This is a genomic window from Streptomyces sp. NPDC058663, from assembly GCF_042716745.1.
Classification (GTDB): Bacteria; Actinomycetota; Actinomycetes; order Streptomycetales; family Streptomycetaceae; genus Streptomyces.
Map to the genome: position 1 here is coordinate 1 of NZ_JBHXRV010000025.1, position 43,990 is coordinate 43,990.

The 43,990-nt window shown below is 71.3% G+C and carries 40 protein-coding genes and 3 pseudogenes; 18 read left to right on the forward strand and 25 right to left on the reverse strand.

The features are described 5' to 3' along the window. Window positions 1–7 precede the first annotated feature (7 nt). Together ACFWVV_RS19355 and ACFWVV_RS19360 are read right to left on the reverse strand one after the other, a co-directional pair. Entirely contained in the window at window positions 8–364 is a 357-nt protein-coding gene (locus ACFWVV_RS19355; RefSeq protein WP_384352209.1) for an ATP-binding protein, read from the reverse strand. Between the two features lie 168 nt (window positions 365–532). Next, window positions 533–1,672, reverse strand: a complete 1,140-nt coding sequence (locus ACFWVV_RS19360) for an adenosine deaminase (protein ID WP_384352210.1) — start codon at window positions 1,670–1,672, stop codon at window positions 533–535. A gap of 103 nt (window positions 1,673–1,775) precedes the next feature. Here ACFWVV_RS19360 and ACFWVV_RS19365 point away from each other — a divergent pair, with 103 nt between their 5' ends. Both ACFWVV_RS19365 and ACFWVV_RS19370 read left to right on the forward strand, forming a co-directional pair. Beyond that, the gene (locus ACFWVV_RS19365; protein WP_384352213.1) at window positions 1,776–2,519 is read left to right on the forward strand and encodes an alpha/beta hydrolase; all 744 of its coding nucleotides are present in this window, start codon (window positions 1,776–1,778) and stop codon (window positions 2,517–2,519) included. A gap of 105 nt (window positions 2,520–2,624) precedes the next feature. Then, a complete protein-coding gene (locus ACFWVV_RS19370) occupies window positions 2,625–3,728 on the forward strand; it encodes a calcium:proton antiporter (protein WP_384352216.1) in 1,104 nt (367 codons plus the stop codon). Window positions 3,729–3,785: 57 nt separating this feature from the next. On the opposite strand, the gene ACFWVV_RS19375 is transcribed toward ACFWVV_RS19370, so the two are convergent. Beyond that, entirely contained in the window at window positions 3,786–4,787 is a 1,002-nt protein-coding gene (locus ACFWVV_RS19375) for a LysR family transcriptional regulator (RefSeq protein WP_384352219.1), read from the reverse strand. Between the two features lie 62 nt (window positions 4,788–4,849). On the opposite strand from ACFWVV_RS19375, the gene ACFWVV_RS19380 reads away from it, so the two are divergent. From ACFWVV_RS19380 to ACFWVV_RS19390, 3 genes are all read left to right on the forward strand, one after another. Then, window positions 4,850–6,196 carry an MFS transporter gene (locus ACFWVV_RS19380; protein WP_384352222.1) on the forward strand — a complete coding sequence of 449 codons (1,347 nt, stop codon included), beginning with the start codon at window positions 4,850–4,852 and terminating at the stop codon, window positions 6,194–6,196. Between the two features lie 237 nt (window positions 6,197–6,433). Then, window positions 6,434–7,159: a L,D-transpeptidase family protein gene (locus ACFWVV_RS19385; RefSeq protein WP_384352225.1), complete on the forward strand. Its 726-nt coding sequence runs from the start codon at window positions 6,434–6,436 to the stop codon at window positions 7,157–7,159. Between the two features lie 221 nt (window positions 7,160–7,380). Then, on the forward strand, window positions 7,381–8,490 hold the full coding sequence (locus ACFWVV_RS19390) for a sigma-70 family RNA polymerase sigma factor (RefSeq protein WP_384352228.1): 1,110 nt from the start codon (window positions 7,381–7,383) through the stop codon (window positions 8,488–8,490). A 33-nt stretch (window positions 8,491–8,523) separates the two neighbouring features. On the opposite strand, the pseudogene ACFWVV_RS19395 reads toward ACFWVV_RS19390, so the two are convergent. Beyond that, window positions 8,524–8,712, reverse strand: a pseudogene (locus tag ACFWVV_RS19395) (STAS domain-containing protein); the annotation flags it as partial. 106 nt (window positions 8,713–8,818) lie between these two features. Further along, window positions 8,819–9,634, reverse strand: coding sequence for a DUF6597 domain-containing transcriptional factor (locus ACFWVV_RS19400; RefSeq protein ID WP_384352230.1), 816 nt, complete (start codon window positions 9,632–9,634; stop codon window positions 8,819–8,821). Between the two features lie 73 nt (window positions 9,635–9,707). Between ACFWVV_RS19400 and ACFWVV_RS19405 the strand changes: the two genes are divergently transcribed. Then, window positions 9,708–10,280: a TIGR03086 family metal-binding protein gene (locus ACFWVV_RS19405; RefSeq protein ID WP_384352233.1), complete on the forward strand. Its 573-nt coding sequence runs from the start codon at window positions 9,708–9,710 to the stop codon at window positions 10,278–10,280. Window positions 10,281–10,310: 30 nt separating this feature from the next. Here the strand turns inward: ACFWVV_RS19405 and ACFWVV_RS19410 are convergent, their stop codons facing one another. The 12 genes from ACFWVV_RS19410 to ACFWVV_RS19465 form a co-directional block, all read right to left on the reverse strand. Then, on the reverse strand, window positions 10,311–11,813 hold the full coding sequence (locus tag ACFWVV_RS19410) for a hypothetical protein (protein ID WP_384352236.1): 1,503 nt from the start codon (window positions 11,811–11,813) through the stop codon (window positions 10,311–10,313). A 264-nt stretch (window positions 11,814–12,077) separates the two neighbouring features. Beyond that, complete coding sequence (locus tag ACFWVV_RS19415; protein WP_384352239.1) at window positions 12,078–13,367, reverse strand: thymidine phosphorylase; 1,290 nt, start codon at window positions 13,365–13,367, stop codon at window positions 12,078–12,080. 115 nt (window positions 13,368–13,482) lie between these two features. Then, entirely contained in the window at window positions 13,483–13,896 is a 414-nt protein-coding gene (locus ACFWVV_RS19420) for a cytidine deaminase (RefSeq protein ID WP_384352242.1), read from the reverse strand. Further along, a complete protein-coding gene (locus ACFWVV_RS19425) occupies window positions 13,893–15,185 on the reverse strand; it encodes an ABC transporter permease (RefSeq protein ID WP_384352244.1) in 1,293 nt (430 codons plus the stop codon). Before ACFWVV_RS19425 ends, ACFWVV_RS19420 begins: the two co-directional genes overlap by 4 nt. After that, entirely contained in the window at window positions 15,182–16,303 is a 1,122-nt protein-coding gene (locus ACFWVV_RS19430) for an ABC transporter permease (protein ID WP_384352247.1), read from the reverse strand. Before ACFWVV_RS19430 ends, ACFWVV_RS19425 begins: the two co-directional genes overlap by 4 nt. Continuing rightward, window positions 16,300–17,967, reverse strand: coding sequence for an ABC transporter ATP-binding protein (locus ACFWVV_RS19435; RefSeq protein ID WP_384352515.1), 1,668 nt, complete (start codon window positions 17,965–17,967; stop codon window positions 16,300–16,302). Before ACFWVV_RS19435 ends, ACFWVV_RS19430 begins: the two co-directional genes overlap by 4 nt. Window positions 17,968–18,267: 300 nt before the next feature. Further along, the gene (locus ACFWVV_RS19440; protein WP_384352250.1) at window positions 18,268–19,314 is read right to left on the reverse strand and encodes a BMP family protein; all 1,047 of its coding nucleotides are present in this window, start codon (window positions 19,312–19,314) and stop codon (window positions 18,268–18,270) included. 344 nt (window positions 19,315–19,658) lie between these two features. After that, window positions 19,659–20,891 (reverse strand): amidohydrolase, encoded by a 1,233-nt coding sequence (locus ACFWVV_RS19445; protein ID WP_384352253.1) that lies wholly within the window; start codon window positions 20,889–20,891, stop codon window positions 19,659–19,661. A gap of 136 nt (window positions 20,892–21,027) precedes the next feature. Further along, complete coding sequence (locus ACFWVV_RS19450) at window positions 21,028–22,116, reverse strand: hypothetical protein (protein ID WP_384352256.1); 1,089 nt, start codon at window positions 22,114–22,116, stop codon at window positions 21,028–21,030. 5 nt (window positions 22,117–22,121) lie between these two features. Beyond that, window positions 22,122–23,084 carry an N-acetylneuraminate synthase family protein gene (locus ACFWVV_RS19455; protein WP_384352258.1) on the reverse strand — a complete coding sequence of 321 codons (963 nt, stop codon included), beginning with the start codon at window positions 23,082–23,084 and terminating at the stop codon, window positions 22,122–22,124. Between the two features lie 84 nt (window positions 23,085–23,168). Further along, window positions 23,169–24,407: a cytidylyltransferase domain-containing protein gene (locus tag ACFWVV_RS19460; RefSeq protein ID WP_384352518.1), complete on the reverse strand. Its 1,239-nt coding sequence runs from the start codon at window positions 24,405–24,407 to the stop codon at window positions 23,169–23,171. Between the two features lie 128 nt (window positions 24,408–24,535). Continuing rightward, window positions 24,536–25,822, reverse strand: a complete 1,287-nt coding sequence (locus ACFWVV_RS19465) for a DUF6716 putative glycosyltransferase (RefSeq protein ID WP_384352261.1) — start codon at window positions 25,820–25,822, stop codon at window positions 24,536–24,538. A gap of 164 nt (window positions 25,823–25,986) precedes the next feature. On the opposite strand from ACFWVV_RS19465, the pseudogene ACFWVV_RS19470 reads away from it, so the two are divergent. From ACFWVV_RS19470 to ACFWVV_RS19485, 4 genes and pseudogenes are all read left to right on the forward strand, one after another. Further along, a pseudogene (locus ACFWVV_RS19470) lies at window positions 25,987–26,964 on the forward strand (glycosyltransferase family 2 protein); the annotation flags it as partial. Between the two features lie 218 nt (window positions 26,965–27,182). Next, a complete protein-coding gene (locus ACFWVV_RS19475; RefSeq protein WP_384352263.1) occupies window positions 27,183–28,529 on the forward strand; it encodes an alpha-2,8-polysialyltransferase family protein in 1,347 nt (448 codons plus the stop codon). Window positions 28,530–28,729: 200 nt separating this feature from the next. After that, entirely contained in the window at window positions 28,730–28,930 is a 201-nt protein-coding gene (locus ACFWVV_RS19480) for a hypothetical protein (protein ID WP_384352266.1), read from the forward strand. Beyond that, window positions 28,927–29,895 carry a hypothetical protein gene (locus ACFWVV_RS19485; RefSeq protein ID WP_384352268.1) on the forward strand — a complete coding sequence of 323 codons (969 nt, stop codon included), beginning with the start codon at window positions 28,927–28,929 and terminating at the stop codon, window positions 29,893–29,895. The genes ACFWVV_RS19480 and ACFWVV_RS19485 overlap by 4 nt, the downstream gene beginning before the upstream one ends. Window positions 29,896–29,899: 4 nt before the next feature. Here the strand turns inward: ACFWVV_RS19485 and ACFWVV_RS19490 are convergent, their stop codons facing one another. After that, window positions 29,900–30,346: an anthrone oxygenase family protein gene (locus ACFWVV_RS19490; RefSeq protein WP_384352271.1), complete on the reverse strand. Its 447-nt coding sequence runs from the start codon at window positions 30,344–30,346 to the stop codon at window positions 29,900–29,902. A gap of 93 nt (window positions 30,347–30,439) precedes the next feature. Here ACFWVV_RS19490 and ACFWVV_RS19495 point away from each other — a divergent pair, with 93 nt between their 5' ends. Continuing rightward, window positions 30,440–31,018, forward strand: coding sequence for a TetR/AcrR family transcriptional regulator (locus tag ACFWVV_RS19495; RefSeq protein ID WP_384352274.1), 579 nt, complete (start codon window positions 30,440–30,442; stop codon window positions 31,016–31,018). A gap of 73 nt (window positions 31,019–31,091) precedes the next feature. Here the strand turns inward: ACFWVV_RS19495 and ACFWVV_RS19500 are convergent, their stop codons facing one another. Further along, a complete protein-coding gene (locus ACFWVV_RS19500) occupies window positions 31,092–31,559 on the reverse strand; it encodes an ATP-binding protein (protein ID WP_384352276.1) in 468 nt (155 codons plus the stop codon). A gap of 222 nt (window positions 31,560–31,781) precedes the next feature. Here ACFWVV_RS19500 and ACFWVV_RS19505 point away from each other — a divergent pair, with 222 nt between their 5' ends. Together ACFWVV_RS19505 and ACFWVV_RS19510 are read left to right on the forward strand one after the other, a co-directional pair. Further along, window positions 31,782–32,633: a Scr1 family TA system antitoxin-like transcriptional regulator gene (locus tag ACFWVV_RS19505; protein WP_384352279.1), complete on the forward strand. Its 852-nt coding sequence runs from the start codon at window positions 31,782–31,784 to the stop codon at window positions 32,631–32,633. A 4-nt stretch (window positions 32,634–32,637) separates the two neighbouring features. Continuing rightward, window positions 32,638–32,823: a DUF397 domain-containing protein gene (locus ACFWVV_RS19510; protein ID WP_384352282.1), complete on the forward strand. Its 186-nt coding sequence runs from the start codon at window positions 32,638–32,640 to the stop codon at window positions 32,821–32,823. A gap of 14 nt (window positions 32,824–32,837) precedes the next feature. Here the strand turns inward: ACFWVV_RS19510 and ACFWVV_RS19515 are convergent, their stop codons facing one another. Together ACFWVV_RS19515 and ACFWVV_RS19520 are read right to left on the reverse strand one after the other, a co-directional pair. Continuing rightward, window positions 32,838–33,449: a Uma2 family endonuclease gene (locus tag ACFWVV_RS19515; RefSeq protein ID WP_384352285.1), complete on the reverse strand. Its 612-nt coding sequence runs from the start codon at window positions 33,447–33,449 to the stop codon at window positions 32,838–32,840. 67 nt (window positions 33,450–33,516) lie between these two features. After that, a complete protein-coding gene (locus tag ACFWVV_RS19520) occupies window positions 33,517–34,182 on the reverse strand; it encodes a TetR/AcrR family transcriptional regulator C-terminal domain-containing protein (protein ID WP_384352288.1) in 666 nt (221 codons plus the stop codon). Between the two features lie 38 nt (window positions 34,183–34,220). Between ACFWVV_RS19520 and ACFWVV_RS19525 the strand changes: the two genes are divergently transcribed. The 3 genes from ACFWVV_RS19525 to ACFWVV_RS19535 all read left to right on the forward strand — a co-directional run bounded on the left by ACFWVV_RS19525 (window position 34,221) and on the right by ACFWVV_RS19535 (window position 36,894). After that, the gene (locus ACFWVV_RS19525) at window positions 34,221–35,852 is read left to right on the forward strand and encodes an FAD-dependent monooxygenase (RefSeq protein ID WP_384352291.1); all 1,632 of its coding nucleotides are present in this window, start codon (window positions 34,221–34,223) and stop codon (window positions 35,850–35,852) included. Continuing rightward, on the forward strand, window positions 35,834–36,274 hold the full coding sequence (locus tag ACFWVV_RS19530) for a cytidine deaminase family protein (protein ID WP_384352294.1): 441 nt from the start codon (window positions 35,834–35,836) through the stop codon (window positions 36,272–36,274). The genes ACFWVV_RS19525 and ACFWVV_RS19530 overlap by 19 nt, the downstream gene beginning before the upstream one ends. 137 nt (window positions 36,275–36,411) lie before the next feature. After that, window positions 36,412–36,894: a MarR family winged helix-turn-helix transcriptional regulator gene (locus tag ACFWVV_RS19535; protein WP_384352297.1), complete on the forward strand. Its 483-nt coding sequence runs from the start codon at window positions 36,412–36,414 to the stop codon at window positions 36,892–36,894. 40 nt (window positions 36,895–36,934) lie between these two features. Here ACFWVV_RS19535 and ACFWVV_RS19540 read toward each other — a convergent pair whose 3' ends face one another. The 4 genes and pseudogenes from ACFWVV_RS19540 to ACFWVV_RS19555 form a co-directional block, all read right to left on the reverse strand. Next, window positions 36,935–37,888: a nitroreductase/quinone reductase family protein gene (locus ACFWVV_RS19540; protein ID WP_384352300.1), complete on the reverse strand. Its 954-nt coding sequence runs from the start codon at window positions 37,886–37,888 to the stop codon at window positions 36,935–36,937. A 652-nt stretch (window positions 37,889–38,540) separates the two neighbouring features. Continuing rightward, window positions 38,541–39,881, reverse strand: a complete 1,341-nt coding sequence (locus ACFWVV_RS19545; protein WP_384352303.1) for a hypothetical protein — start codon at window positions 39,879–39,881, stop codon at window positions 38,541–38,543. Beyond that, on the reverse strand, window positions 39,881–40,711 hold the full coding sequence (locus tag ACFWVV_RS19550) for an RNA polymerase sigma factor (protein ID WP_384352520.1): 831 nt from the start codon (window positions 40,709–40,711) through the stop codon (window positions 39,881–39,883). The genes ACFWVV_RS19545 and ACFWVV_RS19550 overlap by 1 nt, the downstream gene beginning before the upstream one ends. A gap of 368 nt (window positions 40,712–41,079) precedes the next feature. Then, window positions 41,080–41,562 (reverse strand): annotated as a pseudogene (locus tag ACFWVV_RS19555) (ATP-binding protein); the annotation flags it as partial. 16 nt (window positions 41,563–41,578) lie between these two features. On the opposite strand from ACFWVV_RS19555, the gene ACFWVV_RS19560 reads away from it, so the two are divergent. Both ACFWVV_RS19560 and ACFWVV_RS19565 read left to right on the forward strand, forming a co-directional pair. Next, entirely contained in the window at window positions 41,579–42,631 is a 1,053-nt protein-coding gene (locus ACFWVV_RS19560) for a restriction endonuclease subunit S (RefSeq protein WP_384352306.1), read from the forward strand. 82 nt (window positions 42,632–42,713) lie between these two features. After that, window positions 42,714–43,301: a Uma2 family endonuclease gene (locus ACFWVV_RS19565; protein ID WP_384352309.1), complete on the forward strand. Its 588-nt coding sequence runs from the start codon at window positions 42,714–42,716 to the stop codon at window positions 43,299–43,301. Window positions 43,302–43,990: the final 689 nt, after the last annotated feature.

Below are 43,990 nucleotides of genomic sequence, written 5' to 3' on the forward strand. Positions count from 1 at the left end.
CGCTCGGTCAGCCGCCGAGGCCGGGGAGCGCGCCGGTGGGCAGTCCGCCGGCGGGCAGGCCCTTGGTGGGCAGGCCGCCGAGGAGACCGCCGACCGGGTCGGCCTTGTCGGTGGCCTGCGAGAGGGCTGCGGGGGCGGTCGTGGTGATCTGGCCGAGCGCCGCCTGGCCGGCCGCCAGGGCCTCGGGGCTGCCGGCGGGCAGCACGGACGCGACCTGGCCGACCGGGAGGACCGAGGTGACGGAGCCGAGCGCGCCGGCCGCGTCCGGCAGGGCGGGAGCGGCGCTCGCGGAACCGGCGGCGGTGGCGGCGAAGGCCGCACCGAGGGCGGCGACACCGAGGGTCTTGGCAGCAGACTGCTTCATGAAAACAACGTCCTCAGGGCTGGGGATGTGAGCGGCTCTGCAAGCTAGTCAGAGCGCCGCAAGCCCCGCAAACACCACCCGGCGGCCGGGACTTGATCTTCCCGGCCGCCTGTGCCGTGCAGGAGAGAGAGTGTCTCCCGCACGGTGAATCCGCTGGTCAGGGCGGTTTTACTGGAAGAGCCACTCCGACTTCAGCTCGGCGTAGCCGGGCTTGATGACCTCGCTGATCATGGCGAGTCGTTCATCAAAAGGAATGAAAGCGCTCTTCATCGCATTGACCGTGGTCCACAGCATGTCGTCGAGCGTGTAGCCGAAAGCGCCGATCAGGTGTTCGAACTCGCGGCTCATGCTGGTGCCGGACATCAGCCGGTTGTCGGTGTTCACGGTGACCCGGAACTGGAGCTTGCGCAGCAGGCCGAAGGGGTGCTCGGCGTACGAAGTGGCCGCCCCCGTCTGCAAGTTGGAGGTGGGGCACATCTCCAGCGGGATGCGCTTGTCACGGACGTACGCGGCCAGCCGGCCCAGCTGCACACTGCCGTCCTCGGCGACCTCGATGTCGTCGATGATGCGCACGCCGTGGCCGAGGCGGTCGGCGCCGCACCACTGGAGGGCCTGCCAGATGGAAGGCAGTCCGAAGGCCTCACCGGCGTGGATGGTGAAGTGGTTGTTCTCGCGCTTGAGGTACTCGAAGGCGTCCAGGTGGCGGGTGGGAGGGAAGCCCGCCTCGGCGCCCGCGATGTCGAACCCGACGACGCCCGCGTCGCGGTAGCGGTTGGCCAGCTCGGCGATCTCCAGGGCGCGGGCGGCGTGCCGCATCGCGGTGAGGAGGGCGCCGACGCGGATCCGGTGGCCGTTCTCCCTGGCGCGCTTCTCGCCCTCGCGGAAGCCCTCGTTGACGGCCTCGACGACCTCTTCGAGCGTGAGGCCCTGCTCCAGGTGCTGCTCGGGGGCGTACCGGATCTCGGCGTAGACGACGCCGTCCTCGGCGAGGTCCTCGGCGCACTCGGCGGCCACCCGGAACAGCGCCTCGCGGGTCTGCATGACGGCACAGGTGTGCGCGAAGGTCTCCAGGTAGCGCTCCAGCGAGCCGGAGTCGGCGGCCTCGCGGAACCAGATGCCGAGCTTGTCGGCGTCGGTCTCGGGGAGGTTGCCGTAACCGTTCTCGCGGGCGAGCTCGACGATCGTGCCGGGGCGCAGGCCGCCGTCGAGGTGGTCGTGCAGCAGCACCTTCGGTGCGCGGCGAATCTGGTCCGCGGTAGGCGTGTTGAGGTTCTGATTCGCGGTCTGGCGCGTGGTCTGGCTCGTCATCTGGGCACTCTAGCCCCTACGCGCGTAGATCGCGCCCGGTCGATACGTAACAGTGACCGTGCGGACGGGTGGAGTCCTCCTGGACTTCTGAGAATGTTCTGCCATGACACAGCATGTCGAGCCGGGGCCGACCGCCCGGCTGGGACGGGCAGCCCGGGCCGCCGGTGCGGTGAACGGGGTGGTGCTCGTCCTGCCGGGCGGTGAGCCCGAGTCCTCGCGGGGCCCCTCTCCCTGGGCGTACGCCGCCGCCAGACCGCTGGCCCGCGAGCTCGCGGCGGCGGGTGCGGGCGAGGGCCTGGCGGTGCACGTGGTGCGCTACCGGGGGCGCGGCTGGAACGGCGACGCCGCCCGGCTCGCGGCGGATGCCCGGTGGGCCGTCGACGAGGCGGTGCGGCGGTACGGCGACGTGCCGGTGTGCCTGGCGGGGCTCGACATGGGCGGCCGGGCGGCACTGCGGGCGGCCGGGCACGAGGCGGTCGGCGCGGTGGTGGCACTGGCGCCGTGGCTGCCCGGGGACCCGGCGGGGGCGGCGGAACCCGTACGGCAGCTGGTGGGGCGGCAGGTGCTGATCGCGCACGGCACCGACGACGGGCGGGCCGATCCGGAGCTGTCGTTCCGGCTGGCGGAGCGGGCGAAGAAGGCGAACCGGGACACCTGCCGGTTCGAGGTGCACTCGGACGGACACGGGATGCGGCAGCACCGGGCGGAGGTGCGGGCGCTCGCCGTGGACTTCGTGCTGGGCTCGCTCTTCGGCCGGCCGTTCGCGCGGCCACTTCAGGACGCGCTGGCGGCGCCGCCTCCGCTGGGGCTGCGGATGCCGCTGGCGGCGGGGTTCGGGCAGCGGTAGCCCGCCCTCCCCCTCCCGGACGCCCTGGTGGGCAAATGCTCCACCAGCGGACAATTGCCCACCCCGCTCGCGCGCGGCCCGCACCCCTCTGACACCCTCGACACCATGAGCACCAGCGTGGACCGCATCAAGCCCACCCACTGGGCCTCCTTCGTGCCCGTACTGGCCCTCGTACTCCTCGGCTTCACGTGGGGGCGGGACATGCCCGGGGTGGTGGTGACCCTGCTCGCGTGCTTCCTCGGCGGTGCCGTGCTGGCCGCCGTGCACCACGCGGAAGTGGTCGCGCACAGAGTCGGCGAACCGTTCGGGTCGCTCGTACTGGCCGTGGCGGTGACGATCATCGAGGTCGCGCTCATCGTCACCCTGATGGCCGACGGCGGCGAGAAGAGCGCGTCGCTGGCCAGGGACACCGTCTTCGCCGCCGTGATGATCACGACCAATGGAATCGTGGGCATCTCGCTGCTGGTCGGTTCGCTCAAACGGCGGGTCGCCGTGTTCAACCCGGAGGGGTCGGTGGCCGCCTTCGGGGCCATCGCCACCCTGGCAGGTCTCAGCCTCGCGCTGCCGACGTTCACCACCAGCACGCCGGAGGCCGAGTTCACGCCGACGCAGCTGATCTTCGCGGCCGTGGCCGCCGTGTTCCTGTACGGGATGTTCGTCGTCACGCAGACCGTCAGGCACCGCGACTACTTCCTCCCCGTGACCCAGGAGGGCAAGGTCATCGATGAGGACGAGCACGCCGATCCGCCGCCGGCCAAGGTCGCGCTGATCAGTCTCGGACTGCTCGCGGTGTCCCTGGTGGCGGTCGTCGGGCTGGCCAAGGGGGTGTCGCCGACCATCGAGGCCGGGGTGGACGCCGCGGGGCTGCCCGCGTCCGTCGTCGGTGTGGTGATCGCGCTCCTGGTGCTGCTGCCGGAGAGCATCGCGGCCGTACGGGCGGCCAAGCGGGACCGCGTGCAGACCAGCCTGAACCTGGGGCTGGGATCGGCCATGGCGAGCATCGGCCTGACCATTCCGGCCGTCGCGCTGGCGTCCATCTGGATGGAGGGGCCGCTGCTGCTGGGGCTCGGGGCGACCCACATGGTGCTGCTGGCGCTGACGGTCGCGGTGGGCACCCTGACCTTCGTGCCGGGGCGGGCGACTCCGCTGCAAGGTGGCGTGCACCTGTCGCTGTTCGCGGCGTACCTGGTGCTGGCGGTCAGTCCGTAGCGGGGCCGCGGCACTGTCCGGTCAGTCCGTAGCGGACGGACACAGGCCCGCCGCCCTTCAGTCCGTGGCGGCGCCGGTGTCCTGGCCCGGCACCTCCACCAGGGCCGTGCGCGGCAGGATGTGACCTCGGCGGGCGAGCAGGAAGCGCTTGAAGGCCGCGACCGGCGGTGTGTCCGGGTGGCCGTCCAGCCAGGCCACCCCGATCTCGCGGGCGGCGCGCGGCGCGGTCACGGTCAGCTCCACGACGCCGGGGCGCGCCACCGCCGGTGGCGGCAGCAGGGCCACCCCGAGGCCGGCGGCCACCAGGCCGCGCAGGGTCTCCGCCTCCTCCCCCTCGAAGGCGACCTTCGGCTTGAACCCCGCCTGGGTGCACAGGTCGTCGGTGATGCGGCGCAGGCCGTAGCCGGGCTCCAGGGTGACGAAGGTTTCCTCGGCGGCCTCGGCGAGCCGGATCCGCTTGCGGCCGGCCAGCCGGTGGTCGTCGGGCACCACCAGACGCAGCCGCTGTTCGTCGAGGCGGCGCGAGACCAGGTCGGGCGCCTCGGGGACGGGCGAGGTGAGGCAGAGGTCGAGGTCCCCGGCGCGCAGCCGCTCCAGCATGGCCTCGCCGTAGTTCTGGACGAGCTGGAACCGGATGTGCGGGTGGTCGGCACGGAAGGCGCGGATCAGGGCGGGCACGGTCTCCGAACCCATGGTGTGCAGGAAGCCGAAGGCGACCTTTCCCGTGGTGGCGTCCGCGTCGGCGCGTACCGCGTCCGCCGCCTTCTCGACCTCGGCCAGCGCCCGTTCGACGGCGCTCAGGAAGGTGCGGCCCGCCGGGGTGAGGGAGACCGTGCGGCCCTTGCGCGCGAACAGCGCGACATCCAGGTCGTCTTCGAGGCGGACCATGGCACGGGAGAGCGTGGACTGCGGCACGCCGAGCTCGTGCGCGGCCCGGGTCACGTGCTCGTGCCGGGCGACCGCGGCGAACTGGGCGAGCCGGGGCGCAAGCACCTGCTGGATGTCTTCTTCGTAACTACTGGGTGACAGCCGACCCTGTGAGCTCTGCTTATGCGCCATGGGATGGATTATCGCCGGTCTGTGCATTGGACGCATGAGAAGGCCAGGTCTAGGTTTCAGTCATGCCTTCCGCCAGTACCACGGCGTCCATACCTGTAGTTGTGGGCGCCGAGCCTTCTGATTCCTTCGATTCCTCTGTCGCCCCCGACTCCGGTGGCGCTTCCGCTGCCGACGGAGCCGGTGTGCCTGCCGACACCCGGCTGAGCCCCTCCTCCCCGGCCTTCCGGCGGATGAGCCTCGCGCTCTTCGCGGCCGGCATGGCGGCGTTCGCCCTGCTCTACTCCACGCAGGCGCTGCTGCCCGCGATCTCCGCCGACCTCAACGTGAGTGCGGCGCAGGCGAGTTGGACGGTTTCGGCGGCGACGGGCGCGCTCGCCCTGTTCGTACTGCCGCTCAGTGCGCTGTCCGAGCGGTTCGGGCGGCGGACGCTGATGACGTACTCCCTGGGGGTGGCGGTCGGCGTCTCCGCGCTGATCCCGCTCGCACCGGACGTGGGCTGGCTGATCGCGCTGCGCGCGGTGCAGGGTGCGGCGCTGGCCGGTCTTCCGGCCTCGGCGATGGCGTTCCTGGCGGAGGAAGTACGGCCGAAGGCGCTGGTCGCGGCGATCGGACTGTTCGTGGCGGGCAACTCGATCGGCGGCATGAGCGGACGGATCGTCACCGGCTGGGTCGCCCAGCTGTGGGACTGGCGGGCGGCGCTCGCGGCCGTGGCGCTGATGGCGCTCGTGTGCGCGGTGGTCTTCCGGCTGCTGCTGCCGAAGGCCCGCAACTTCCGCCCCGGGACCCTGAACCCGAAGGCCCTGGCCAAGACCGTGGGCACGCACCTGTCCGACCCGCTGCTGCGCAGGCTGTACGCGATCGGTGCGCTCTTCATGACCGTCTTCGGCGCGGTCTACACGGTGATCGGCTACCGGCTCGTCGAGGCGCCGTTCAGCCTGCCGCAGGGCATCGTCGGCTCGATCTTCCTGGTGTACCTGGTGGGCACCGTGTCGTCGGCCGCGGCGGGCAAGCTGGTGGCGCGTACCGGTCGGCGCGGGGCGCTGTACCTGGCGGTTACGACCACCACGCTCGGGCTGCTGCTGTCCCTGTCGGACTCGCTCGCGGGGGTGCTGTCCGGTCTGGTGCTCATCACCGCGGGCTTCTTCGCCGGGCACGCCGTCGCCTCGTCGTCGGTCAGCCACACCGCGAAGACCGGCCGGGCGCAGGCGTCCGCGCTGTACCAGTCGGCGTACTACCTGGGCTCCAGCGTCGGCGGCACGCTCGGCGCGACCGCGTTCCACGCGGGCGGCTGGGGAGCCACGGTGGCCCTCGGACTGCTGGCCGTCGTCGGCGTCGCCGCGATCACCCTGTACGGGACGCGCTGCGCGCGGGTGGAGCGGCGCGCCTCGCTGCTGGTCGCGCGCTCCTGAGCCACCTTCCGCCGCCGCGCGGCCCCGGCCCCGTACCGCGCCGCCCGGTCCCGGTCCGACGCGCGGCGCGGGCCCCGTACCGCCTCGCGTCCCCGGCCCCGTACCCGCTGTCACGAAGTCGTGACACTTCGCCTCTCCCGTAGGTACAACCGGATTGTTCCCCCGCTCGTCTACCCGTTCACACACGTGCGGCACGGCACTTCCGGCGGTGCGCACGGCAGGGGAAAGGGAAGGTCCATGGGGGACTCGAAGAGAGTGCGCATCGCGCTCCGCACCCGTACGCGTACCGGAATAGCCCTGGGGGTCACCGCTCTGGTGGTCCCGGCGGCGCTGACCGTGGGAATGGCCGCTCCCGCGCAGGCGGCCTCGTGCTCGACCAGCACGGGCCCGTACCAGAAGCAGGTCGAGAAGTTCCTGAAGCTGAAGGTGGACGGGAGGCAGTCGGCGGCCGACTGCCGGGCCATCCGCGGCTTCCAGTCCCAGCACGGCATCACCCCGACCATCGGCTACGCGGGCGCGGTGACCTGGCGGACGATGGACACGATGAACAAGCAGAAGGCGGCCGGCAAGAACCCCAACGCGGCCGGCGCGTGCCCGACCAACAGGGGCCGCATCGCCTGTGTGGACCTGACCCGGCAGCTGAGCTGGATCCAGGACGGCAACAAGCTCAAGTACGGCCCGGTGCCGATCCGTTCGGGGCGCGACGGGAACGAGACCCGGACCGGCCTGAAGAAGGTCTACCACCGCAACATCAACCACTACTCGACGCTCTACCACGTGCGGATGCCGTACGCGCAGTTCTTCGACGGGGGCATCGCCTTCCACTCGGCGGGCGTCTCCATGTGGAACCCGCCGGGCTCGCGCGGTTGCGTGAACATGCGGACCGCGGACGCGAAGAGCTACTGGGGGCTGCTCAAGAAGGGCAGCAGTGTCTTCGTGTACGGACGCAAGGCCGGTACCTGAGCGAGGGGTCCGGGACCTGAGCGAGGGGTCCGGGACCTGAGCCAGGGGTTCAGGACCTGCGTGAGGGGTTCAGGACCTGCGCGAAGGGTTCGGGACCTGCGCGAAGGGTTCGCGGCCTGGCCGGGGTCCGGCGGCGCACCCCGGCCGGGCCGTTCTGCGCATTGCGGCCCCCACTGTCAGACCCCTCCCGTAAAGTTCCACAGCACAGGAGCAGTGGGTGGATGAGCGGTGGGGTGGACCCTGTGAGTGATGTCGCGACGCCAGGTGTGGATGCGCAACTGGAGGACTACCGGACCGAGTTGACGGGTTTCTGTTACCGGATGCTCGGCTCCGCCTTCGAGGCGGAGGATGCCGTGCAGGACACGATGGTGCGCGCGTGGCGCAGTCAGGACCGGTTCGAGGGGCGTTCCTCGCTGCGGTCCTGGCTGTACCGGATCGCGACCAACGTGTGCCTGGACATGCTGGGCAGCAGCAAGAAGCGGGCCAGGCCGATGGACTTCACCGATCCGAAGCCGCTCGCCCAGGCCCAGCTGAATCCGCACCCGGAGGCGGTCTGGCTGGAGCCGGTGCCGGACGGTCGCGTGCTCAGCCCGGTCGCGGACCCGGCGGAGACCGCCGTCGCGCGCGAGTCCGTACGACTGGCCTTCGTGGCCGCGCTCCAGCACCTGCCGCCGAAGCAGCGGGCGGTGCTGATCCTGCGCGAGGTGCTGGCGTGGAAGGCGAGCGAGGTCGCGGAGCTCCTGGAGACGAGCGTCGCCTCGGTGAACTCGGCACTCCAGCGGGCGCGGGCGACGCTGGCCGAGTCGAAGACGGCCGACTCCGACACCGCCAAGCCGATGGACGAGGAGCAGCGGAAGCTGCTGGAGCGGTACGTGGCCGCCTTCGAGGGCTACGACATGAAGACGCTGACGGCCCTGCTCCACGAGGACGCCGTGCTCTCCATGCCCCCGTTCGACCTGTGGCTGGTCGGCGCCGCGGACATCACCGGCTTCATGCTCACCCATGGTGCCGCGTGCAACGGCTCCCGGATGCTGGCCACGGTGGCCAACGGGACGCCTGCCTTCGCCCAGTACCACCCGACCCCCGCGGGTCACTTCGAGCCGTGGGCACTCCAGGTCGTCGAGATCTCAGACGGCCGGGTCTCCCACATCAACACGTTCCTCGACACCAAGCGGTGGTTCCCGCTGTTCGACCTGCCGGCCAGGATCGAGGCCGACGGGACTCCCGGGCCGCTCGCCGTTCCCGGGGGGATCTCCGGATTCGAAGCCGCCGCCGCTGCCGCCGCCGCTGCTGCGGGTGGTGGTGAAGGACAGGCCGACCAGGTCCAGTAGGTCGGTCAGTTCGCGGCTGGGGTGCCCGAGCAGGAGCTTGCACCCCAGCCTGCGGGCGGTCACCCGCATCCGGGCCAGCGCTTCGACGGCGGGCAGCCCGGGGTCGGTGAGCGCGGAGACGTCACAGGTGAGTTCCGTCGCGCCCGTGGCCAGGACGAGTGCGTGCAGCCGCTCGCACAGGTGCGGTACGTCGGCCCTGGTCACGGGGCCGACGATCGCCATGGGGTGGTGCGTCGCAGAGTGTTCCACGGCAATTAGGACCGGTGCTCCGGCCGGAACTCATCGGTGGGCGTGCGAACGGCTGGCCGGTGTGGCCTGATTCCTGGTGTCAGCGGCCGGGTGTGCAGGCGGTCGGTGGCACTCCGACCGTCGCCGTGAAGTCCCGTACCAAGTGCGCCTGATCGGTGTACCCGAGGTCGGCGGCGAGCCCGGCCCAGTCCACGGCGGCCTCGGACTCGGCGTGTTCGAGTGCCTCGTGGATGCGGTAGCGCAGGATCACCCACTTGGGGCCGACGCCCACCTGACGGGCGAAGAGGCGTTGCAGGGTGCGCGGCGACAGGCCCGCGCTACGGGCGAGGTCGCCGGCCCGGCGGACGGTCCGGTCGCGGCGGATGCGCTCGACGAGTGCCATGGCGAGCTCGGCCCCGGGGTCGGGCACCGGGCCCAGGGACAGCAGGAAGGCGTCCAGTGCCGCCACCCGCGCCCGGTCGTCGGACGGATCGAGGACGCTGCCCGAGGGCGCGGGGTCCCCGAGGGAGGGGAAGACGCCGGTCAGGGGGAGCCGGCGGCCGGTCCAGTCCGACACCGGGCGGCCCGGCCGGAAGGGCCCGAAGCCGCCCGGCCTGAACTGCACGCCGCAGACCCGGCCCACACCCTCCAGCTTCGTCGTGAACAGGCCCCGGCAGATCCCGGCGACCTCGCCGGAGGCGGGCTCCTCCCCCCGGCGCTGGAACACGAGGTTGACCGAAGGATGCGGCACCACATGGGAGACGTACGGCTCGGTGAGGTCCCAGTCGATGAACCAGTAGTGCTCCAGGAACGGGCGGAGCTGCGGCGCGGCCGGCTCGTGGCGGCGGAACCTCACCCGGGCCATGAGTCCCGACGCGTCGACGATGCCTCTGGTGTCCCTGCGGGGCGCTGCCATGGACGAATCCTAGAAGCCCGCACTGGCGCGTTTTTACAAGATGACCACCCCTGTGACTGACTACCGTCGGCCCATGACCCAGAAGATCAGCGAACTCCTCGAAGCGTCCGGCGACCGCGCCGTCGCCGTGCTCGACGGCATCGGCGACGGACAGCTCGGCGACCGCACGCCCTGTGCCGAGTACGACGTACGCGCGCTGGTGAACCACCTCTTCCACGTGGTGGTCCAGTTCCAGGCCCTCGCGGCCAAGCAGGACGCGGACTTCTCCCGCACCGTCGACCACATCGGCCAGGGACCCGACTGGCGGGAGCGGTTCGCGGCCGAGGTCCGCCGACTGGTCGAGGCCTGGGCGGCGCCCGGTGCCGAGGAGGGGACCTCGGGCCAGATGGGTTTCCCGGCGCGCACGGTCGGCGGGATGGTCCTCGGTGACCTCACCCTGCACGCCTGGGACCTGGCGAGGGCCACCGGCCGCCCTTACACCCCGGACCCGGCGGTCGTCGCCGATCTGGCCCCGGCGGTCGCCGCGATCGCTCCGGGCGCCCGGAAGGCGGGGGTGTACGGCGCCCCGGTCGAGGTGCCCGAGGGTGCGTCCGACTTCGATGTGGTGCTGGCGACGACGGGACGCGACCCGTCCTGGAAGCCGTAGGACGTCCGGAATCCGCCGGGCGGGCGGGTCTCAGCCCGTCCAGCGGCCGGACAGGTAGGAGACGGCGAAGAGCACCATCAGCGGGGCCACCACCGCCAGATAGGCCGTCCGGATCCGGGGACGGCGCAGGCTCCAGGCCGCGAGCAGGGTCCACAGCGGCCACCACAGCAGGGTCGCCCTCGGCACCGAGGTGAACCAGTACGAGGTGCCCAGCGCCCAGAGGCTCAGAGCGATGTAGACCGCCTCGGGCCAGCGCCGCAGCCACACCAGCACCCCCAGCAGGACCAGCCCCACCACCATGGCGGCCAGCTCCGCCTGCCACATGTACGCGTAGCCCGTGCTGTACGCGCCGTCGAAGGCCGCCTGCCAGGTCGTCCGCCAGGCTTCCCACGGGGCGTGGAACTCCCGGTACCAGCCGCGCTCCTGCGCGTGTTTCCAGGCCATCCAGTCGCCGGTGCGGCTGTGCAGGTACGCGCTGTAGGCCAGCGCGGGGAGGGCCGGCACCAGGGTCCAGCCGAGCGGCCGCCAGGCCCTGGCCGAGCGGGCCCGCCACGCGGTGATCAGGAAGTGCACGCCGATCGCGGCGGCCACGAAGAGCCCGCTGATGCGGACCGTGGTGGCGAGCGCCGTGAGGATGCCGGCCGCCGCCCACTGGTGGCGCTGCGCGGCCAGCCAGGCGGGCAGAGCGAGGGCGAGGAAGAGCGTTTCGGTGTATCCGGCGGCGAGGAACACCGCACAGGGCGAGAGCAGCAGGAACAGCACGGCACGGTGGCCGGCCTGCGGTGCCGCGGCCTCCGCCGAGGGCGCCACTCCCGCATCAGCCGCATCAGCCGCACCGCTGCCCTGCGACGACCCGTCGCCCGCACCGCTCCCCCGCACCGCGCGCCGTACCGCTTCGAGGGCGATGCTCCCGCCCTCGTACCGCTGGCCGGACACCCGGGCTCCGCCGCCGGTACCCCGGCCCGGGGTACCGCTTTCCCTTCCGGGGCGCCGCACCGTGCCCGGGACCGTGCTCTCCCCGGGCAGGTGCAGCCTGGCTATTCGGGCCAGGGCGAGGACCGCCACCGCTCCCGCCACGAAGGAGATCAGCAGCCCCGCCAGGGTCCAGTCGGGGACGACGACGTGCACGGCGCGCAGCACCAGCGGGAAGCCGGGGAAGAAGGCCTCCCGGTTGTCCCAGCCCTCCGTTCCGGGACCCGAGCCGGGCGGGAAGTATCCCTCCTGCGCGATGTGCAGGAAGTGCGTCCAGTCCCACTGCGCCCAGCGGGACAGCGCGGACGGGGCGTTCTTCGCCTCGCCGTCGGCGGGGAAGACCCAGGCGACGCTGTACGAGGTGCCCCACAGGCCGACCCGGGTGAGCAGGTAGAGCCACAGCACGTCGCGGTCCGCGCCGTGCAGCGGCAGCCGGACCGGCCGCGGAAGGCGGCGCGGCCACCTGACCGCGCCGGTGCCCCGCGCGTCGGGAGCGGCGGCCCCGCGGCCGGTGCCCGGCTGCTGCTGGCCGGTCCGCTGCGGCGGTGGCACGACGGTCATGGTGCGGCTCTCCTGGGCGATTCGAGGGGCGTGCGGTGGTGCGGACGTGCGAACGGTACGGGCGTACCGAAGAGTCACCCGTCGTACATGCGTACGCGAACCGCACCGCGTACGGAAGACGGCAGAAACGTGGCGAACCGTTCCACCCGTCAGGCGAATCCTTTCTGCACCTCCGTCTGCCCCCGCACACGCACGGGACCGGCGGGGTTCGCACCCCGCCGGTCCCGTGCGTCACAGAGTCGGGCACTCCCAGAGTGCCCCGGCTCAGGCGATCCGGTCCAGCACGATCGGCGCCGGGACGAAGTCGCGGGCGCTCTCGCTGCCCTCGTCGGCGGTCAGGACACCGCCGTCCAGCGCCTCGATGGCGTACGCGAACTTCTCCGGAGTGTCGGTGTGCAGCGTCATCAGCGGCTGGCCCGCCACGACGCGGTCACCGGGCTTGGCGTGCAGTTCGATGCCCGCACCCGCCTGCACCACGTCCTCCTTGCGGGCCCGGCCCGCGCCGAGCCGCCAGGCCGCGACGCCCACGGCGTACGCGTCCAGTTCGGTCAGCACACCGGTGGACGAGGCGTTGATCACATGCCGCTCACGGGCCACCGGAAGAGCCGCGTCCGGGTCGCCGCCCTGGGCCTGGATCATGCGCCGCCACACGTCCATCGCGGAGCCGTCACGGAGCGCCTTCTCCGGGTCGGCGTCCGGCAGGCCCGCCGCGTCCAGCATCTCGCGGGCCAGTGCGAGGGTCAGCTCGACGACGTCCGCGGGCCCGCCGCCGGCCAGTACCTCGACGGACTCCCGTACCTCCAGGGCGTTGCCGGCGGTCAGGCCGAGCGGGGTCGCCATGTCGGTCAGCAGCGCGACGGTCTTGACGCCGTGGTCGGTGCCCAGGCCGACCATCGTGGAGGCCAGCTCGCGCGCGTCCTCGATGTTCTTCATGAAGGCGCCGGAGCCGACCTTGACGTCCAGGACCAGCGATCCGGTGCCCTCGGCGATCTTCTTCGACATGATCGAGGAGGCGATCAGCGGGATCGCCTCGACGGTGCCGGTCACGTCGCGCAGCGCGTAGAGCTTCTTGTCGGCGGGGGCGAGCCCGTCGCCGGCGGCGCAGATCACGGCGCCGGTCGACTCCAGCACGTCCAGCATCTCGGCGTTGGAGAGCAGCGCGCGCCAGCCCGGGATGGACTCCAGCTTGTCGAGCGTGCCGCCGGTGTGGCCCAGTCCCCGTCCTGAGAGCTGCGGCACGGCCGCGCCGCAGGCCGCGACCAGCGGGGCGAGCGGCAGCGTGATCTTGTCGCCGACGCCGCCGGTGGAGTGCTTGTCGGCGGTGGGACGGGAGAGCTGGTCGAAGTTCATCCGCTCGCCGGAGGCGATCATGGCGGCGGTCCAGCGGGCGATCTCGGTCCGGTTCATGCCGTTCAGCAGGATCGCCATGGCCAGCGCCGACATCTGCTCGTCGGCGACCGCACCGCGCGTGTACGCGTCGATGACCCAGTCGATCTGCTCGGGGCTCAGCTCGCCGCGGTCGCGCTTGGTGCGGATGACGGAGATGACGTCCATGGGGTCGGGTTTCCTTCCGGTCGTACGGATGCGTACCTCTGCGTAACGCATCTACGCGCGTTGCTTTCCAAACGGGCCGCGGCCCCGCCACACACGTGACAGGGCCGCGAAGGTACTACGTCAGATGCTGCGGGCCAAAGGCGTCGGGGAGCATCTCGCCGAGGGTGCGTACCCCCGCCGAGGTCTCCAGGAGCAGCTCGGGGCCGCCGAACTCGTACAGCAGCTGCCGGCAGCGGCCGCACGGCATCAGGTTCTCACCCCGGCCGTCGACGCAGGTGAAGTGCGTCAGCCGGCCGCCGCCCGATGCCTGGAGCGCGGAGACGAGACCGCACTCGGCGCACAGCGAGAGGCCGTAGGAGGCGTTCTCCACGTTGCAGCCGACGACCGTGCGGACGGTGCCGCTGCCGTCGTCCGCCAGTGCCGCCGCGCCGACCGGGAACTTCGAGTACGGCACGTACGCCCGGGACATCGCGTCCCGTGCGGCGTCGCGCAGTTGCTCCCAGTCGACGGCGGCGGCGGGGGCGGTCACTTGCCCTGCCCCTTGCGGTAGCGCATGCCGTCGGCCTTGGGCATCCGCAGGCGCTGCGCGGAGAGCGAGAGGACGAGGAGGGTCACCACGTACGGGGTGGCGCTCACGAACTCGTTGGGCACGGTGTCCGTACCGAGGTACCAGACCAGCACGCCCGCCGCGACGACGGCGGAGATGGCGGCGGCGATGTACGCCTTCTTGTACGCCTTCCACAGGGCGAGGCCGGCCAGCAGCACCACCAGGAGCAGCAGCAGCGCGTGGACGGAGGAGCCGCCGTTGCGCAGCTGGAGGGCGTCGGCGAAGCCGAAGAGGCCCGCGCCCATGGCGAGGCCGCCGGGACGCCAGTTGCCGAAGATCATCGCTGCCAGGCCGATGTAGCCGCGGCCGCCGGTCTGGCCCTCGTTGTAGATATGCGAGGTGACCAGGGAGAGGAAGGCACCGCCGAGTCCGGCCATGCCGCCGGAGACGATGACGGCGATGTACTTGTACTTGTAGACGTTGACGCCGAGCGATTCGGCGGCGATCGGGTTCTCGCCGCAGGAGCGCAGGCGCAGACCGAACGAGGTCTTCCACAGCACCCAGAAGGTGAGCACGAAGAGCAGCACGGCGACGATCGTCAGAAGCGAGACGTTGCTGACCAGGCCGCCGAGGACGCCCGCGACGTCCGAGACGAAGAACCAGTGGTGCTTCTCGATCGAGGAGAGCCAGTCGGAGACGCCGGGCAGGGTGACCGTGCTGATGTCGTCGACCGGCGGGGACTGCTTGGGGCTGCCGCCCTTGGCCGCCGCCTCGCCGCTGTTGAACCAGAGCTTGGCGAAGTACGTGGTGACGCCGAGCGCCAGGATGTTGATCGCGATGCCGGAGATGATGTGGTCGACGCCGAAGGTGACGGTGGCCACCGCGTGCAGCAGACCGCCGAACATGCCGCCGACGACACCGGCGAGCACGCCGATCCACGGGTTGGTCTGCCAGCCCGCCCAGGCACCGAAGAAGGTGCCGAGGATCATCATGCCTTCGAGGCCGATGTTGACGACGCCCGCGCGCTCGGCCCACAGTCCGCCGAGACCGGCGAGGCCGATCGGGACGGCCATGGAGAGCGCGGCGCCGATCTGGCCGGCGGCGGTGATGTCCTGGGCGCCGGTGATGGCGCGCACCGCGGAGAGGGCGAGCAGCCCGGCCGCGACGATCAGGAGGACGACGGGGAGCGAGAGGCGGGAGGTGACCGCCTTGCCGAGCCCTTGCTTTCCGGGCTGCTTCTGCGGCGCCGGGGTGGAAGTCGCCGTACTCACGCCGACACCTCCTGCTTCTCTGTGTTATTGCCGTGGCGCGCCTGGTCGGCGAGCTTCTCGCCGACCTGCCGCTGCTGGCGCTTGAGGCCGTAGCGGCGGACGACTTCGTACGCGATGACGACGGACAGGACGATGACGCCCTGGATGACGCCGACGATCTCCTTGTCGTAGCCCTCGAACTCCAGCTTTCCGCTGCCGCGCTCCAGGAAGCCCCAGAGGAGGGCGCCGAGGGCGATGCCGACGGGGTGGTTGCGGCCGAGGAGGGCGATGGCGATGCCGGTGAAGCCGATGCCGGTGGGGAAGTCGCCGCCGTACTCGTAGGAGTCGTTGAGCAGGGTCGGCATGCCGACCAGGCCCGCGACGAGACCGGAGATCACCATCGAGGTGACGACCATCTTCTTGACGTTGACGCCGCTCGCGTCGGCGGCCGTCTCGGACTGGCCGACGGTGCGCAGGTCGAAGCCGAAGCGGGTGCGCGACAGGATGTACCAGTACGCGACACCGGCGATGGCGGCGACCACGATGAAGCCCCAGATGGGGTCGGCCTGGGTCGGGAACGAGAAGAAGTGCGAGGACTCCGGCAGCGGCTTGGTGGCCACCTTGGTGCCCGCGCTGTCCAGGTGGCCGAGGCGGCCCTGCTGGAGGAGGTAGCCGATGATCGCGGTGGCGATCATGTTGAGCATGATCGTGGAGACGACCTCGGAGACGCCGCGGGTGACCTTGAGGACACCGGCGATGCCGGCCCACATGGCGCCGACGATCATCGCGGTGAGGATGATCAGCGGGATCTGCAGGAAGCCGGGCAGGGTCAGCGCGCCGCCGACGGCGGCGGCGAAGAACGCCGCGAGCCGGTACTGGCCGTCGACACCGATGTTGAAGAGGTTCATGCGGAAGCCGACGGCGACCGCGAGACCTGCCAGGTAGTACGTGGTGGCCTTGTTCAGGATGTAGACCTGGCTGTCCGACTTGGTGCCGTAGTCGAACATGATGCCGAAGGCGCTGAACGGCTCCTTGCCGGTGGCGAGCAGCACCACGGCGGTGACCAGGAACGCGGTCACGATCGCGAGCAGCGGGGCCGCGAGTCCCAGGAGCAACCGCTCCTTGTCGAACTTCTTCATCGGTCCTCTCCCCCAGTCCGGGGGTGCGTGTCGGGGGTGTCCTGGGCGCGCCCTGCGGCGGCCTCGGCCTGGGCCTGGGCCAGGTCCTCGGCGGTGGCTTCCAGGTGTCCGGTGGCGGCGCCGGTCATGGCCGAGCCGAGCTCCTCCGGGGTGACGGTGGCGGGGTCGGCGTCGGCGACCAGGCGGCCGCGGTACATGACCCGCAGGGTGTCCGAGAGCCCGATCAGTTCGTCGAGGTCGGCGGAGATCAGCAGCACGGCCAGGCCCTCACGGCGGGCCTCGCGGATCTGGTCCCAGATCTGTGCCTGCGCGCCGACGTCCACACCGCGGGTGGGGTGGGCGGCGATGAGCAGCTTGGGCGCGTGGCTCATCTCGCGGCCGACGATCAGCTTCTGCTGGTTGCCGCCGGACAGGGAGGCCGCGGTGACGTCGATGCCGGGGGTGCGGACGTCGTACTCGCGGACGATCCGCTGGGTGTCGGCGCGGGCGGCCTTGAGGTCGAGGAGGCCCTTGCTGCTGTTGGGCTTCTCGGTGACGTGGCCCAGGATGCGGTTCTCCCACAGCGGGGACTCCAGGAGGAGGCCGTGCTTGTGGCGGTCCTCGGGGATGTACCCGATGCCGTCCTCGCGCCGCTTGCGGGTGGGCGTGGTGGAGATGTCGGCGCCGTCCAGGGTGACGGCTCCGGAGTCCGGGGTGCGCATGCCCATGATGGCTTCGACGAGTTCGGCCTGGCCGTTGCCCTCGACGCCGGCGATGCCGAGTACTTCGCCCTTGTGGATGGTGAAGGCGATGTCGTCGAGCACGGAGCGGACCACGCCGTCCGGGTCGGTGGCGCTCATGCGCAGGTCCGAGACGCTCAGCATCGGCACCGTGGTGACGGTGGACTCGCGGGTCTCCGGGGAGGGGAGCTCGCTGCCGACCATCAGCTCGGCGAGCTGCTTGGGCGTGGTGTGCGCCGGGTCGGCCGTGCCGACGGTGGTGCCGCGCCGGATGACGGTGATCTCGTCGGCGACGGAGAGGACCTCGCCCAGCTTGTGCGAGATGAAGATGACGGTCAGGCCCTCGGCCTTGAGCTCGCGCAGGTTCGCGAAGAGTGCGTCGACCTCCTGGGGCACCAGGACGGCGGTCGGCTCGTCCAGGATCAGGGTGCGGGCGCCGCGGTAGAGGACCTTGAGGATCTCGATGCGCTGGCGGTCCGCGACGCCGAGGTCCTCGACGACGGCGTCCGGGCGGACGCCCAGGCCGTACGCGTCGGAGATCTCCTGGATCTTGGCGCGGGCCCGGTCACCGATGCCGTACAGCTTCTCCGAGCCGAGCACGACGTTCTCGAGGACCGTGAGGTACTCGGCGAGCATGAAGTGCTGGTGCACCATGCCGATGCCGCGGGCGATGGCGTCCCCGGGGCTGTTGAAGGTCACCTGCTCGCCGTCGATGGCGATGGTGCCCTCGTCGGGCTTCTGCATCCCGTAGAGGATCTTCATCAGAGTGGACTTGCCCGCACCGTTCTCGCCGACGAGGGCGTGCACGGTGCCGCGGCGCACGGTGATGGCGATGTCGTGGTTGGCCACGACACCGGGGAACCGCTTGGTGATGCCGTGCAGTTCGACAGCGGGGCTGCCGTCTGCGGCTCGGGATGCGGCGGGGGGACTGCTGGACGCTTTGATGGCGCACTCTCCTAGGCAGGAGGCGGAGGAGCTGAGGCGAGGTGTACGGGGTCCGGCGGACGCTGTACGGCGGGAAGGGTGTGGCGGAAAAGTACCGCGCACCCCGAGAGCTACGCGCGTAGCTCCGCCAAATTGTGGAGCAGCCCTGCCCGAAAGTGAAGCGTGGCGGGGGCTGTTCCGGTTGTCCGCGCCTCTTCCGCGAGGACTCGGGGAAGCCCGGCACGAGCCGGGGACAGGAATCGGGGCCCGCAGAGCGGCATCATGCCGCTGTGCGGGCCCCGTCCCTCAGGAAGAGGTGACTCAGAGAGTGGACCGGACCTTGATGGTGCCGTCCGCGATCTTCGCCTTGGCCTCGTCCAGCTTGGCCTGGATGTCCTTGATGTGGTCACCCGTGGTGGTCAGGGTGACGCCGTTCTTGGCGAGGGAGAACGAGCTGGTGCCGGTGCGCGGCTTGCCGTCCTTGATGGACTTGGCCAGCTCGAAGACGCCGACGTCGACGTTCTTCACGACGGAGGTGAGGATCGACGCCTTGTACTTCGACAGCGACGGGTCGAGCGCCTGGTCGGAGTCGACGCCGATGGCCCAGGAGCCCTTCTTGCCCGCGACGGCCTCGATGGCGCCGGCACCCGAACCGCCCGCGGCGGTGTAGATGACGTCCATGCCCTTGTCGAGCATGCCCTTGGCGGCCTGCTTGCCCTTGTCGGGGCTGCCGAAGCCGGAGATGTCCGAGCCGGTGCCCAGGTACTGGATCGTCACCTTGGCCGACGGCTTGGTCTCCTTGACGCCCTGCTGGAAGCCGGCCGCGAACTTCTTGATCAGCGGGGTGTCCACCGCGCCGATGAAGCCGACCTCGCCGCTCTTCGACTTCAGCGCGGCGGCGACGCCCGCGAGGTAGGAGCCCTGCTCCTCGGTGAAGACGATGTTGTTGACGTTCTTCTCTTCGGAGATCGAGTCGACCAGGCCGAAGGTGACCTTGGGGTGCTTCTTGGCGACCTTGTCGACGGCGTCCTTGTACGCGAAGCCGACGGCGACGACCGGGTTGTAACCGCCCTCGGCCAGGGACGCGAGGCGGGCCTCACGGTCGGCCGGGGTCTCGCTGGCCTTGGCGGTCAGTTCCTTGGTCTCCGCGCCGAGGTCGCTCTTGGCCTTGTCCAGGCCGCGCGCGGCGGAGTCGTTGAACGAGTTGTCACCACGGCCACCGACGTCGTAGGCCATGCCGACCTTGAGCTTGCCGCCGCTCTCGGAGCTGGAGGAGCTCCCGGTGGACGACTCGCCACACGCGGTGGCGGTGAAAGCGAGGGCCGCGGTGGCGACGCTCGCAGCAGCGATCTTGGATACCCGGCGCACGGGACGCTCCTTCAACCTGACCGAAGCGCCTCTGTGCGGCGCTGGTTTCGCGGCGATCGTAACGCGCGTAGATGCCGGTTTCAGCCCCGTTCATCAGTCGTTACCGGATCGTCGCGTGTTCGAATCGCCAGGGGATGACGTACATAAGCAAGGTACATACTCACAACGGACATAGCGAGCACCGCTGGAGGAACCTACAACCGCGCCCCCGGCGATGCCTTCCGGCCACCGGGGGCGCGTGCGCCCTCCGCCCTGACTGTTCGACCCACTCGGCGTGTCGTCGCAGGTGGGGGCGGTCGTCGCTGCTGAGCGGGGGTGGTCGCCGCCGCTGGAGCGGTCGCCGGCTAGTCGCGCACGTCCAGCAGTGCGGCGGCCGTGAACAGCTCCACGCCGACCGTGATCGCGTGCTCGTCCGCGTCGAAGTCGCCGCGGTGCAGGTCGCGCTTGACCGTGTCGCCGGGGGTGCGGACACCGAGCCTGGCCATCGCGCCGGGGACGTGTTCGAGGTACCAGGAGAAGTCCTCACCGCCCAGGCTCTGTTCGGTGTCCTCGATGGAGGACGGACCGCGGCGGGCGGCCATCGCACCCACCAGCAGTTCGACCACCGCGCCGTCGTTGACCACGGGCGGGACGCCGCGGATGTAGTTGATCTGCGACTTGGCGCCGTGCAGGGCCGCGATGTCGGCGACGGCCGCGTGGATCAGGTCGGGGGCGTCGCGCCAGGTGTCCAGGTCCAGGCAGCGGACCGTACCTGCCAGCTCGGCGTGCATCGGGATGACGTTGCACGCGTGGCCGGACTCGATGCGGCCCCAGGTGACGGAGAGCCCGGAGCGGGCATCCACCTGGCGGGAGATCACCGCGGGCACCTCGGTGGTCACCTTCGCCACTGCCATCACCAGGTCGGTGGTGAGGTGCGGGCGGGCGGTATGTCCACCGGGGCCGTCAAGAGCGATTTCCAGCCGGTCGCAGGCCGACGTGATCGGTCCCGTACGGAGGCCGATACGCCCCGCGTCGACCTTGGGGTCGCAGTGCACGGCGATCATGCGGCCGACCCCTTCGAGCACCCCGCACTTGATCGCCTCCGCCGCTCCACCGGGCAGCACTTCCTCCGCCGGCTGGAACAACAGCCGCACCGCACGGGGAAGTTGGCCCCTGCGGTGCAGCTCGGCCAGCACCAGACCGGCGCCCAGGACGACGGTGGTGTGCACGTCGTGCCCGCAGGCGTGCGCCCGGTCGGGCACGGTCGAGCGGTACGGCACCCCGACCTTGGCGTCCGGGATGGGCAGCGCGTCGATGTCGGCCCGCATCCCGAGCATCGGCGTGACGCCGTCCCACTCGCCGATGTCACAGACGAGTCCGGTGCCGGAGGCGAGCACCCGTGGCGCGAGACCCGCTTGCTCCAGGCGGGCCTTGATCGCGGCGGTGGTGCGGAACTCCTGATTGCCGAGCTCGGGGTGCATGTGCAAGTCCCGGCGGAAGGCGATCAGTTCGGCACGCAGCGCCTCGGGCAGCGTGCCGGGGAGATCGCCTCCGGCGTCGGGACCGACTTCGGACACGAGGGAGATCAACTGGTTCACCCCGTCAACGGTAGGCCCACTCCACCCCCAACTGCCTACCCATCAACAAAACTTCAGCCCGATAGGCGTAAGAAAACCGGCGAGGCGAGGTGTGCCCACGATGTGAGACGGGTATAGAGGGGAGTTGCCCTTCGCCCTACGTCACCGGCAGTACCCGGAGTTTCCGCACGTCACGGGCGGTTTCCGCGACTCCCGCCAGGAACCCGCGAGCCCTCGGAGACGCGCCGGCCGAAAGCCATTCGGGGTCTATGTCACAGACCGCGACCTTTACGTCCGTCCCGACGAGTGCCCTGGGGAGTGTGTGTACGACCGTGGACGGGAAGCTCAGGATGGTACGTCCGATGGGGCCGCGGCGGGCGATGACTTCGAGGGGAAGGTCCGGGCGGACCACTTCGAGCCCGGTCTCGACGGCCAGCCGGTGCAGTTTGTCCGCGCTCTCGCGGCGGTGCGCGAAGTAGCGGGTGACGCCGTGACTGCGGGTGAGGGAGGCGACCGCCCGCAGGTAGGGGTCGAGGTCGACCACGCCCGTCTCGACCAGGGAGGTCCCGACCAGGTCGGCGGTGCGGGTCAGGCGCGGCGGGCCGAACCTGGCACGGGTCCAGGCGAGGTCGTTGGGCGTGACGGTGATGCCGGGGAGGGACTCCCCGACGGGCATGGCCGTGAAGAGTTCCACGGTGCGCCGGGGGCCGGGGGCCAGCCTGCGCCGCGCCGAAGTGGTGACCGGGGCGAGCAGCAGCTCCCGTGCGCCGGGGCGGCCGCCGCGCCGGTGCCAGCGCACCAGCCGCTCCCCGCGGGCCAGCTGGCCCGCGAACTCCATGGTGGCCGTCCCGTCGTCCACGACCACCAGCGACGGCGCCCTGACGAGGGTCAGCAGCAGCTGTACGTAGCGGGAGAACGGATCGCCGATGACGACGCGCTCCGCCCGCCGCAGGGCGCCGGCCAGTCCGCCGACGGTGCGCAGCGGCGCCCCCGCCCCGTCCCTGGCGTCCTCCCAGCGCACCACGCACCCCTCAGCGCGGGCCAGCTCGGCCATCCGGCGGAGCTGACCGCGCGACATGGGGTCGGTGGGCGACAGCACGACGACGGTCACGTCCGTCATGTCGTACGTCGCGGTGTGCGCCCACTCCAGCACGTTGAGCAGCTGGACGGGGCTTTCGACGAACGCGAGGGTGCCGGTGGAGCGGGACGCGCGTGGGGGGCGGGGGGCTCCGCTGCGTGTGGTCATGGCCGTCAGACCCCTGCGGGCTGTACGGTCTGCGGTCCTGCCGGGTCGGCGTCGGCCGACTGGGCCACCACACCGGGGACGCGGCGCAGCTTGCGCATGGGCGCGAGCTCCGACTCGTACACCTTCTTGACGCCGTCGCCGAGCGAGGCCTCGATGGTGCGGATGTCGCGGACGAGGCGGGTGAGGCCGCCGGGCTCGACGGAGGCGGCCTGGTCGGAGCCCCACATGGCGCGGTCGAGGGTGATGTGCCGCTCGACGAAGGCGGCGCCGAGGGCGACGGCGGCCAGGGTGGTCTGCAGGCCGGTCTCGTGGCCGCTGTAGCCGATGGGGACGTTGGGGTACTCGGCCTGGAGGGTGTTGATGACCCGCAGGTTCAGCTCGTCCGCGACCGCCGGGTAGGTGGAAGTGGCGTGGCAGAGCAGGATGTTGGCGCTGCCGAGCACCTCGACCGCGTGCCGGATCTGGGCGGGGGTGGACATGCCGGTGGAGAGGATGACCGTACGGCCGGTGGAGCGCAGCTCGCGCAGCAGCTCGTCGTCGGTGAGCGAGGCGGAGGCGACCTTGTGGGCGGGGACGTCGAACTTCTCCAGGAACGCGACGGCCTCGGTGTCCCACGGGGAGGCGAACCAGTCGATGCCGCGCTTGCGGCAGTGGGCGTCGATGGCCCGGTACTCGTCCTCGCCGAACTCGACGCGGTGGCGGTAGTCGATGTACGTCATCCGGCCCCAGGGGGTGTCGCGCTCGATGTCCCACTGGTCGCGCGGGGTGCAGATCTCGGGGGTGCGCTTCTGGAACTTCACGGCGTCGCAGCCGGCCTCGGCGGCGGCGTCGACCAGCGCGAGGGCCTTGTCCAGGTCGCCGTTGTGGTTGATGCCGATCTCACCGGTGATGTAGACGGGGTGGCCGGGGCCCGCGGTCTTGCTGCCGAGGGTGCGCAGGCGGGTGGTGGCGTTGCCGGTGCTGCTCATGTGGTGCGTCCTTAGGGGGTGTTGGGGAGTGCGGGGTGCTGAGCGGGGTGGTTCAGGGGTGTGGGGTTTCAGGGGTGTGGGATGTCAGGGGTGAGGGGTCGGGCCGGCTCGGGTCGGGGCCGGGGGTTCAGTGGGTGCCGGGGGTTGGAGGTCCGGGCCGAGGAGCCAGGCGGCGATCTCGCGGATCGCTCCGCTGCCGCCGGGGGTGGCGGTCACGGCGCGGGCGGCGGCCCGCACGCTGTCGTGGGCGCCCGCGACGGCCACGGGCCAGCCCGCGAGGGCGAAGCAGGCCAGGTCGTTGACGTCGTTGCCGACGTAGAGCACCCGGGAGGGGTCGATGCCCTGCTCCTCGCACCACTGCTTGAGGGCGAGGTCCTTGCGGTCGATGCCGTGCAGGACGGGGATGCGGAGCTTGCGGGCCCGGGCGGCGACCACGGGGTTCTGCTCGGTGGAGAGGGTCAGCAGCGCCATCCCGGCCCTGCGCAGGGCGGCGATGCCCAGACCGTCGCCCCGGTGCACGGCCACGGTCTCGTGTCCCTCGCTGTCGATCAGCACCCGGTCGTCGGTCTGGGTGCCGTCGAAGTCCATGACGACGGCGTCGACGTCGGCCCAGGCGGGGTGCGCCGGCGGGTCGAGGAGCGGGGCGAGCGCGCGGGCCCGTCCGAGGTCGTGCGGGTCGTCGATTTCGAGGACCCGCGCCGGGTCGGTCCGCACGAGGGCCGTGTGCCCGAAGAAGCGGTGCCGGTGGACGCGGAAGCCGGGGACGTCCATGGCGTAGGCGGCCCCGGTCTCCAGCAGGTCCTGCGGGCGGTCCTGCCGGCGGGGGCGGAAGGACGGGTCGTGGTTGACGCCGAGGGCGCTGCTGTCCTCCGCGGCACGATCCCCCTCGCGCCAGACGAAGCCGTGGAAGGGGGCCACCGTCACCGCCGTGTCCGCGCCCTCCAGCACGGCTGCGGCGACGCCCTCGACGTCCTCGCGGGTGACGAAGGGGCTGGTGCACTGGACCAGCAGGACCACGTCCGCCGGAGCCCGGCGGGCCCCCGGGGTGTCCTGTGCCTCCACGGTGTCCAGGGCGTGCAGCAGGGCCGCTTCGCTGCTGGCCGTGTCGTGCGCCAGTTCGCCGGGCCTGACCACCACTTCGGCACCCGCGGCGCGGGCGGTCGCCGCGATCGTCCGGTCGTCCGTGGAGACCACTACGTCGGTGACGTGGCGGGCAGCCAGGCACGCCCGTACGGCACGGACCAGCAGGGGCACTCCCCCGACGGCGGCCAGGTTCTTGCCGGGGACGCCCTTGGAGCCGCCCCTGGCGGGAATCACGGCCAGGACGCGACGGCCCTGCCGGTCGGCCTGCCGGGACTCGGGGTGCCGGGGCTGGGCGGCCGGGGATTCGGTGTGCGGGGGCACGGTGTGCGCGGTCCCGGTCGTCCGGGAATCGGTGTGCGCGGGCGGGGTCACAGCTCTCCCATGCGTCGGATTGCGGGGGCCACCCTCTGCACCCCGTGCCGGTAGGCGCCCCGGGCCGCGTCCCGTACCGCGTCGCGGACGACCCTGCGCACGCCGGTCAGGCGTTCCGGCGGGGCCTCGTCGAGGCGGTGGCGGGCGAGGATGCCGGGGAGGTATCCGGTGGCGGTCACGGAGGTGTAGTAGGGGGCCGGGGGCGGGAGTTGGGGCCGGTCGAGCAGCTCGGCGACCTTCGTGCGTACGCAGTGGTACGGGTCGGGCCGCGGCGCCACTCCGTGCCGGGCCAGCCAGCCGGGGTCTGCGGCCGGGCGGTGGCCCGCGTCCAGGCGGTCGAAGGAGGTGAGGCAGCCGGAGCCGAGGAAGTAGTGGTTGCCGAGCGGTTCGCGGACGCCGAGGTCGGTCAGTACGGCCGTCGGGATGCCCCGGTGCAGGGACTCCAGGGCGGCGGTGGAGCTGACGGTGACCAGCAGCCCCGCCCGGTCCAGCACCTCGCCCATGTGTCCGTACGCGAGCCGGAAGTTGGGCGGCGGCGCGAGGTCGCGGGCGAGCCGCTGGTAGGGCAGTTCCTCGATGTGGGTGGTGTGCTCGCCGGGCTTGCTGCGGAGCTTGAGCACGACCTCGCGGGCCGGGTGCAGCCGGGCGTGAGTGACCAGCCGGCGCAGCAGGTAGGCCCGGTCTGCCCGCTTCTCGGGCACCGAGGGCTGCGCGGCGAAGACGAGCGCGTCGGCCACTCCGCCGTAGGGGGCGCCGCCCAGGAAGGGCAGGGCGGCCTCGGTCACCGAGTCCGCGTCGGCGCCGACCCCCTCGTAGACCTCCCTGAACCGTTCGGCGTCGTACGGCGAGTTGGCGAGGACGAGGTCCGCGCCGTGGCGCAGCAGCAGTCCGTCCGTGAGTTTCTCGTAGACGACTCCGACGTACCCGGTCACCAGGACCGGCCGGCGGGTGGGGTGCGGCCAGAGGCGGGCGAGCCCGTGCAGCAGGGCCTGGACCGAACCGCCGACCAGGGCGAGGACGATCACGTCGTACGGGCCGGTGCGCACGAGGTCGATGAATTCGGTTCCGGTCACCTCGCGCGGCGCCTCCACCCCGCCCGCCACCTCGGAGAGCTGGCGTGAGGTGGGAGTGGCGCGGCCGCGCAGCAGCAGGCCGGTGATGTCCGCCCCGGTGTCGTCACCGACAATCCGGCGCGCGGTGAGCGCCCCCCATTTCCATCGGGTGTCCGAATCCGCGAGTACGGCAACCCGCAGAGAATTACCGCTTCTTGTTCTGGCTGGCACGACGAGAAAACTAGGGAACGGTTCCGGAGCGCGGCCCAACGCGGCAGCAACATACGGTTAACAGCAATCGACAGCCGGATTCCGGTGGCTTTGCGCGAGGTGATTCACCTTCGGGCCATGAGCAGTTCACCCCGCATCCGCCCCCGCGCCCTAATGTCCGGCGGGTGGTCAAGCTCTCCGTCGTCGTGCCGTTCTACAACGTGCAGACATACGCCCCCGATGCCCTGCGAAGTCTTCGTGCCAACGCGCGGGACGACTTCGAATTCCTTCTCGTCGACGACTGTTCGACGGACGAGACCCCGGAGCTCCTGCGCCGCGCGGAACGCGAGCTCCCGGGTGCGGTCCTGCTCCGGCACGAAACCAACGGCGGGCTGGCGACGGCGCGCAACACCGGCCTGGACGCGGCACGCGGCGAGTACCTGACGTTCCTGGACGGGGACGACTGGGTCGCGCCTGGTTACTACGCCCAACTGGTCGACACCATTGAGGACTTGGGGGTCGACTTCGTCCGTACGGACCATGTCGTGTGCACCGGCCGCACCCGTTCGGTGCAGCGGGTCCCGCACGGCAGGCGGGGCGTGCCGATGTCCCCGCGCGAGGCGATCCTGCCGGCCGACCGCTCCACCTCGGTCGACTACGCGTACGCCTGGGCGGGCGTCTACCACCGCGCTCTGCTCGAACGGGGGCTGCTGCACTTCACCGACGGGCTGCGCACGGCGGAGGACCGGCCGTGGATCTGGCGGCTGCACCGGGAGGCGGAATCGTTCGGGGTGGTCGGTTTGCTGGGAATTTTCTACCGGCGGGGAATTTCCTCCTCGCTCACCCAGATCGGGGACGTACGCCAACTGGATTTCATCCGCGCTTTTGATCAGGTACTTCAGGAAACGGCCCGGGACGAGGATGCCCGTTCCCTTCTCCCCAAGGCAGTACGTACCTATTGCGCGATCATTTCCCACCATGTGGGCAGCGCGGAGGAGACGAATCGGTTCGAACCGGCGGTGGCGAGGAAATTGCGGGCGATGAGCGCCGATGCGCTGAGGAGGATGCCGCAGGGAATCCTGGCCGAAGCGCTGAACTCGATGGACGCGGACCGGGCGGGCCGGCTGCGGAGGCTGCGCAGGGCGCAGGTGCTGAGCGTGGCGCGGGGGGCGGGGCGGAGCACGGGGCGGGGCACGGGTCCGCTCCCTGTGCCGGGGCCGGACCTGGGACCGGGCCCGACGCAGGCCACTCCGGGCGCACCGCTCACACCGACCGCGCCGGGCGCACCGACCGCACCGACCGCACCGACCGCACCGACCGCACCGACCGCACCGGGGCAGAACCCGGATCCGGGTACCACCGTGACGGGAGCCACCCGCTGATGTCCACCACGGCGACCGCCAGGCCCACCACCCAGCTCTTCCTCGCCTCCACCCTGTACGGCGTGGCCACGCTCGCGGCGGCAATCGACAGCGGCTGCTTCCCGCCCGCCGACCGCCGCACCCTGCTGATCAGCAACAACGCGGCGACCCCGGAGACGACCCCGCCCCTGACCGAGGCCCCTGGCTTCGACCGGCTGCGGGCCCGCTTCGACGACGTACGGGACTGGAACACGACGATCGCTCCGCTGCACCCGGGCGGGTGGGTGCCGCGACCTGACGACGTCCCGCTCTGGGAGCGGCAGTTGAGACGCGAGTGGGACCTCGGCGACGACGGCCTCCTCCTCGTACTGGAGTCGATCCAGGTCGCCCCCGCCCAAGCCGTCGCCCAGTGCTTCCCGGACGCGCCGATCGAGGTGTACGCGGACGGCCTGATGAGCTACGGCCCGACCCGCAACAAGCTGGACCCGCTGGTCGGCGGCCGGGTGCGCCGGCTGTGGCACCTGGACCTGGTGCCGGGGCTGCGGCCGCTGCTGCTGAGCGAATTCGGGGTGCGGCCGGGCCTCGTCCCCACGGACGCCTTTCTCGGCGTCCTCGACGAGCTGACCGAAGCGGCCTCCGACGCGGGCGACCTGGCCTCCGAGGGCACCTCGACGGCACTGCTCCTCGGTCAGTACCTCTCCGCGCTCGCCATACTCACCCCGCAGGAGGAGGAGCAGCTGCACGTGCGGATGCTGCGCGGGGCGGTGGCGCGCGGCCACCGGCGGGTGGTGTTCAAGCCGCACCCCTCCGCACCGGCGAACTTCTCGCGGCTGCTGGAGCGGGAGGCAAAGGCGCTCGGCGCCGAACTGACGGTGTTCGACGCGCCGTTGCTGGCGGAGGTGCTGTACCGGCGGCTGCGCCCCGACCTGGTCGTCGGCTGCTTCTCGACGGCGCTGCTCACCGCGCGCACCTTCTACGGCATCCCGGTGGCGCGGGTGGGCACCGAGCTGCTGCTGGAGCGCCTGACCCCGTACGAGAACAGCAACCGCATTCCCGTGACGCTCGTCGATGCGCTCCTCCCCGACCTGGAGGCGGAGACCTTGCCCACCCCGCCGCCGGTCGGCGAGCTGAGCGCACTCCTCGCGGCCGTCGGCTTCGCGATGCAGCCGCAGGTCCTGCGTGCCCAACGCACGCGCGCGGAGGGCTACTTGTTGTCCCACCTCTCGCCCCGCACCCGCCGCTACTTCAAGCGCCGCCGCCTGACGTCGCTCGCCCTGCCGGGCGGGCTGCCGCAGCGTCTGGCGTTCGTACCGCGCAATGCGACGGTACGGAGGGTGGCGCGGCGCGTGCGCAGGCTCAGGGCCTGACGCCGGGCGGCGCGGCACCCCGCGCGCCTTCGGCAGTCCCGGCCACCCTGCCCGGCCACCGGGCCCGGCCGCCGGGCCCGGCCGTCACCGTCCTGCTACCCGGGTACGACATCGGAGTGGGGCCCCTGGGGTGACGCCGGGACCGGCAGGCCCGCCCTACCTTTCGCGCGTCGGACACCACCAGCGGAGGGAGCTCCACCATGGCCACGTCCGTCCCGCGACGCCACCTGATCACCGCGGTCGTCGCGCTGGCCCTGCAGGTCCCGATGCTGCACGCGCTGGAGTCCGGGCCGCGGGTGGCACACGTACCGCAGGGGACGCACGTACCGCAGGAGGCGCACGTGCCGCAGGCCGAGCGGTCGGCGGGGGCGGTGGGCCAGGTGGCTAGCATCGCCCCATGAACACACACCCCGAACCAGGAGAGGCCGCCCGGGCCGCCGTACTCCGCGGCTGGGGGTTCGTGCTCCCGGAGTCCCTCCTCCGGTTCCAGGACTTCCTGCACTCGCTCTCCCCGGAGGCTGCGCGCACCCTCGCGGACCTGGGCCTTTCCCCCGCGGGCATCATGGACGTCGTCGCAGATCCGGACCGCGCGCCACGGCCCGGCATCGACATCCGCGTCCACGGCCGGTATTACCGCGACCCCCCGGAGTTCCTGACCTTCCTGCACGGCGGCTCGGACGGCCTGCACTACGGGCTGTGGTTCGACGACGGCCGCACCGCGGCGGGCACGGCCTCGTACTACACCAACGACGGCGGAGGCATCGCGTACGACCCCACAGGCACCCCACTGACGGCGGTGCGCGACGTCCTGGAGCGGGTCTGGCGCGACCTCCACGACGACGACCCCGCGGACCCGGACGTCGTGCGGCGCCTCGCTGCACTCGCCGAACTGCGTACGCTCATCTGCCGGTTCGAGACGTCCGACCGCCCCGAGCAGGGCCTCGCGTACTCCGGCACGTACGACCCGGGCTTCCTGCGCCGGCCGCTCTCCCCGGACCGTCTCACCACCCTCGACGGCGCGGGCGCCCTGGTCACGGGCGCCACGATCCTCGACAGGCCGCCGCACAACGGGGCGGACGAGTACCACTTCGCGGAGCACCTGTACGCCCGGCTCGACGAACCCGCGACGGTCACGGCCTGGGTGGCTGAGGCGCGTGCCCGCTGCTCGTCCGGCGACCCGGCGGAGGCCCTCGCCCTGGGCCGCGACCTGCACTGGGCGTCGGGGGGCGACGCCACCCTGGAGGCCCACGCCCACGACCTGCTCACCCTGGCGTACACGGCCCTGGACCGCCCCCATCTGGCGGCCCTCACCACGGCGCACCACACCCACCGGGACCTGCCGGGCGTGGACGTCCTGGCGGGCTGACCGCTCAGCCGCGGGCGATGGCCAGCAGGGTGAAGGCGGCGATGATGACGGCGACGCGGACGTAGTGGAAGCGGTCCCAGCGGTTCATCTGCTCCTTCCAGTCCGCGGGCCGGTTCTCGGGGGTCCAGGTCTTGCCCCGGTTGTTGATCGGGACGAGCAGCAGAAGCGACATGATCACGCTCAGGATCAGCAGCCCGGCCGCGATGACCACGAGACCGGCCCCCGGGTCGTGCCATCCGGCGATGGCCCACACCGCGCTCAGGACGAGCGAGCCGATGTACCAGACCGGCATCACGGCGCCGAGCATGCGGCCCCCATGGGCCCGGCCGAGCTGGCCGTTGTCACCGGGCAGTGCGTCGAGGATCCGGTTGATGATGAAGGCGACGGAGAACTCCACCCCCACCATCAGGCCGACGACCACGGTGGTGAAGACCTCAAGTGCGTTGAGCATGCTGCCCCTCCCGAGTTCTGCTAGCGCTGCTAGCTTTCGAGGCATAGCTAACCCTACTGATGCTCGAATGTCTAGCAGTGCTAGCATCGAGCCATGTCGGTACAGGAACGCAAGCAGCGCGAACGGGCGGACCGCGAGCGCCTCATCGTGGCGACGGCCCGTGAACTCGCCGAGGAGCTGGGCTGGGACGCGGTCACCACGCGTCGGCTCGCCGAACGCATCGAGTACAGCCAGCCCGTCCTCTACAGCCATTTCCGCGGCAAGCGCGAGATCATCGGCGCGGTCGCCCTGGAGGGCGCCGCCGAGATGGCCATGGCACTGCGGGCCGCGACCTCCACTGCGGACGGCCCACGCGCCCGTGTCACCGCACTCGCCCGCACCTACCTCGACTTCGCGGAGCACCACCCGGCGGTCTACGACGCCATGTTCCAGCTCGACGGCGGCCTGGCGTTCGCGCACGACGACACCCCGGAACCCCTGAAGGACGCCTTCGCCGCCCTGCTGGAGAGCCTCGGCGAGGTGGCAGGGGAAGGTGTCCACCCGGGACTGTTCACCGAGGTGTTCTGGGCCTCCCTGCACGGCCTGGCCACCCTGACGCGAGCGGGACGGCTGCCGCCGGGCGACACGGAGCGCAGGACGGAGCTACTGGTGGACCGGCTCGCCGCGCTGTGACGGACCACCCCGGGGGGGCGGCCGATGGGGGCCCTAGAATCCGAACAGGCAGCCGGGCGGTAACCCTGCACAGCTACCCCCACTCCCCCGCGTGGTCCCGCAGCGCGCACCACACCCTCTTGCCGCAGACCCCCTTCCCCCTCCGTACGTGCTCGACCCCGAAGTCCTCGCTCATCTCCCGGACGAGGAAGAGCCCGCGCCCGCATTCCGCCCACTCGTCGGCCACGTGCGGCCGGGGCAAGGGTGCCGGATCGTTGTCCTGGACGCCGATGACGAGCCGGCCGTCGGGAGTGAGGGTGAGGTCGATGCGGATCCGCGGGGTGGCGGGGGCGTGCTGGACGACGTTGGTGACGAGGTCGGAGAGACAGGTGCGGGCCGCGTCGATCAGGTCCGGGTGACCGGTGACCGCCAGTACGCCGACGACGAGACCGCGGGCGAGGCTGGGTGCGGTGGTGTTGTTGGGGATGCTCAAGTGGTAGGTGCGGGGCGGGAGTTGCGCTTCCCCTGTGGCGAACTGTGCGTTCGTCGCGATGACGTTCATCCGGTGCGCTCCTGACGCGTGCATGGATGCAGGTCCCACCACCGTGGCCGGGCCACCCCCAACTGGGCGGCTGCACTGCGGATTTACCGGTGAACACTGCGCTACGAGAACGAACGTAGAGCAGTCGTCTCACATGTGGTACCTCTTGGTCTCACATTCACTCCTTGGTGGACCCTCGGCAACACACGAGCGACACTGAGAGCCGACAGAAGGGGAGGGTCGATGCCACCGAGGAAGGCCCCGACCGCACGGCAACGCCGGGTGGGCGCGGAGCTGCGCAAGATGCGCGAGCATGCCGGCCTCGCGGTGGCCGGAGCGGCCCAGCTGCTCGGCACGGACCGTACGAGCATCAGCAATACCGAGTCCGGGCGGTTCGGCGTCAGTGGCGAACGCGTGCGCGCATGGGCCGCCAACTATGCCTGCCCGGACGAGGCGTACATCGAGGCCGTCGCCTCCATGGCCGAGGAACGCGGCAAGGGATGGTGGACCGATTACGACGGCACCCTGCCCAGCGGACTCCACGATCTGGCAGAGCTCGAACATCACGCCACTGCCATGCGGGCGGTCCAGGTGATGCACATGCCGGGACTCCTTCAGACCGAGGACTACGCACGAGCCGTCCTCGCTGAAGCCGTCCCCCCGTTCAGCTCCGTCGATCTACGACGCAGACTCTCGCACCGGCTCAAGCGGCGCGACGTACTGGACCGGGCGGCCCCGCCGCAGTGCACCTTTCTCGTTCACGAGGCAGCGCTGCGCATGCAGTTCGGCGGGCCAACGGTGGCGGGCGCCCAACTGGACCATCTCCTCAAGGAGTCCGAGCGGGAGAACGTCACGGTCCGTGTCATCCCGTTCGCCGTGGGCGGCTTCCCGAACGCGGGCAGTTCGACCCTCTACGTGTCCGGCCCCGTACCGCAGTTGGACACCGTCCAGATGGACACGCCGGCGGGGTCCGCGTTCCTGGACGCGGAGAACCAGCTCCTGAACTACCGCGCGGTCATGGACCGCACGGAGCAGCGCGCCCTCGACCCGGACCGGTCACGGGACTTCATCCTCGAAGTGGCACACCAAGCATGAAAGCGTGGACATAGTGGAAAAGCAGTGGCAGAAGTCGTCCTTCTCGACGGACTCCGACGGCAACTGCCTGGAGCTGGCGAGCCGACAGGACACCTTGCTCATGCGTGAGAGCGACGACCCGGGCACCGTCGTCCGGCTCACCCCCGAGAGCCTCGACGCACTCCTCGCCCTCACCAAGGCCGCACGGTGAACTGAGCGAGCAGGTCAGTCGTCGGGGTCGCCGTTCAGGAGTTGATCGACGGACAGCTCCATGTCGACACCGAGCGACTTGGGTACCTGGACGGACAGCCCGCGCTTGTACGAGGTGCGGGTTCGGTACACGCCCTCACGAGGGTCCGCATACAGCAGGACCTCATCGTGGCGTCTGTCGGCAACGAGGTAGACGGGAACGCCGGCCTGCGCGTAACACTCGACCTTGGGGCCGAGGTCGTCGGCCCAGTTCGAGGAGGTCACCTCCAGCACCAGCCGGAACACATGCGGAGCAAAGCAGTTCTTCTCCACATGGGCATCACGGAAATCGGCGTCCACGAGGGAGAGGTCGGGAACCGCGTAGTCCTGAGGACCGGACGGCAGCCACAGGCCGACCCCCTGCACCGTCCTCAGCCCCTGCTCCCGAACCTTCCTCCCGTACTCCTCGATCACCCAGGTCAGGGTCAGTGCGTGCGCCCCGTCCGGTGGCGGTGTCACAGTGATCCTCCCCTGGATGATCTCCACGCGGTGCCCGGTCAGCACGCGGGAGATCTGATCGGCAACCTCGCCGACCGTCGCCCCGTGCGGTTCATCAGCCGCATGTGTCTCGTGCTGTATTACGGCCACGGCATTCTCCTTCCGGGGAGCCCACTGTCCACGAGCGTAACCAGCGCGGCTGACATTCAGCACGCGGTCACTCCTCCGAGTGAGCCGCGCGGGCGCGCAGCACTACCCCGATGCCCGTCACCACCGCCGTAAGCCCCAGTTCGAAGCCCTCGTCCGCCGAGCCGAAGATGACCGGGCCCGAGGCGGCTGCCAGGGGGTAGGCCGCGAGGCGTTCCGCCCGGGCGGCGAGGTCGTATCCGTCGTCGGAATCCGCGCCCGGGCCCGGGCGCATCGACTGCTCCTCGATCACGTGGCCAATGGTGTAGCCGTACGCCGTGAACCAGGCCCGAGCAGCCCCCTGCGGTGTGAAGCCGCCTTCGACGAGGGAGCGGAGGTGGGCCTCCATCGGGGCCGCGTACGTCGTGTCCGTGAAGTGCGTGCCGCTGTAGACCTTGGCGCCGTCGCGGTAGCGGAGCAGGTGGGCCCGGAGGCCCCTCATCGCGCCCGACAGTGCTTCGTCCCAGGCGAGGCCGTCCGTGTGGCCCATGAAGTCGGCCGTCATGCGCCGCAGCATCTCGGTGGCCATCTCATCGAGGAGGGCCTGTTTGTTCTTGAAGTGCCAGTAGAGGGCCGGGGCCTTGACGTCCAGTTCCTTGGCGATCAGGCGGAGGGTCAGACCCTCCAGCCCCACCTCGTCGAGCAGCCTCAAGGCCGTCTCGGCAACCAGCTTCCGGTCAAGTCTCGTCGTAGCCATCTTGACAATTTAACAGCGTTAAGCGCAGGCTGGCGAACATGGAACTTAACGATGTTAAGGAACGAGTGCGAGACACTTCCGTGGTCGTCGTCGGGGCCGGCCCCACCGGGCTCACTCTCGCCATCGACCTTGCCCGGCGCGGTGTCCGTGCCCTCGTCCTGGAGCGGGCCGACCGTCTCTTCCCCGGATCCCGCGGCAAGGGCCTCCAGCCGCGCACCCTGGAGGTGTTCGACGATCTCGGCGTGATCGACGCGGTGCTGGCCGCATCCGCGCACGCCCCCATGGGCATGGCCTGGCGGACGGACGGCACGCGGCTCGGCGAGTACGACATGTTCGGCGAGAGTGCGGGAGCGACCCGGGCCGAGCCCTACGGGGGCCGCCCGCGCCTCGTCCCGCAGTGGCGGACCCAGGAAATCCTGCACGCGCGGCTGCGCGAGCTGGGCGGGGAGGTGATCTTCGGAGCCGAGGTCACAGGTGTCCAGCAGGACGCAGAAGGCGTGACGGTAACAGTGACCCCCGCCCCCGCGAATGCCGCTTCCGGCACAGGGGGATCTTCCGGAACAGGGGGTTCTTCCGGCACAGGGGGATCTTCCGGAACAGGAGGTTCTTCCGGCACAGGGGGATCTTCCGGAACAGGGGGTTTCACCTCCGTCCGCGCCTCGTACGCCGTCGCAGCCGACGGGGGCCGCAGCACCGTGCGCCGTCTGCTCGGGGCGACGATGACGGGCGAGACCGTCGATCCGGCCCCCTTCCTGGTGGCCGACGTCCGGCTACGGCCCACCGCCCTGGACCGTCTGCACTGGCACGCGTTTCCCGAGGCGGCCGACGGCCTGCTCGCCCTGTGCCCGCTGCCCGGCACCGACGACTTCCAGCTCATCGCCCGGTACGCGGACGAGAGCGCGGCACCCGACCCCACCATCGGCGGCTTGCGCACATTGATCGCAGCCCGCACCCCTCTCACCTCCGATGACGTACTCCACGTGCCGTGGGCCTCCGCCTACCGGCCACGTGCCGCCCTCGCGGACAGCTTCCGCAAGGGTCGCGTCTTCCTCGCCGGCGACGCCGCACATCTGCACTCCCCCGCCGGCGGCCAGGGCCTCAACACCAGCATCCAGGACGCCTACAACCTCGGCTGGAAGCTCGGCCAGGTACTGGAGCACGGCGCCGGCCCCGGCCTCCTCGACACGTACGAGCAGGAGCGCCGCCCCGTCGCCGCCGCCATGCTCGGCCTGTCCACCCGCGTTCACCGCGGCGAGCAGCAGCGCGGCCGGGCCACCCAGCAGCTCGGCCTCGGCTACCGCGGGAGCCCCCTCTCCGAAGGCGCGGCGGGCCGCCTGCACTCAGGGGACCGCGCCCCGGACGGGCCGCTCCCCGACGGCCGCCGCCTCTTCGACGCCCTGCGCGGTCCGGGCTTCGCCCTGCTCGCGGTGGGCGTGCCGGTCCCCGACGGCGTACCCGTCCCCGTACACGCTCTTCCCGAGTACGAGCCGTACGGCACCGGGCTCTTCCTGGTCCGCCCCGACGGATACGTGGGGTGGGCGTCGACCGGCGATCCGGCGGGCCTGGCGGAGTGGCTTCGCGGGGTCGGCATCGGACCCGCCGCGCACAAATGCGGTGCGCACTCGTCCGCTTCCGTCCTACGCTCCGGCCCATGCAGCTGCGCGCACTGACTTCCGACGACCATGCCCTGATCGACCTCGCCCGCGAGACGGTCGACGCCCACACCGACGCCCAGGCGAACGGTGACGGCATCCACACCATGGGCGCCGCCGTCCGCGATGTCGACGGGCGGATGTACGCGGGGATCAACCTCTACCACTTCCTCGGCGGGCCCTGTGCCGAGCTGGTCGCCCTCGGGCACGCCCGGGCGTCCGGAGCGCGCGAGCTGACGACGATCGTGGCGGTCGGCAACGGCGGTCGCGGGCCGGTCGGGCCCTGCGGGCGGGACCGGCAGATCCTGTTCGACTACCACCCCGGCATCCGGGTCCTGCTCCCCACCGGGGAGGGCGTCAGGAGCGTCCACATCGCAGACCTGATGCCTCTGGCGGCGCCGTGGACGGTGCCGTGGTCGCTGGACGACAACCCGGCGTAGGTCCCGTCCGGGTCCCCGGACGGTCCCGCCGGGAGCCCCGGTCCGCCGCCTCGGTCCGCCGGCCCGGTCCACTGGCCGGCGAGATCGCCCTCCATGACGCTTGACCTCAAGTTTGGTTGAGCTTCTACGTTCTTCTCATGACCACTTCGAGCAACACCTCAGCCCCCTTCGCCCCCTCCCACGACGAGGCCGGTCTCATCGCCCAGCCCATCGGTTACTGGGCCAACGCCGCGGGTCAGGCCGTCGTCCAGAACATCCGGGCCGCCCTCGGCCACCTCGGTCTGACCCAGCCCGCCTGGTGGGTCCTGCACCACCTCGGCCAGCGGCCGGGCTGGACGCGCGACGGGATGCTCGACTTCCTGCGCTACTACCCGACGCCCGGCGACGACCTGCCCGGCGACATCGACAGCCTGGTGGCCCGGGGCCTCGTCACCGAGGACGCGGACGGCCATCTGCTGCGGACCGGGGCGGGGGACGAGCTGTACTCCCGCGCCGCGGCACGCCAGCTGGAGCTGCGCCACCAGACCCACGACGGCATCGAGGACGAGGAGTACGCCCGCGCCCTCAAGGTCCTCCAGCGCATGATCTACAACGTGGGGGGCGACGCGTGGCACCACTGAGTGGTCAGGGGGTGGGGGCCCGCCCCACCCCCTGCACCCTCTACTGACCCGGCATGGGGACCTCCGCCAGCACCGGCAGCAGCCACTCCTCCTCGTAGTCGAGGTGAGCGGTCAACCCCTCGGCCATACGGTCGAGTTCGGCCATGAAGTGCACCTGGTCGGCGTGCGCGTGGTCGGCCAGCAGGGCGACCAGCTCGCCCTTGAGGCGGGACATCTCCTTGTGCTCCTCGCTCATCCGGGCCAGTGCGTCCGCGAGTTCGGGGTGGTAGTGCGCGATCCCGGGGAAGACCCCCGCGTCCTCGCTCCGGTGGTGGAAGTCGAGGGTCTCGCAGAAGGCGAGGCAGTGCTGGCGGATCTGGAGCCCCAGACCCGGCAACGTCGGTGCTCCCGGCTCCTGTTGGGCCGCGAAGTGTGCTGCCGCTTCCGCCTGTACGTGCCGCAGCTGGCCGCGCAGCCAGGTGTGGATCTCCAGGATCTTGTCGGCCATCGTCCGGACCACGATCGGCCCGGACTCCGGGAAGTGGTCGACGCGTTCGAGGAGGACCACCGGCAGGGTGCGGGTGGTTCCGCGCTGGTAGTCGGCGTACCCCCGCTCCACGTCGGCGATGTACGCGAAGAGTTCGTCCCGGCGGGCGCCCTCGGCGGGGACCGCCACCGCCTCGTACTCCTCGGTGCCGATCTCGACGGTCACGGTGGGGCGGGCGAGGAGGTTGTGGTACCAGGCGGGGTGCCGGTCTGCTCCACCGGCCGACCCGACGACCATCAGGTGCTCGCCCCGGCGGACGTACCCGAGCGGGTTGGTGGTGCGCTTGCCCGACTTCGCGCCGGTGGTGGTGAGAAGCAGCAGGTCACCGCCCTCGAACGGGCCGCCGACCCGGCCGCCGTTGGCACGGAACTCGTCGATGACGGACTGGTTGAACGGGTTGGGGTGAGCGGTGACGGTCTGACCGTCGCCGGTGCTGCTGCCGCTCGTGTGGGTGCTGCTGGTGTTCATGAGGTGTGGTCTCCCGTACGGACATGCCGCCGGACGGCGCACGCGCACCGGCGGCCGCCGGGGACAGAACACGGGGCATCGGTGGGCGTGACGACAGGCGTGGCAGAAGTGCTGAAGGATGAGGGGGTGGCGGATGCGCCACGGCGCGGGACAACTGAGGCCTCGCGGTGAAGGTGCTGGCTGAACTGCCGGCCGGCCCACTGCTCAGTGGCCGACGTCCCGCTGCACGCCGCTATTACAACCACGCCCGCGGACAACCGTCAAGCGTCGGGCGGGGCACGAAAGGGAGGCGCGGGCGGGACCGGGGGAACGAATCCCGCCCGCGCCAAGTGCGCAGAGCCGTAGGTACGGGGGGAACCCCGGCTCATGCGCGGCCGATGACCAGTCGGCTCACTCACTACAGCGCCACCGCCTCCAAAATCGTCACACCCCGCCCGCCCGGCGACCCCCAATGTCTTGCACGTCACATGGGGGAAGGGGCTGGGAGGTGGCCAGGTGAGGGCCAGGTGTGGGTCAGACGAGGGCCAGGTGGGGCCAGGCAGGGGGCCCGCCCGGCTGAGCCGGCGCCTGCGGGGCCCGGCCGCAGAGCCCGGCCCACGGGAGCCCGGCCCACGAAAGCCCGGCCCCCGGAGCCGGTCAACCGGTCAACCGGTCAGACGTACGCGGGTGCCACCGGCAGTGCCGTCGCGGTGGCGGGGGTGAGCAGGAGGGACTGGCGGGGGGAGGCCTGGCGGGTGGCGGTGTACGGGGAGATTCCCCTGCCGCTCCGGATGTGGTGGCCGTTCCTGCCGTCGCTGCCGCCCTTGCCCCCGTTGCCCTTTCCGGAGTCGTTGCCGATGCCGTCCCCGCCTCCGTTTTCGCTTCCGTTTCCGTGGCCGGGACCGCCGCCCTGCTCGCCGCCGCCGTCACCCTTGCCTCCGTCGCCCCCGGGCCGCGCCGGGGCGGGGCGGGTGCCGCCGCCGCTGCCGCCGCTCAGCAGCCGGTCGCAGAAGCGGGAGACCTCGGCCGGGCCCTTGGCCTGGGTTTCGAGGTACTCCTTGACGTGGTTCGGCAGGCGGTTGGCCCGGTAGTCCCGGCAGGCCTTGATCGAACGCTTGCGCCAGTCGCCGGACGCTTTGTCCTGCTTGCCGTTGTCTTCGTTCGTGTCCGAGCCCGAGCCGCCCGACGACGCGGCGGCACCGGACGGGCTCGACGTACCGGAGTCGGATGCGCCGCCGCCACCGTCGCCCGATCCGTCGGGAGAGCCGTTGGCCGCACCCTGCCCACGGTCCTTGGCGCCCGCTCCGCCGTTCACCTCGGGGCGTGCCGTGGGGGCATCGTCCGAGGTGTCGGGAGAGCTGTCCCCGGACGGGTCCCCGAGCCGGTCGCCGGGTTCCGGATCGGCGTCCGTTTCCGCGTCGGGACGGTTCACTTCCGGCTCCGCGGCGTCCGGGTCCGCGGCCGCCGAGACGGAGACGGCGGGCTCGGGCTGGGAGCTGCCGAAGGTGAACGGTGTCGAGAGCACACCCGCACCTGCGGCCACCGCCACCCCACCGAGCGCACCGGCCGCGAGCGCGGTGACCAGCCCGAAGCGCGCGGGGCGGCCCCAGCGGGAGTACCTACGGGTCCGCGCGGTACCTGCCCTGGACTGCCGGAAAGCGGCCAGTGCGGCTGCTTCACCGGGGAGTTCACCCGTACCCGAACCACTGCCCGCTCCCGGGCCCGCGACCGTGCCCGCACCGGTACCCGCGTCCACCCGGTGGGTCGCTCCCGCCCGCAGGCCGTCGAGGGCCTCGGCAAGCCGGGCCGCCGCCTCCCGGGCCTCGGTCCCGGCCTCCGCCACCCGGGCCTCGGGCTCGGTCCCGGGCTTGGGCTCGGTCCCGGGCTCGGGCTCGGTCCCGGGCTCGGGCTCGGTCCCGGGCTCGGCCTCCGATCGCGCGTAGGCACCCGCGTCGCCCCGCAGCAGTCGTTCCGCCGCGTCCTCGTCAAGCCACTCGTAGCGCTCGTCGGCCATCACATGTCCTTCTGCGTCCGCGCACACGATCGCGTCACACCGTTCGCGCCGCTCATCCCGTGCGGCGCGTAGCCGTGCCCGTGGTCGTACCCCTGCTCGTGCCCGTTCGCCCGGTGCGGCGTCCGGGCCAGTCCGGCCGCCGCACCGGGGCGCCTGTCGCGCTGCGGCGGCACCGCGTCCAGCTCTGACGCCACCGCGTCCAGTTCTGCCGTCACCGCGTCCGGCTCTGCCGGTTGCGCGGCCTCCCGGCCGGTACCGGAAGGCGGGCCGGGCTGGCCGGACTGGCTACCGAGCAGTTCGGCGAGCCGCTTGAGGCCCCGGTGCGCGGCCGTGCGCACCGCGCCCGGACGCTTGCCGAGGGTCTGTGCCGCGCTCTTCGCGTCCAGGCCGACCACCACCCGCAGCACCACGGCCTCCGCCTGGTCCTGCGGGAGCTGGGCGATGAGGGCCATGGTGTGTCCCGTCGCCAGGGACTCCAGCGCCTCTCCGGCGGTGTCCGAATCGGCGGGCTTCTCGGTGAGCTCGGTCTCGTCGCCGCCGACCGCGGGGCGGCGGCCCCGCATCCGGATGTGGTCGAGCGCGCGATTACGGCCGATCCTGGCGGCCCAGCCCCGGAACCGGTCCGCGTCGCCGCTGAACCGGTGCAGGTCACGGGCTATCTGCAACCACGCCTCAGAGGCGACGTCCTCCGCCTCGGGCTCGCCGACAAGCGTGCGTATGTAGCCGAGCAGCCGTGGCTGCACGGCGCGGTACACGGTACGGAAGGCCTGCTCGTTCCCGCCCTGCGCCGCGAGCACGGCGGCGGTCAGCTCCGCGTCGTCGCCCAGCACCATCTCAACCTGTCCCCAGTCGATGCTGGTTCTCTCCTGCGCACCACCCCAGCGCGAATGTGCACGCTACGACGTGGAAGGGCGATTCGTCCATGACTTGTACAACGTGCAACCAAGCGCTGACCCAGTGATGGTGTGACAGAAAACGCACTCACGGCGCTGAAGGGAGTACGGGCTCGTCGCACAGCCCGTGCGGACAGACGGCCGGGGTCACTCCTGTGGGGGGTGGCGGCCCCGGCCGTCCTTCCGTAGCACCCATTCTGACCAGGTAAAACACGGGTCGCTAGGTCCGTGCATGACCAACGCGTGACCAACAGGGCCGGGCGTTCACCAAATCCTCCCCGAGCCCCGTCGGGCGACTCTCGGACTCAGCTGCCGTCAAGAGTGGGCAGATCGACAAGGAGAAGGTCCTCACGCCTGTCGGCCAGGTCGATCAGGTCGGGGTAGAAGCCGTGCAGGGAGTAGAGGGCCAGGGTGGTGGCAGTGGTGTCGTACCCCTGGTCCGCGAGCAGGGCACGGATACGTTCAAGGCGTTCCAGGTCGCCGGTGCCACGACGGGCGGCGGTCGCCTTGGCCTCGCCAAGCAGCGCGATCCTGGCGCGGGGAGCCTGCGGGCGCTCGCCGGCGGCCAGGGCGATGACATCGACCTCGTGCTTCGTACGGGCGGCCTGGTCGGCGACCTCGGTGGTACCGACCGGACCGGGCAGTCCACCGGGCAGCAGGGTGTGGGCGTAGCGGCGGGTGAAGTCGCGGGCCAGGTCCTCGAAGTGCGGCCCGAGGATTTTGCAGTGGAAGGTCGGAGCGGCCTGCTGCCACACCTGCTCGGCGAATCCCTGCTCCACCCTGATCGCCCACACGTCTGTCCCCGTGCATATCTGGCTGCTCGCCCGCGACAAGACCTACCACCTCCCCGCCTGGGAAGCCGACTCCGTCCTGTTCATCGACGCGAGTCGAACCGGCACGCAGAATCCGCGCGGCACACGTGAACTCGGCCGCGAGGACAGGGCCCGCATCAGTGACCGGTTCCACGCCTGGCAGACGTCGCCCCGCGCCACTCCCGACGAACCCGGCTTCTCCCGCTCGGTTCCGTACGCCGAAATCCTGGAGAACGACGGCTGTCCCCTCGACCCCCGGCTGTATGTGACTCCCGCTCGCAAGCAGCCCACCGCAGCGGTCGACACCCGGCGCCTGCTGGACGAACTGATGGAGCGAGCCGAGACGACGGCCGACGCGACCGCCCCCCTCTGCCGGAGCTTCGACCGGAGCGAACGGGCCGCCCGCGACGAAACCGAGTACACCCGCGTCCCGCTCCGTGACGTACTGAAAGGCGCCACGGAAGGGGCGCCCACCAGCCCGGGCCTGCTGCTCGCAGGTCCTTCGGGAAGCCTGATCCGCGCCGACCACTACGTCGAGGCGGGCGGCGTCCCCGTCGTCATGCCCAAGGATTTGACCGGAACCGGTTTCCGTACGGCGAACATCCGGTACATCAGCGAGCAGCAGGCCGAGGGGCTGGAGCGCTTCCACCTCCGCACCGGCGACGTCGTCCTGGCACGCCGCGGAGAACTGGGACGGGCCGCCGTCGTCCGCGCGGAACAGGAAGGCTGGGTATGCGGCACTGGGTGCTTTTTGCTGCGTCCCCCCGCAGGGCTCGACGCCGACTACTTCGCCGCGTACCTGCGCGGTGAGGAAGCACGCACGTGGCTGGAAGCCCACTCCACGGGAAGCATGAAGATGAAGACCATCTCCCTCGACGTGCTCGGCTCCCTGCCCGTGGTGCTCCCCGACCTCGCGACCCAGCAGGCCATCGCCGACACGATGAGGCAGCTGGACGAGCACGAGCGCCGGTTGCACGATCAGATCGCCCTGACGCGGCGGATCCGGCATGACGCACTGGACGGGGGCATCATTCCCGCACCGTAGGCAGGTGCGTCCACGGCGGAGCCTTGATCCGAGGCCCGGGAAGCACGCGGCGCACCGCAACCGCAACCGCTACCGTAATGCCATGACCGCACTGCCCGACTGGATGCGCCCGCCCCGCGCGGAAGGCTGGTTCGCGGAGGACCTTGATCACCTCCCCGAGGCACCGCGCCACACCGAGTTGATCGACGGAGCCCTCGTATTCATGATGTCGCCTCAACGGTCCTGGCACGGCCGACTCATCACCGCCCTGACCACCACCCTCATGGCGCAGGTGCCGCCCGGCATCGAGGTCGAACGGGAAATGACGATCCGCCTCGACGCCCGAAACCGACCCGAACCGGACCTCTTGCTGACGGATCTGCCCTACGACCCCGACCGCACCTGGTACGCCCCCGAAAACGTGAAGCTCGTCGTGGAAGTCGTCTCACCCGAATCGGCACACCGTGACCGCACGGTCAAGCTCCACAAGTACGCGGATGCCGGTATCCCGCATTACTGGTGCATCGAGGAAGAGGGTGGAGCCCCCGCAGTCCATGTGTACGAGCTCGACGAACCCACGAGTGCCTACGCGCCCGCCGGGATCTTCCGAGGCTCGCTTCGGCGCCCGGTGCCGTTCGAAATCAGTCTCGACCTCGACAAGCTCACTCCTCGCCTTCCCCGGAACAACTGAGGAGCCATGACCGAACCGGCATCGACACAGGTCACAGGCCGGATCCCTGCCCTCTTCAGCCACCTCTTGCCCGACCATTCCGTATGACGCACCCTCTGGCCGCGACGCGGGCGGTCGCATGACCAACGCGTGACCAACAGCGGTCAGGAACAGGCAGCAACACCCAGGCGGGGGCCGAACCAGGCGGCAAACGGGAACCCCCTCCGGGGGCGCAGGGCGGGCCGCGGCGTCCGTGGTCATGACGACGTTTCTCCCGTGGCCGTCTCCGGGGCGGGTGGATTCCCCTGCGATGCGCCGGCGGGATGCAGTGGTGTGCGCCGGGCCGTCGCTGGGGCCGTGGCCGCTTCCGCGGCTCCTGTGGACGCCGCTGGGGCCCGGGGCGTCACTTCCGTGCGAGGACCGAGAGGCAGGCGGCGCTGCCGCCGTACAGAAAATGCCCCCTTCAAGTCGAACGCGCACCGGGGCAGGAGTGCTGTCGCGCCTGCGACGTCTCCGGTTCGGGATCGCGGCTCGGACGAAAGGGGGGCCGCGCTCGGAAACCTGGAGTGCTTTCCATGTCTCACGGACAGCCGGCCGGGGGCCGCCCGGGGGGGGGGGGCCGCGCCCCGGCGGTGGGGGGGGGTGGGGCCGGGGGGGGGTGGCCCGCAGGCGGGGAGTGGGGGCCGGGCGCGGGGAGGGGGCGGGGGCGG

Excerpts from the sequence above, each read along its gene's own strand:
- ACFWVV_RS19490 (WP_384352271.1), bottom strand. The coding sequence starts at position 30,346 with ATGCTCAACGCACTTGAGGTCTTCACCACCGTGGTCGTCGGCCTGATG.
- ACFWVV_RS19360 (WP_384352210.1), bottom strand. The coding sequence starts at position 1,672 with ATGACGAGCCAGACCACGCGCCAGACCGCGAATCAGAACCTCAACACG.
- ACFWVV_RS19375 (WP_384352219.1), bottom strand. The coding sequence starts at position 4,787 with ATGGCGCATAAGCAGAGCTCACAGGGTCGGCTGTCACCCAGTAGTTAC.
- ACFWVV_RS19485 (WP_384352268.1), top strand. The coding sequence starts at position 28,927 with ATGAACACACACCCCGAACCAGGAGAGGCCGCCCGGGCCGCCGTACTC.
- ACFWVV_RS19455 (WP_384352258.1), bottom strand. The coding sequence starts at position 23,084 with ATGAGCAGCACCGGCAACGCCACCACCCGCCTGCGCACCCTCGGCAGC.
- ACFWVV_RS19400 (WP_384352230.1), bottom strand. The coding sequence starts at position 9,634 with ATGGCAGCGCCCCGCAGGGACACCAGAGGCATCGTCGACGCGTCGGGA.
- ACFWVV_RS19505 (WP_384352279.1), top strand. The coding sequence starts at position 31,782 with ATGCCACCGAGGAAGGCCCCGACCGCACGGCAACGCCGGGTGGGCGCG.
- ACFWVV_RS19480 (WP_384352266.1), top strand. The coding sequence starts at position 28,730 with ATGGCCACGTCCGTCCCGCGACGCCACCTGATCACCGCGGTCGTCGCG.
- ACFWVV_RS19385 (WP_384352225.1), top strand. The coding sequence starts at position 6,434 with ATGGGGGACTCGAAGAGAGTGCGCATCGCGCTCCGCACCCGTACGCGT.
- ACFWVV_RS19520 (WP_384352288.1), bottom strand. The coding sequence starts at position 34,182 with ATGGCTACGACGAGACTTGACCGGAAGCTGGTTGCCGAGACGGCCTTG.
- ACFWVV_RS19545 (WP_384352303.1), bottom strand. The coding sequence starts at position 39,881 with ATGGCCGACGAGCGCTACGAGTGGCTTGACGAGGACGCGGCGGAACGA.
- ACFWVV_RS19530 (WP_384352294.1), top strand. The coding sequence starts at position 35,834 with ATGCAGCTGCGCGCACTGACTTCCGACGACCATGCCCTGATCGACCTC.
- ACFWVV_RS19370 (WP_384352216.1), top strand. The coding sequence starts at position 2,625 with ATGAGCACCAGCGTGGACCGCATCAAGCCCACCCACTGGGCCTCCTTC.
- ACFWVV_RS19525 (WP_384352291.1), top strand. The coding sequence starts at position 34,221 with ATGGAACTTAACGATGTTAAGGAACGAGTGCGAGACACTTCCGTGGTC.
- ACFWVV_RS19355 (WP_384352209.1), bottom strand. The coding sequence starts at position 364 with ATGAAGCAGTCTGCTGCCAAGACCCTCGGTGTCGCCGCCCTCGGTGCG.
- ACFWVV_RS19565 (WP_384352309.1), top strand. The coding sequence starts at position 42,714 with ATGACCGCACTGCCCGACTGGATGCGCCCGCCCCGCGCGGAAGGCTGG.
- ACFWVV_RS19365 (WP_384352213.1), top strand. The coding sequence starts at position 1,776 with ATGACACAGCATGTCGAGCCGGGGCCGACCGCCCGGCTGGGACGGGCA.
- ACFWVV_RS19495 (WP_384352274.1), top strand. The coding sequence starts at position 30,440 with ATGTCGGTACAGGAACGCAAGCAGCGCGAACGGGCGGACCGCGAGCGC.
- ACFWVV_RS19430 (WP_384352247.1), bottom strand. The coding sequence starts at position 16,303 with ATGAAGAAGTTCGACAAGGAGCGGTTGCTCCTGGGACTCGCGGCCCCG.
- ACFWVV_RS19405 (WP_384352233.1), top strand. The coding sequence starts at position 9,708 with ATGACCCAGAAGATCAGCGAACTCCTCGAAGCGTCCGGCGACCGCGCC.
- ACFWVV_RS19415 (WP_384352239.1), bottom strand. The coding sequence starts at position 13,367 with ATGGACGTCATCTCCGTCATCCGCACCAAGCGCGACCGCGGCGAGCTG.
- ACFWVV_RS19475 (WP_384352263.1), top strand. The coding sequence starts at position 27,183 with ATGTCCACCACGGCGACCGCCAGGCCCACCACCCAGCTCTTCCTCGCC.
- ACFWVV_RS19535 (WP_384352297.1), top strand. The coding sequence starts at position 36,412 with ATGACCACTTCGAGCAACACCTCAGCCCCCTTCGCCCCCTCCCACGAC.
- ACFWVV_RS19500 (WP_384352276.1), bottom strand. The coding sequence starts at position 31,559 with ATGAACGTCATCGCGACGAACGCACAGTTCGCCACAGGGGAAGCGCAA.
- ACFWVV_RS19540 (WP_384352300.1), bottom strand. The coding sequence starts at position 37,888 with ATGAACACCAGCAGCACCCACACGAGCGGCAGCAGCACCGGCGACGGT.
- ACFWVV_RS19380 (WP_384352222.1), top strand. The coding sequence starts at position 4,850 with ATGCCTTCCGCCAGTACCACGGCGTCCATACCTGTAGTTGTGGGCGCC.
- ACFWVV_RS19450 (WP_384352256.1), bottom strand. The coding sequence starts at position 22,116 with ATGACCACACGCAGCGGAGCCCCCCGCCCCCCACGCGCGTCCCGCTCC.
- ACFWVV_RS19410 (WP_384352236.1), bottom strand. The coding sequence starts at position 11,813 with ATGACCGTCGTGCCACCGCCGCAGCGGACCGGCCAGCAGCAGCCGGGC.
- ACFWVV_RS19390 (WP_384352228.1), top strand. The coding sequence starts at position 7,381 with ATGAGCGGTGGGGTGGACCCTGTGAGTGATGTCGCGACGCCAGGTGTG.